This is a genomic window from Thauera sp. GDN1, from assembly GCF_029223545.1.
Classification (GTDB): Bacteria; Pseudomonadota; Gammaproteobacteria; order Burkholderiales; family Rhodocyclaceae; genus Thauera.
The window spans coordinates 1,177,684-1,235,103 of sequence record NZ_CP097870.1 but is presented as its reverse complement, the minus strand read 5'-3'; the positions used below and the strand labels follow the sequence as shown (position 1 = coordinate 1,235,103).

Sequence of the window (57,420 nt, the reverse complement as noted above, 5' to 3'; positions counted from 1 at the left end):
GATGACGAAGATGATCATGCGCGCGCGCCCGGTATCCACGCCCATCGCCTCGGCCATCACCCGCCCGCCCTTCAGGGCGCGGATGGCACGGCCTTCGCGCGAGTCGAGCAGGTTGTGGGTGGTGAGCATGGCCACGAGCAGGAAGGCCCAGATCAGGTAGTAGATCTCGCCGCCGTCGTCGAGCGTCCAGCCAAAGAGGCTGATCGCCGGGATGCCGCTGATGCCGGTGTGCCCGCCCAGGCTCGCCATGGTGCCGAAGAGGAAGTACAGGCTGATGCCCCAGGCGATCGTGCCCAGGGGCAGGAAGTGGCCCGAGAGCTTGAGCGTGAGCGAGCCGATCAGCACCGCCACCACCGCGGTGAGGACGAGGCCCGCCACCAGCGTGAGCCAGGGCGAGGCGCCCACCCAGGCGATCCACGACGGCAGATCGGTCGCGGTGGTGAGCGCGGCGGTGGTGTAGGCCCCCAGGCCCACGAAGGCGGCCTGGCCGAAGCTCGTGAGCCCGCCCACGCCGGTCAGCAGCACCAGCCCGAGCGCGACCATCGCATAGAGGCCGATGTAGTTCAGCAGCGTGACGTAGTACGGCGACAGCACCGCCGGCACCGCCAGCAGCACGGCCAGGAAGACTCCCAGCACCAGACGGTCGGTTCTCATTCTTCTTCCTCCACGTGGTGGCTGGTCAGCGAACGCCACAGCAGCACGGGAATGATCAGGGTGAAGACGATGACTTCCTTGTAGGCACTGGCCCAGAAGGAGGCGAAGGCTTCGAGCAGCCCCACCACCAGCGCACCCGCGGCGGCCAGCGGGTAGCTCGCCAGGCCGCCGATGATGGCGGCGACGAAGCCCTTCAGGCCGATCAGGAAGCCGGTGTCGTAGTAGATGGTGGTGATCGGGGCGATCAGCACGCCCGAGAGCGCGCCGATGAAGGCGGCCAGGAAAAACGTCAGCTTGCCGGCGAGCGCGGGCGAGATCCCCATCAGCTGCGCGCCCACGCGGTTGATCGCGGTCGCGCGCAGCGCCTTGCCGTAGAGCGTGCGCTCGAAGAACTGGTACAGCGCCACGATCAAGAGCACCGACACCACCAGCACCCACAGCGTCTGCCCGGAGACCATCAGCGGGCCGAGCTCGAAGCTCGCGTCGCTGAAGGTGGGCGTCCTCTGGCCTTCGGCGCCGAAGAACAGCAGCCCCAGCCCGACCATCGCGATGTGCAGCGCCACCGAGACGATCAGCAGGATCAGCACCGGGGCGGAGGCGATCGGCTGGTACATCAGGCGGTACATCATCGGCCCCATCGGGACCACGATCGCCAGCGTCAGCACGACCTGCAGCGCCAGCGGCAGCTCATTGGCCGCCGTCGTCGCCAGCAGCCCGGCCAGCGCCAGCGGGTACGCCAGGTTCCAGCCCGCCACCGCGGCGGCGCGGCGACCCTGGCCGGCCTTCAAGGCACGGGCGCCGTCGAGCACGGTCACCAGCACCCCCATCGCCACCAGCAGCCACACCGTGGCCGGCGTCGCCCCCGACTGCATCATCGCCAGCGTCAGCGCCCCGTAGGCCACGAACTCGCCCTGCTGGATGAAGATCACCCGCGTGACCGCGAACACCAGCACCAGCGCCAGCGCCAAGAGCGCGTAGATCGCGCCGTTGGTGATGCCGTCCTGGCCCAGGATCAGTGCAATTGAGAAATCCATGGATACGCCCCGTCTTCGCCCGCGGTCATCGACCGCCGGCTGCTCTTCATTCCTCGCGCCGGCCCGGCCGGCAAGGCAAAGCGGGCGCGAGGCGCATGCACGCCCCGCGCCCGTTCAAGCGATTACTTCAGCAGCGACCAGGTGCCGTTGCGGATCTCGATCATCACGCGCGAACGGTCGTCCAGACCGAGATGGTCTTCCGCGCTCATCGAGTAGATGCCGGTGGCGCCGGCGACTTCCTTGACGCCTTCGAGCGCGTCGCGCAGCGCGGCACGGAACTCCGCGCTGCCCGGCTTGGCGGCCTTGAGGGCGTTCGGCACCGCAGCCTGCAGCAGCACGCCGGCATCCCAGGCGTAGGCGCCGAAACTCGACACCGAACCCGCGCCGTTGGCGGCCTCGTACTTCTCGACATAGGCCAGCGCGGTGGCCTTCACCGGGTGGCTGTCGGGCAGGCTGCGCGCCATCTGCACCGGGCCGACCGGCAGCAGCGTGCCTTCGCAGTCCTTGCCGCAGATGCGCAGGAAGTCGTTATTGGCAACACCGTGGGTCTGGTAGATCGGGCCCTTGTAGCCGCGCTCGCGCAGCGTCTTCTGCGGCAGCGCCGACGGGGTGCCGGAGCCGGCGATGAACACCGCGTCGGGCTTCACCGACATCAGCTTGAGCGCCTGACCGGTCACCGAGGTGTCGGCGGGGTTGAAGCGCTCGTTGGCAACGATCTCGATGCCCTTGGCTTCGGCCAGCTTCTTGAACTGCTCGTACCAGCCTTCGCCATAGGCGTTGGCGAAGCCGATGAAGGACACCTTCTTGATGTTGCTGGCGCCCATGTGCTCGATGATCGCCGAGGCCATCTGCTGGTCGTTCTGCGGGGTCTTGAAGATCCAGCGCTTCTTGTCGTCCATCGGCGAGACGATGCGGGCCGAGGCCGCCATCGAGATCATCGGCGTCTGGGTTTCGGCCGCGACGTCGATCATCGCCAGCGAAGCCGGACTGGTGGTGGTACCGACGATGACGTCGACCTTGTCCTCGGCGACCAGCTTGCGTGCGTTCTTGACCGCGGTCGTGGTGTCGGAGGCGTCGTCGAGCACGATATAGCTGACCTTCTCGCCACCGATCGTGGTCGGCAGCAGGGAGATCGTGTTCTTTTCCGGGATGCCGAGCGAGGCCGCAGGGCCGGTGGCCGACAGCACGACGCCGACCTTGATCTCGGCCTGGGCGGCGGTGGCGGCGAATGCGAGGCCGATGGCGGCCAGCAGGGTGGTACGCAGTTTCATGGTGTCTCCTCCAGTGATGGGGCCGATTGCCGGTGCGCCTGATCCGGCGAGTCGTTGGCGCGCCGCTGCTGCTGCGGCATTTGGTTCTGAAATATAGAACTTGTTCTAGTAATTAGAAATGATACAAAAGAACGAGTCAACAAAAAAAAATGTATCGATTCGACCGCATCCCGTAGCCGCAGCCTTCGCAGCTCAGTCCGCGCCCTCGCCTGCCGCCGCGGCCGGAAGCGCGGTCGCACCGAGCCGCGCCGACAGCGCCACACAGGCGTCCTTCAGCGCAGCGAGCGCCGGACTGTGCTCGCTCAGATCGAGCGTCCCCTCGACGCCGACGAGGGCGATGCTCATGTTGATCTCGTTCTTGAAGTTGAACACCGGCGCAGCGGCGGCCTCGACGCCGGGGGCGAAATAACCGCTGGAGATCACCGCAACACCGTGCTCGCGAACCTCGGCGAGCAGGCGGCGTGCATCCTCGATCGTCCTGATGCCCTCGGGCACCCGGCCGGATTCGATCTCGCGCAGCAGCAGCGCCTCGGTCTGCTGCTCCGGCAGCCAGGCCGCGAACACCCGTCCCGCGGCCGAACCGAGCAGGCTGAGGCTGGTGCCGGTCAGCACGTTGACGGTGATCGGCCGACGCGGACGCTCCCAGCGCACGACGACCGGCCCGCGCTCGTTCCACACCGCGAGCGAGACCGTCTCGTTGGTGAGGTCGCGCAATTCACTGATGGCGGCGAGGCCGAGACGGATGCGATCCACCCGATCGAGGGCAACCAGGCCGAGATTGAGGGCGAAGGGACCGAGGTCGTAGCGCGAGGTCAGCCGGTCCTGCTCGACGAGACCGCTGCGGATCAGGCTGACGAGATAGCGGTGCGCCTTCGAGGGCGGCATGTCCGCCGCGAGGGCGATGTCCTTGAGCATCATCGAGCGCTTGCCGGTGACCATCGCACGCAGGATGCTCATGCCCACCTCGAGGGATTGCACGCCATGCTTGCCGTCCAGTTCCTCACTCATCGTCGCCTCGCCCATAAAATTACTTATTGAAGAATTGTTTTCTTTATATGTAACATAAGTCGAGTTTCAGGAGAACAGCAATGACCCAATTGAAAGTCTATGCGATCGACGGGATCGTGCCGGTGGTGGATCCGACCGCCTATGTCCACCCCTCCGCGGTACTGATCGGCGACGTGATCGTCGGCCCGGGCTGCTACGTCGGCCCGTGCGCCAGCCTGCGCGGCGACTTCGGCCGCCTGATCCTCGAGCGCGGCTCGAACATCCAGGACACCTGCGTGATGCACGGCTTCCCCGGCACCGACACCGTGGTCGAGGAGGATGGCCACATCGGCCACGGCGCCGTCCTGCACGGCTGCCGGGTGGGACGCAATGCGCTGGTCGGGATGAACGCGGTGATCATGGACAACGCGGTGATCGGCGAAGCCTCGATCGTCGCCGCCTCGGCCTTCGTCAAGGCCGGCGCGGAAATTCCGCCGCGCGTGCTGGTGGCCGGCATGCCGGCGAAGGTGATCCGGGCCCTGACCGACGAGGAGGTCCGCTGGAAGAGCGAAGGCACCGCGACCTACCAGGATCTCGCCCGCCGCAGCCTGGCGACCATGCAGGAAACCACGCCGCTGACCGCGGCGGAACCCGACCGCAAGCGCATCCACATGCCCGACGTGGTGCCGCTGGTGGCATTGCGCAACAAGGAAGACTGAGCGCGAACGCGCATCGGCCCGGTGAGCGCGGACATGCACGCGCAACGCCCGCCGCCAGCCCGCGCCCCGGATGAACGGTCGCGCGCGCGACGCGTCGGCGACTCAGCCGCCGAGCAGCGGATCCGCGTCCTGGAAACGCTCGAAAAGCCGGGACGACGCCTCGGGCGTGCGGCCGTCGGCGAGCTGGAAGTGCGCGTCGATGTGACGCTCGGAGGCGGCGAGCAGACGGCGATAGAGTTCGCGGCACAGGAGCCGCGCACGCTGACCGGGCCAGTCGCCGGCAAGCAGCACGTCGGGCAGACCGGGGTCGCGCAGCAGCAGCCGCCGGAAATCGTGGATGAGCAGCACCCGCAGCAGGAAGGCGCTTTCGTCGTCGGTCTCGCCCGCACCGTCACGCAACTGGGCGAGGATCGGCTGATAGCGCGCGACGAAATCCCGATAGGTGGCGGCCAGGCGTTCGAGATTCCATGCCGCGTGCACCAGGTCGGCATCGCTCGCCGCCGTCCCCGATGCCGCCTCGGCCGCCATCAGCGGCTTGAGCCTCGGCAGCAGCGCCCCCAGCCCCTCCCCCACCAGCGCGTCGAAGGCGCCGATCAGATCCGCGCTCGGATGCACGAAACAGTCCCCGTTCAGGGTGCCGAAGCCCTGCCAGAACAGCGCCTTGCGCAAGCGCTCCCGATCCTTGGCGGCAAGCTCGCCGACCGTGAGGATCAGCCGCCAGCGCCGGTCCCAGACCTGCGCATGGGACGCGTAGATGCGGCGCGAGGCCTCCTCGATGCGCTGCATGCCCGAGGCGGTCAGCAGATAGTCGGTACGGCGGCCACGCGGCTCGCTGCACAACCACTCGTCGCGCACGAGACGGAACACCGAGGTCCGCACCAGACGCTCGTTCAAGCCCAGCGGCTCGAGCAGACGGATGAGGCTGCCCAGCCAGACGCGCGCGCCCCTCGGCACGACTGCGTCGCCGAAGACGGAGATGATCAGCGACCCTGCCTGGATGCGGTCCTGCTTGCGAAACGCTTCGAGACGGTCTTGGATGGATGTGCTCACGGGCTGAATTTCGTGACCGGCGCCTGGGGGGCGGAAGTCTATCGATTCCGTGGCGTGACGCCTAGCGCCCGGACGGCGCGCGGGAAGGAGCGAATGGGTCATGAGCATCGAGGATCGAGGGAGTCGTTGCCGGACCGGCGGGCGCAAAGGCGGCGCGGATGGCAGCGGAGGCGCCTGCGCCCCGGGGCCTGGCGGGAGCAAGCTCCAGGGATGTTTTTGTGATACTCAATGATACATCACCATCAACTTACAAGTATCGCTTTCATACTCACAATCTGCGCGATGAACTTTTTCAGACAGCACCCAACGGGATTCAAAGCGCCAAAACTACGCCATAGCTCATTGTTTTTACGTGACTTCCTTTTTAGTTAAGCTGTTCCGGATAAGGGAATCTCGAAGCATGACCTCGTCCAGAACAGATACAAAGCATTGACACAATCCAAATCAGTTCGTATCGTTTGCACCAGAAGACCACCCACATGGAGAGACCGATGACCCACCCCCTGCTCGAGAAGCATCGCGCCACCCTCGAAAGCGCCCTCAAAGCCATCGCCACGCGCGGCTACTGGTCTCCCTTCCCCGAGATGCCGAGCCCCAAGCTTTACGGCGAGAACGCGCCCGACGAAGGCAAGCGCGCCTTCGAGGCCAACCTGGGCAAGCGCTTCGAGCTCGACCAGCCCGGCCAGACCGGCTGGCACGGCGGTGAGACCTCGCCCTACGGCGTCGCGCTGGACGTCAGCTACCCGGTGTGCGAACCCGACGCGCTGATCGCCGCGGGCCTCGAGGCCATGAAGGGTTGGCAGGGCATCGGCGCCGACGGTCGTACCGGCATCTGCCTGGAGATCCTCGACCGCCTGAACAAGCAGAGCTTCGAGATCGCCCACGCGGTCATGATGACCACCGGTCAGGGCTGGATGATGGCCTTCCAGGCCGGCGGCCCGCACGCCCAGGACCGCGGCCTCGAGGCCGTGACCTACGCCTGGCGCGAGCAGAGCTTCGTGCCGGCCGAGACCACCTGGGAGAAGCCGCAGGGCAAGAACCCGCCGCTGGTCATGAAGAAGCACTTCCAGATCGTCGGCCGCGGCGTCGGCCTGGTGATCGGCTGCGGCACCTTCCCGACCTGGAACACCTACCCGGGCCTGTTCGCCGCGCTCGCCACCGGCAACGCGGTCATCGTCAAGGCGCACAGCAACGCCATCCTGCCGGCCGCGATCACCGTGCGCACGATCCGCGCAGTGCTCGCCGAGAACGGCATCGACCCCAACCTGGTGAGCCTGTGCGTGGCCACCGCGCGCACCGTCACCCAGGCGCTCGCCACCCACCCCGCGGTGCAGTCGATCGACTTCACCGGCAGCAACGTGTTCGGCCAGTGGCTGATCGACAACTGCCGCCAGGCCCAGGTCTACGCGGAGCTCGCCGGCGTCAACAACATCGTCATCGACTCCACCGACAGCTACAAGGCGATGCTGGGCAACCTCGCGTTCACGCTGTCGCTGTACTCGGGCCAGATGTGCACCACCTCGCAAGCGATCTTCGTGCCCGCCGGCGGCATCGACACCGAGGACGGCCACAAGAGCTACGACGAGGTCTGCGCCGATCTCGCCCGCGCGGTCGAGCGCTTCCTGTCCAAGCCGGAAGTCGCCTTCGCGGTGCTGGGTGCGATCCAGTCCGCCGACACCGCCGAGCGCATCGAGATCGCCAACAGCGGCGCGCTGGGCAAGGTCGTGCTCGCCTCGCAGAAGCTCGACAACCCCGAGTTCCCCGGCGCCAAGGTGCGCACGCCGGTGCTGCTGGCTTGCGACGCGGCCGACGAGAAGGCCTACATGGAAGAGCGTTTCGGCCCGATCAGCTTCATCGTCAAGGTCGCCGACACCGCCGCCGCGATCGCGCTCTCGGAGCGCGTGGTCAGGACCCATGGCGCGCTGACGGTCGGCCTCTACTCCACCCGGCAGGACGTCATCGACGCGATGACCGAGGCCACCTGGCGCGGCAAGGTCGCCCTGTCGATCAACCTCACCGGCGGCATCTTCGTGAACCAGTCGGCGGCCTTCTCCGACTACCACGGCACCGGTGGCAACCCGTCGGCCAACGCCTCGTATTCGGATTCGGCCTTCGTCGCCAACCGCTTCCGTGTCGTCCAGCGTCGCTACCACGTCTGAGGAGCCGTCCGTGGAATACAGGAACATCCAGTTTGCAGTGGACGCGGGCATCGCCCGCCTGACGCTGAACCGCCCCGACAAGCTCAACAGCTTCACCGGCGAGATGCACGCCGAGCTGCGTGACGCGCTCGACCGCATCCAGGCCGACAAGGCCGCGCGCGTGCTGGTGCTCACCGGCGCCGGCCGTGCCTTCTGCGCCGGCCAGGATCTCGCCGACCCGGACATGGCCGCCGCCGACGGCAAGATGCCCGACATCGGCAACGTGGTCGAGAACAACTACAAGCCGCTGGTGCTGCGCCTGCAGAACCTGCGCGTGCCCACCATCGCCGCGGTCAACGGCATCGCCGCAGGCGCCGGCGCCAGCGTGGCGCTGGCCTGCGACCTGGTGGTGGCGGCGAAGTCGGTCTCCTTCCTGCAGGCCTTCAGCAAGATCGGCCTGATCCCGGACACCGGCGGCACCTGGTTCCTGCCCCAGCGCGTCGGCATGGCGCGCGCGATGGGCCTGGCGATGCTGGCCGACAAGCTGCCCGCCGACAAGGCCGCCGAGTGGGGGCTGATCTGGGCCGCGTACGACGACGCCGAGTTCGGCGCCAAGGTGGAAGCGCTCGCCGCGCAGCTCGCGACGATGCCGACCAAGGCGCTGGTGCGCACCCGCCAGGCGATGCACGCCGCGCCCGGCCACACGCTCGAGCAGCAGCTCTCCTTCGAGGGCGGCTTCATGCGCGAGCTGGGCTGGAGCCCGGACTACGCCGAGGGCGTCGCCGCCTTCATGGAAAAGCGCGCACCGAAGTTCACGGGGGAATGAGCGTGACCGACACCCAGACCTCCAAGCCGTCCGCGCCGCCGCTGCCCGCCTCGGCCATCATCGCCGTGGTCGGCACCGGCGCCATGGGTGCCGGCATCGCCCAGGTGGCGGCCGCCGCCGGCCACGTGGTCAAGCTCCTCGACAACCGCCCGGGCGCCGCCGCGAAGGCGATCGAAGGCATCCGCGCCCAGTTCGGCAAGCTCGCCGACAAGGGCAGGATGAGCGCCGAGTCCGCGCAGGCCGCCGGCATTCGCCTGGTTGCCGTCGAACAGCTCGCCGACCTGGCCGACGCCGCCCTGGTGGTCGAAGCCATCGTCGAAAACCTGGAAGCCAAGCAGAAGCTGTACCGCGACCTGGAAGACATCGTCGGCGCCGACTGCATCTTCGGCACCAACACCTCGTCGATCTCGGTGACCTCGATCGGCGCCGCGCTCCGGCGCCCCGAGCGCCTGGCCGGGCTGCACTTCTTCAACCCCGCGCCGCTGATGAAGCTGGTGGAGATCGTCTCCGGGCTCGCCACCGACCGCGCCATCGCCGACACCCTGTTCGCCACCGCCGCGGCCTGGGGCAAGACGCCGGTGCATGCGCGCTCGACGCCGGGCTTCATCGTCAACCGCGTCGCCCGCCCCTACTACGCCGAGGCGCTGCGCATCGTGAACGAGGGCGGCGGCGACTGCGCGACGCTGGACGCGATCATGCGCGACGCCGGCGGCTTCCGCATGGGGCCGTTCGAGCTCATGGACATGATCGGCCATGACGTGAACTTCGCCGTGACCCGCTCGGTGTGGAATGCCTTCTACAACGATCCGCGCTTCACGCCCTCGCTGATCCAGCAGGAACTGGTCGATGCGGGCTTCTACGGCCGCAAGTCGGGCCGCGGCTTCTACGACTACCGCGAAGGCGCCGAACGTCCCGAAGCGCAGGTCGCGGTGGCACAGCAGGCACCGGGCGAGGTCGTGCTGCACGGCCACTCGGCCGCGGTACATGCGCTCGCCGACCGCCTGTTCGAACGCAACATCCCCCACTCCTGGGGCGAGGCCGCCGACGGCCGCATCGCCGAGGTCGGCGGCGCGGTGATCTTCGTCACCGACGGCCGCACCGCCACCCAGCGCGCCGCGGAAATGGGCATCGCCAATGTGGTGCTGATCGACCTCGCCCTCGACTACGCGAGCGCGACCCGCATCGCCGTCGGCGCCGCGATCAACTGTTTCGCACCCGCGGTTGGCGCGGCCATCGGCCTGCTGCAGGCCGCCGGCTTCGAGGTCTGCCGCCTCGGCGACACCCCTGGCCTGGCCGTCATGCGCACCGTGGCGACGCTCGCCAACGAGGCCGCCGATGCGGTGAACCAGGGCGTGTGCGACGCCGCCGGCGCCGATGCGGCGATGAAACTGGGCGTGAACTATCCGCGCGGACCGCTGGAATGGGCAGACCGCGTCGGCCTGCCGACCATCTGCAACGTGCTCTCCAATCTCGCCCGCTTCTACGGCGAGGACCGTTACCGCGTCTCGCCGCTGATCCAGCAGCGCGTCCTTGCCGGAAAGAAGATCCATGACTGAACGTCACGACATCCCCACCGATCCGCAGGCGCTGGCCGAAGCCGTCGCGACGGCGATGTGGTCGCGCGACCGCGCCGCCCAGGCGCTCGGCATGCGCATCGACAGCGTCGGTCCCGGCACCGCCACGCTGAGCATGCGGGTGCGCAGCGACATGGTGAATGGGCACCACATCTGCCACGGCGGCCTGATCTTCAGCCTCGCCGACACCGCCTTCGCCTACGCCTGCAACGCCTACAACCGCAACACCGTGGCCTCGGGCTGCAACATCGACTTCGTCGCCCCGGGCAAGGAAGGCGACACCCTGCAGGCCGAAGCGGTCGAGCGCTCGGCGTCGGGCCGCACCGGCGTCTATGACGTCACCGTGCGTGACAGCGCCGGCCGGACGGTCGCGCTTTTCCGCGGCAAGAGCTACCGCATTTCCGGCGAAGTGATCGCCGGCCTGGCGGCCGAACGGGCCTGAACGGCCACCCCAGAACAGAGAGGAGAAGACAAGACCATGACCGTGAAAAGCCCCAGTCCCGGCGACCTCGACCCGATCGAAACCGCCAGCCGCGACGAGATCTCCGCCCTCCAGCTGCAGCGCCTGCAGTGGTCGGTGCGCCACACCTACGACAACGTGGCACCGTACCGCAAGCGCTGCGAGGAAGCGGGCGTGCACCCCGACGACCTGAAGTCGCTGGCCGACCTCGCCAAGTTCCCGTTCATGACCAAGACGGACCTGCGCGACAACTACCCCTTCGGCCTCTTTGCCGTGCCGCGCGACAAGGTCGCCCGCCTGCACGCCTCGAGCGGCACCACCGGCAAGTCGGTGGTGGTCGGCTACACCAAGCGTGACCTCGACAACTGGGCCGACGTCGTCGCCCGCTCGCTGCGCGCGGCGGGCGTGCGCGCCGGCGACATGGTGCACAACGCATACGGCTACGGCATGTTCACCGGCGGCCTCGGCGCCCACTACGGCATCGAGCGCGCCGGCTGCACGGTGGTGCCGATGTCCGGCGGCCAGACCGAGAAGCAGGTCCAGCAGATCATGGACTTCCGCCCCGACGCGATCATGGTCACGCCGTCCTACTCGCTGGTGATCGCCGAGGAGTTCGAGCGCCTCAACATCAAGCCGGACGAGATCTCGCTGAAGGTCGGCGTGTTCGGTGCCGAGCCCTGGGGCGAAGGCATGCGCGCCGAGATCGAGCGCAAGCTCGGCATCGACGCCATCGACATCTACGGCCTGACCGAAGTGATGGGCCCGGGCGTGGCCTGCGAGTGCATCGAGACCAAGGACGGTCCGGTGATCTGGGAAGACCACTTCTACCCCGAGATCATCGATCCCGAGACCGGCGAGGTACTGCCCGACGGCGAGGAAGGCGAGCTGGTGTTCACCTCGCTGACCAAGGAAGCCTTCCCGGTCATCCGCTACCGCACCCGCGACCTCACCCGCCTGCTGCCGCCGACCGCGCGTTCGTTCCGCCGCATCGGCAAGATCACCGGGCGCTCGGACGACATGCTGATCGTGCGCGGGGTGAACGTGTTCCCGACCCAGATCGAGGAGCAGATCCTGCGCGACAAGCGCCTGTCGGGGAACTACCAGATCGTGCTCACCCGCGACGGCCACCTCGACAACGTCGAGATCCGCGTCGAGGTCCAGCGCGAACTGTCGGGCAAGCTCAGCCGCACCGAGACGGAGAACATCGCCCGCGAGCTACAGCACCACATCAAGACCATCATCGGCATCAGCACCAAGGTGAACGTGATGGAGTTCGAAGCCATTCCGCGCACGCTGACCGGCAAGGCTCGCCGCGTCATCGATCAGCGCCCGAAGCAACTGTAAGGAGCTGGCGATGACCCAAGCCTTCATCTGCGACGCCATCCGCACCCCGATCGGCCGCTACGGCGGCACCCTGGCGGCGGTCCGCGCCGACGACCTCGGCGCCGTGCCGCTCAAGGCGCTGATGACGCGCAACCCGCAGGTCGATTGGGCCGCCGTCGAGGACATCATCTACGGCTGCGCCAACCAGGCCGGCGAAGACAACCGCAACGTCGCGCGCATGTCCGGCCTGCTCGCCGGGCTGCCGATCGAGGTGCCGGGCACCACGGTGAACCGCCTGTGCGGCTCCGGCATGGACGCCATCGGCCTGGCCGCGCGCTCGATCAAGTCGGACGAGACCGAGCTGATGATCGCCGGCGGCGTCGAGAGCATGTCGCGTGCGCCCTTCGTGATGGGCAAGGCCGAGTCGGCCTTCTCCCGCCAGGCCGCGATCTACGACACCACGATCGGCTGGCGCTTCATCAACCCGATGATGAAGAAGCTGTACGAGACGCACTCGATGCCGCAGACCGCGGACAACGTCGCCGCCGAGTTCAACATCTCGCGCGCCGACCAGGACGCCTTCGCGCTGCGCTCGCAGCAGCGCTGGGCCGCGGCCCACGCCGCCGGCCGCTTCGCGGACGAGCTGGTGCCGGTCGAGATCCCGCGCAAGAAGGGCGACCCGATCCTGTTCGACACCGACGAACATCCGCGCCCCGAAACCACGCTGGAGATGCTGGCCAAGCTCAAGGGCGTCAACGGCCCCGAGCTGAGCGTCACCGCGGGCAACGCCTCGGGCGTCAATGACGGCGCCTGCGCCGTGCTGCTGGCCTCCGAGGCCGCCGCTGCGAAGTACGGCCTGACCCCGCGTGCGCGTGTCGTCGCCATGGCCACCGCCGGCGTGCCGCCGCGCATCATGGGCTTCGGTCCGGCGCCCGCGGTGCGCAAGGTGCTGGCCAAGGCCGGCCTCACGCTCGAGCAGATGGACGTCATCGAGCTCAACGAAGCCTTCGCCGCGCAGGCGCTCGCCGTGGTCCGCGACCTCGGCCTCGCCGACGACGAAGCGCGCGTCAACCCCAACGGCGGCGCGATCGCCATGGGTCACCCGCTCGGCATGAGCGGCGCGCGCCTGGTGACCACCGCCGCCTACGAGCCGCAGCGCCGCAACGGCCGCTACGCGCTGTGCACGATGTGCATCGGCGTCGGCCAGGGCATCGCGATGATCATCGAGCGCGTCTGAGGCACGGGACAGGGCCATGAATTACGAAACCCTCGCCATCGAACGCCGCGGCGCGGTCGCCACCATCTGGATGGACCGCCCGGAGGTGTTCAACGCCTTCAACGAGCAGCTCATCGCCGAGCTCGCTGCCGCCTGCGTCGAACTCGACGCCGACGCCAGCGTGCGCGTGGTGGTGCTGGCCGGTCGCGGCAAGCACTTCTCGGCCGGCGCCGACCTCAACTGGATGCGCCGCGCCGCCGACAGCACCGAGGCCGGGAACCTCGCCGATTCGCGCAAGTTCGCCGCCATGCTGCGCGCGCTGTCCGGGATGTCGAAGCCGACCATCGCCCGCGTGCAGGGTGCGGCGCTGGGTGGTGGCACCGGCCTTGCCGCAGCCTGCGACATGGCGATCGCGGCGGACAATGCCAGCTTCGCGACCTCCGAGGTCAAGTTCGGCATCATCCCCGCGGTGATCAGCCCCTACGTGCTGCGTGCCATCGGTCCGCGCCACGCGCTGCGCTACTTCCAGAGCGCCGAACGCTTCGGCGCCGCGGAAGCCGAAGCCATGGGCCTGGTCAACGAGGTCGTCGCATTGGATGAACTCGACGCGGCGCTCGACCGACTGGTCCAGGCACTGCTCGCCTGCGGGCCGCAGGCCCAGCTCGCCGCCAAGCAGCTGATCGCGGCCCTGTCGGGGCGGCCGATCGACGACGCGGTCGCAGAGGAAACCGCCATCCGCATCGCGCGCCAGCGCGCAACCGACGAGGCGCGCGAAGGTTTCGCCGCCTTCTTCGACAAGCGCCCGCCGGCATGGATGGCATGAACACCCGCTGCGCCCCGGGCGCGGCGGACCATTGAGGAGAGGGCGGGCCAGATCCACGTCCCGCGTTCCGTTCCGGTATCCCCCGGAGCGGTGTTTGCTAGGAGGAAACACATGTACACCCAGGCAATGGACATTCCGGACGAGTCCGGAAAGAAACTGGCCCCGGTCGCCAATGCGCCGAGCGACCAGGAAGCCGCATTCGAGGCCCGCATCGACGCCGACGGCCGCATCGAGCCGCAGGACTGGATGCCCGAGGCCTATCGCAAGACCCTGGTCCGCCAGATCAGCCAGCACGCCCACAGCGAGATCGTCGGCATGCTGCCCGAGGGCAACTGGATCTCGCGCGCCCCCAGCCTCAAGCGCAAGGCCATCCTGATCGCCAAGGTCCAGGACGAGGGCGGCCACGGCCTCTACCTGTACTCGGCGGCCGAGACGCTGGGCACCAGCCGCGACCAGATGCTCGAGGGCCTGCACTCCGGCAAGGCCAAGTACAGCTCGATCTTCAACTACCCGACCCTGAACTGGGCCGACGTCGGCGTGATCGGCTGGCTGGTCGATGGCGCGGCGATCATGAACCAGGTCCCGCTGTGCCGCTGCTCCTACGGCCCCTACGCCCGCGCCATGGTCCGCGTGTGCAAGGAAGAGTCCTTCCACCAGCGCCAGGGCTACGAGGCCCTGCTGGTGATGATGAAGGGCACCGACGAGCAGCGCGCGATGGTGCAGGACGCGGTCAACCGCTACTGGTGGAAGTGCCTGGCCATGTTCGGGCCGCCGGATGCCGACAGCCCGCACAGCGCGCAGGGCATGCGCTGGGGCATCAAGCGCATCAGCAACGACGACCTGCGCCAGAAGTTCATCGACGCCACCGTGCCGCAAGCCAAGGTCCTGGGCGTGACCCTGCCCGACCCCGAGCTGAAGTGGAACGAGGCGCGCCAGCACTACGACTACGGCCAGATCGACTGGGCCGAGTTCTGGAACACCGTCGAAGGCAACGGACCGTGCAACAAGGAACGCCTGGCCACCCGGGTCAAGGCTCACAACGATGGCCAGTGGGTCCGCGATGCGGCTCAGGCCTACGCCCGCAAGCAAAAAGAACGCGCACTGAAGGAGGCAGCATGAACACCCCCGCACTCAAGGATTGGCCCCTCTGGGAAGTCTTCGTCCGCAGCAAGCAAGGCCTCGAGCACAAGCACTGCGGCAGCCTGCACGCGGCCGACGCCGCCCAGGCCCTGCACATGGCGCGCGACGTCTACACCCGCCGCCAGGAAGGCGTGAGCATCTGGGTGGTGCCCTCGGTGGCGATCACCGCCAGCAACCCGGACGACAAGGGCGAACTGTTCGACCCCGCGGCCGACAAGATCTACCGCCATCCGACCTTCTACGAAATCCCTGAAGAAGTGGGGCACATGTAATGAGCACGCCGATCGACTACCTGCTGCACCTGGCCGACAACGCCGTCGTGCTCGGTCAGCGCAACGCCGAATGGTGCGGGCACGGCCCCATCCTCGAGGAAGACATGGCGCTCGCCAACGTCAGCCTCGACCTCATCGGCCAGGCCCGCCTGCTGTACCAGCGCGCGGCCGAGCTGATGGGCGGCGACGCGACCGAGGACAAGCTGGCCTACTTCCGCGGCCCGCACGAGTTCCGCAATTACACGCTGCTGGAACTCCCGCACCACGGGCCGCTGGTCGGCTACGCCGCGGCCGACCGCGACTACGCCACCACCATCGTGCGCAATTTCCTGTACTCGGCGCTGATGGTGCACGTGTGGGACGGCCTGCAGCAGTCCGCCGACGCCAGCCTCGCCGCGATCGCCGCAAAGTCGCTGAAGGAAACCAGCTACCACCTGCACCATTCGCGTGACTGGCTGGTGCGCATGGGCGACGGCACCGAGGAATCGCACGCCCGCGCCCAGGCCGCGGTGAACCACCTCATGCCCTACACCGAGGAGTTCTGGACCACCAGCCCGGCCGAAGGCGCCGCGGTGGCGGCCAAGATCGGCATCGACGTGTGGGCGCTGCGCCCGGCCTGGGATGCGCTGGTGAACGACGCCCTGGCCGAAGCCACGCTGACCCGCCCGAACTTCCACGGCTACGTGACCGAGGGCAAGATCGGCCTGCACTCCGAGCACCTGAGCTACCTGCTCGGCGAGATGCAGGGCCTGGCCCGCGCCCACCCGGGCGCCACCTGGTAAGGACGAAGGCCATGAGCAGCGTCGTGGACAAGATCTGGGCCACCCTCGAGCCCCTGACCGACCCGGAGATCCCGGTGGTGACCCTGCGCGAGCTGGGCATCCTGCGGGACGTGCGGCAAACGCCGGCGGGCATCGAGGTGGTCATCACCCCGACCTACAGCGGCTGCCCCGCCATGGGACAGATCGAGGACGACGTGCGGGCGAGCCTGGAACAGGCCGGCATCGAGGCGCGGGTGATCACCCAGCTCGCGCCGGCCTGGACCACCGACTGGATGAGCGACGAGGCGAAGGAGAAGCTGCGCGCCTACGGCATCGCCCCGCCCCACCGCACCTGCGGCAGCGGCGCCGGCGAGGTCAGCGTGCTGAAGTTCGTGCGCCGGCAGCCGACCGAGGCGGTCGCCTGTCCGCAGTGCGGCTCCACCCACACCGTCGTCACCTCCGAGTTCGGGTCCACGGCCTGCAAGGCGCTGTACAAGTGCCTCGACTGCCAGGAGCCCTTCGATTACTTCAAACCCTATTAAGGTCGGAGCACACACAATGTCCGCACTCCGTTTTCAAGAACTCGCCGTCAAGCGCGTGAGCCCCGAGGCTGCCGGCGCGGTGGCGATCACCTTCGCCATCCCCGAGGCCGAGCGCGAGCGTTTCGCCTTCGAGCCGGGCCAGTTCCTCACCCTGCGCGCCACCATCGACGGCCAGGACGTACGCCGCAACTACTCGATCAGCAGCCCGCGCAGCCGCCTGGCCCGCGACGGCGAGCTCGAGATCGGCATCCGCCCGGTCGAGGGCGGCCTGTTCTCGAACTGGGCCACGCGCGCCATCAAGGCCGGTGACACCATCCAGGTGATGCCGCCCGATGGCCGCTTCGTGGTCAAGAAGAAGCGTGCGATCCACCGCGTCGGCTTCGCCGCCGGCTCGGGCATCACGCCCATCCTGTCGATCGCCGCGAGCACGCTCGAGGAGCAGCCGGACTCCAAGTTCACGCTGATCTACGGCAACCGCCGCATGTCCACGGTGATGTTCAACGAGGACCTGCAGGACCTCAAGGACCGCTACCGCGACCGCCTGACCATGATCCATGTGCTCTCGCGCCAGGCGCAGGAAGTCGATCTGCTGCAGGGCCGCATCGACGGCGACAAGGTGCGGGCGATCATCGACGCCCTGCTCCCGGTGGGCAGCATGGACGAGGTCTTCATCTGCGGCCCGGACGAGATGATCACCGCCACCGAGAACGCACTCGTCCAGGCCGGCGTGCCCGCCGACCGCATCCGCACCGAGCGCTTCACCGCCAACCTGCCCGCCGGCGCCCACCCGGTCGGCGCCTCGAGCACCGCCGAGGCGGTCGCCGCGGCGGCCAAGGACATCACCATGACCCTGGTGCTGGACGGCAAGGAGCACGAGATCGCGATCGGTCCGGACGAGCACCTGCTCGACGCCGGCCTCAACGCCGGTCTCGACCTGCCCTTCTCGTGCAAGGCCGGCGTGTGCTGCACCTGCCGCGCCAAGGTCACGGAAGGCGAGGTCGTGATGGACAAGAACTTCACGCTCGAGGCCGACGAGGTCGCGCAGGGCTACGTGCTGAGCTGCCAGGCGCGCGCCACCACCAAGCGCCTGAGGATCAGCTTCGACGAGCGCTGATCCGGCTTGCGGGCCGGCGGCGCCCGCAAGCCCCTGCAGCATCCGACGGCCGTCTCGACGGCCGTTTTTCATTGCCGTCGGCGCCAGGGACGCGGCCGGCTGATACAAGTCAAATCTCGATCACAAACAAACTGGTATCACTTCATTCCCCATCCAACCTGCAGCGCGCACACCATGGCCGGCCCCCACGCTCTGAGCACCGCCTTCGAACCCGCATCGATCGCCGTCATCGGCGCTTCCGACGCGCCGGGTTCGGTCGGGCGCATGATCTTCCGCAACCTGATGGAAGGCGGCTATCGCGGCAGCCTGTATGCGGTCAATCCCAAGTACGAGAGCATCCAGGACCATCCCTGCCACCGCTCGATCGAGGACATCGGCCGCCCGGTCGATCTCGCCATCATCGCCACCCCGGCGCGCGTGCTGCACAGCGTGACCGCGCAGTGCGGGCGCAGCAGGGTGCGCAACGCGGTGATCGTCAGCGCCACCGGGCACACGCTCGAACGCCGCATCATCGAGACCGCGCGCGAGACCGGGCTGCGCCTGCTCGGCCCCGGCAGCATCGGCATCGCCCGTCCCGGCAGCGGGCTCAATGCCGCGCTCACCCGCATCACCGTCAAGCCCGGCGAGATCGCCCTGGTCTCGCAATCGGGCGCGATGTGCTCGGTCGTGCTCGACTGGGCGCTGACCAACGGCGTCGGCTTCTCCTCGGTGATCTCGCTCGGCGGCACGGTGGACATCGACTTCGGCGAAACCCTCGAGTACCTGACCCACGACCTGCAGACGCGCTACATCCTGCTCTACGTCGACCATGTACGTAACGCCCGCCACTTCATGAGCGCGCTGCGCTCGGCCGCGCGCGTCAAGCCGATCATCCTGCTCAAGGCAGGACGCCACGGCCACGCCGATGGCAGCACCCCGGCCGCCGCCACCGCGGCGCTGGCCGACGTGGTGTTCGAGGCCGCGATGCGCCGCGCCGGCGTGGTGCGGGTGCAGAACGTGGACCAGCTGTTCTTCGCCACCAAGGCCCTGTCCTGCGGCTTCCGTCCGCGCGAGGACAGCCTCGCCATCGTCTCCAACGGCAGCGGCCCGGCCGACCTCGCCGCCGACCGCGCCAAGGACCTCGGCACCGGACTGGTGAACCTAGGCTCGCCGACGATCGCCGCGCTCGAGCGCCTGGGCGGTCGCGAGCGCCGCACCCACAACCCGCTCGACCTCGGCGGCGACGCCAGCGCGCAGCTCTACCGCGACGCCATCCTCGCGCTCGCCGAGGACGGCGCCGTGTCGAACCTGCTGGTGATCCTGTCGCCGCACGCGCTCGTCGATCCGGTCGAGGTCGCGCAGGAGATCATCGACCTCGCCGCCCAGGTGCGGCTCAAGCTGTGCTGCTGCTGGATGGGCGGCGGCCAGGTGGCCGAGGCGCGCACCCTGCTGGAGAAGGCAGGAATCCCGGTGTTCTCCTCGCCGGAGGCGGCGATCGAGCTGTTCCACAACATCTCGCGCTTCCACCGCAGCCAGACCCTGTTGCTGCAGACCGCCGGCGGGGGCAGCGCCACCGCCTGGCGCCGCAGCGGTGGCGCGCGCGTGCTCGTCGAGAGCCTGCTCAACCAGCGCCGCCACATCCTGTCGGCCATGGAGTCGAAGGCGCTGCTGCGCAGCTTCGGCATTCCGGTCACCCACACCACGGTCGCCCGCGATGCCACCGAGGCGCTGTTCGTCGCCGAACAGGTGGGCTTCCCGGTGGCGATGAAGGTCGACGCCCCCGAAGTCTCCAGCAAGTCCGAGTCCGGCGGCGTGCGCCTCAACCTCAACACCACCGAGTCGGTGTGGAGCGCCTATCACGACATCGTCGACACGGTGCGCATCCGCCACCCCGAGGCGCACATCAACGGCGTGTCGATCGAGCCCTACCTGTACCGGCCGCGCGCGCGCGAGCTGAGCATCCAGGTGCATCGCGACGCGATCTTCGGCCCGGTGATCAGTCTCGGCCCGCACGATGCCTCGGCGCCCCGCACCTTCGCGCTGCCGCCGCTCAACGCGGTGCTGGCGCGCGACCTCATCGACTCGGCCCTGCCCCCAGCGACCCAGGGCCCGCGCAGCCAGCCCGGCACGCTCAACCGCAGCGCGATCGAACAGGTGCTGGTGGCCGTGTCGGATCTGGTGTGCGAGCTGCCCGCGGTACGCGAGCTGGAGATCGGCCCGCTGATCGTGGATGCCGAGGGCGCGATCGCCGCCGACGCGCGCGTGCTCATCGACCAGGGCCTGCCCGCGGGCAGCGACCGCTACGCGCACATGGCGATCCATCCCTATCCGCTGCATCTGGTCCAGGACTGGAAGATCGGTGACGGCCGCGCGGTGCGCACGCGGCCGGTGCGCCCCGAGGACGCGCAGCTGCTGCTCGGCTTCTTCGAGAGCCTGAGCGCGGAAACCCGCTTCATGCGCTTCATGGAGGAAATCGAGGAGCTCAGCCCGGCGCTGGTCGCGCGCTTCACGCAGATCGACTACGACCGCGAGATGGCGCTGATCGCCACCACCCTCGACGAACGCGGCAACGAGCAGATGATCGGCAGCGCGCGCTACGCGCTCGCCGAGGACGGCGGATCGGTGGAGTTCGCGCTGGTGGTGTCGGACGCCTGGCAGCGCTACGGCCTGGGCCGCCGGCTGATGGGCGCCATCATCGAGGTCGCGCGCAACAAGGGCTGTCGCGCCATCTTCGGCGACGTGCTGGGCAAGAACGCCAAGATGCTGCGCCTGATGCAGGGACTCGGTTTCACCGTCCAGCCCCATCCGGAAGACAGCGCCTTGCGCCGGGTGGTGAAACCGCTGCTAGGCAAGTAGGGCGGCCAGGCGGCGAGATGCGGCGCTCGCCGTCGACGACGTGCGACACGTCCGGCCGGAGTACGGGGGCCCTGCCTCAGAAATCGCCCCAGCGGCTCTGCAGCGCGGCGATCGCCGCCAGGCCCGCGGTCTCGGTGCGCAGCACCCGCGGCCCCAGGCGCACGCGGCGGCAGCCGGCGGCGTCGAAGGCCGCCATCTCGCCCTCGCTCCAGCCGCCCTCCGGACCGACGAGCAGATGCACCGCGGCCTGCGGCGCCGGCTCTGCGGCGAAACCCGCTGCGCCGCCGGGCGCGAGCACGTAGTTGAGCGCATCGCGGTGCGCCGCCAGCCAGCTCGCCAGCGGCTGCAGCGGGCGGATCTCGGGGAGGCGGTTGCGGCCGCACTGCTCGCAGGCCGACACCGCCACCTGCTGCCAGTGCGCCAGGCGCTTGTCGGCGCGCTCGCCGGCGAGGCGCAGCACCGAGCGCTCCGCCTGCACCGGCTGGATCGCGCTCACCCCGAGCTCGACCGCCTTCTGCACCACCCAGTCCATCTTGTCGCCGGCCGCCAGGGCCTGCACCAGCACGATGGCGAGCGGCGACTCGCGATCGACCTCGCGGCGCGCCTCGACCTGCGCCCACGCCGCCTTGCCGCGCACCTGCAGCGTCGCCTCGGCCTCCCCGCCTTCGCCGTCGAAGAGCACGATGCGCTCGCCGTCGCGCAGGCGCAGCACGCGCACCGCATGGTGGGCGAGCGCGTCGGGGAGCTCGAGTTCGCCCGCTGCGGGCAGACGGCCGGGAAAGTGGAAGCGTGAAATCATCGTAAGATTATAGGCTGCGCCCCGCCCATCCGACCGGCAAGGAAGTCCCCATGCCCACAGCCTCGCAGCGTCTCGCCCGTGCCCGCGCGCTCGAATCCCTGGTCCGCGACATCGCGCGCGAAGAAATCCTGCCGCGTTACCTGAAGTCCTCGCGCAATCGCAAGGCCGATGGTTCGCTGTTCACCGAGGCCGACCTCGAATCCCAGCGCCGCTTCACCGAGGCGCTGCCGGAGTTCCTGCCCGGCGCGGTGCTCGGCGAGGAGATGACCCCGGCCGAACAGGCCGAACACTGGAACGGGGGTGCCCGCGGCCTGTGGTGCATCGACCCCATCGACGGCACCACCAACTTCGCCAACGGCATCCCGCTGTTCGCGGTGTCGATCGCCTACCTGATCGAGCACGAGCCGGTGATCGGCGTGGTCTACAACCCGATCACCGACGAATCCTTCTACGCCGCGCGCGGCGCCGGCGCCTTCCTCAATGGCAACGAGCTGCCGCTGCGCCAGTGCGCGAGCAGCCTGGGCGACGCGGTCGCCGGCGTCGACTTCAAGCGCATCAGCCATCATCTCGGCGACGAGCTGGCCGTGCGCCCGCCCTACTACTCGCAGCGCAACTTCGGCTCCAGCGCGCTCGAATGGTGCTTCGTCGCCGCCGGCCGGCTCGACGTCTATGTGCACGGCGGGCAGATGCTGTGGGACTACGCGGCCGGACGCCTGATCCTCGCCGAAGCCGGCGGCCAGGCCGAGGCGCTCGACGGTGGCAAGCTGATGTCCGGCCCGGCGATCAAGCGCGGCGTGATCGCCGCCGCCAGCCCGGCGCTGTTCACCGAATGGTCGGCGTGGATCAAGGGGCATTCCTGAGCCCCGGTGCGGCGCGCAGCCGGAAGCCGGCGCCCCTTTTCCGCTGCCCTGCGGCGGCACACAATAAGCGTATTCAGATATACGCCAGCGGCGGAGCACATCATGTCCATGAAGCACCCGATCATCGCGGTCACCGGCTCGTCCGGCGCGGGCACCACGACGGTCAAGCACACCTTCGAAGCCATCTTCCACCGCGAGAACGTCAACGCCGCGATCGTCGAGGGCGACAGCTTCCACCGCTACACCCGCACCGAGATGAAGACGCTGATCGAGGACGCGGAGAACGCAGGCAAGCGCGGCATCAGCCACTTCGGTCCCGAGGCCAACCTGCTGCCCGAGCTCGAGAGCCTGTTCCGCGCCTATGGCGAGGCCGCCACCGGCCGCCGCCGCTACTACATCCACAACGAAGCCCAGGCCATGCGCTGGAACCTGCCGATGGGCACCTTCACCGAATGGGAAGACCTGCCGGTCGGCACCGACTGCCTGTTCTACGAGGGCCTGCACGGCGCGCTGGTGACCGAGAGCGTCAACATCGCCCGCCATGTGGACCTGCTGATCGGCGTGGTGCCGATCATCAACCTGGAGTGGATCCAGAAGCTGCACCGCGACACCAAGCTGCGCGGCTACACCGCCGAGGCCGTCCAGGACACCATCCTGCGCCGCATGCACGACTACGTTCATTACATCGTCCCGCAGTTCGCGTGCACCCACATCAACTTCCAGCGCGTACCGGTGGTCGACACCTCGAACCCCTTCATCGCGCGCGACGTGCCGACGCAGGACGAATCCATGGTGGTGATCCGCTTCAAGGATCCGCGCGGCGTGGATTTCCCCTACCTGCTGCGCATGATCCACGACGCCTTCATGAGCCGCGCCAACACCATCGTGATCCCGGGCGGCAAGCTCGACCTGGCGATGCAGCTGATCCTGACGCCGCTGATCTGGAAACTGATGGAACGCCGCCGGCAGTGGGTCTGAGGCCGCGGACACGGCGCGGGCGGATGCGTCCACGCCACATCCGCCACACCGCGCGGACGGCGTAATCGCACTGCAACATTGCCAACCACAAGGCCTTTTAAGGGATAATTGCGGCCTTTCTAATGTTGGCCTCCGGCCCGAGAACAGCATGCAGTCGACCCGCAACGTCAAGCCCCCGGTCTTCAACCCCATCACCGGTGCGATCCGCGCGCTGGCGATGGACGCCGTGCAACAGGCCAACTCCGGCCACCCGGGCGCGCCGATGGGCATGGCCGAGATCGCGGAAGTGCTGTGGCGTCACCACCTGCGCCACAACCCGGCCAACCCGAAGTGGGCCGACCGCGACCGCTTCGTGCTCTCCAACGGCCACGGCTCGATGCTGATCTACGCGCTGCTGCACCTGACCGGCTACGACCTGCCGATCGAGGAGCTCAAGCGCTTCCGCCAGCTGCACAGCAAGACCCCCGGCCACCCCGAGTACGGCTACGCGCCCGGGGTCGAGACCACCACCGGCCCGCTCGGCCAGGGCATCACCAACGCGGTCGGCATGGCGCTCGCCGAGAAGGTCCTCGCCGCCGAGTTCAACCGCCCCGGCCACGAGGTGGTCAACCACCACACCTATGTCTTCCTCGGCGACGGCTGCCTGATGGAAGGCATCTCGCACGAGGCCTGCTCGCTCGCCGGCACCTGGGGCCTGGGCAAGCTGATCGCCTTCTACGACGACAACAACATCTCCATCGACGGCCATGTCGACGGCTGGTTCACCGACGACACCCCGAAAAGGTTCGAAGCCTATGGATGGCAAGTCTTCCGCGACGTGCAGGGCCACGACCCGGTCGCGATCGAGGCCGCGATCCAGCAGGCCAAGGCCAACACCGCCCAGCCCACGCTGATCTGCTGCAAGACCATCATCGGCGCCGGCGCCCCCAACAAGCAGGACAGCCACGACGTGCACGGCGCCCCGCTCGGCGCCGCCGAGATCGAGGCCGCGCGCGCGCACATCGGCTGGAACCATCCGCCCTTCGAGATCCCGGCCGACGTCTATGCCGCCTGGGATGCACGCACCAAGGGCGCCTCGCTCGAGGCGCAGTGGAACGCCGGCTTCGCCGCCTACCGCGCCGCCCACCCCGAGCTCGCCGCCGAATTCGAGCGCCGCATGGCCGGCAACCTGCCCGCCGACTGGGACGCCCACGTCGCCGCGGTGCTCGCCAAGGTCGTCGACAAGGCCGAGACCATCGCCACCCGCAAGGCCAGCCAGAACGCCATCGAAGCCTACGCGCCCAGGCTGCCCGAGCTGCTCGGCGGCTCGGCCGACCTCGCCGGCTCCAACCTCACGCTGTGGTCGGGCGCCAAGGGCGTCAGCAAGACCAGCGGCGGCAACTACGTGTATTACGGCGTGCGCGAGTTCGGCATGGCGGCGATCGCCAACGGTGCCAGCCTGCACGGCGGCCTGATCCCCTACACCGCCACCTTCCTGATGTTCAGCGAGTACGCGCGCAACGCCCTGCGCATGGCCGCGCTGATGAAGCTGCGCCAGATCTTCGTGTTCACCCACGACTCGATCGGCCTCGGCGAGGACGGTCCCACCCACCAGCCGGTGGAGCAGACCGCCACGCTGCGCCTGATCCCCAACATGGACGTGTGGCGCCCCTGCGACACCACCGAGTCGGCCGTGGCCTGGGCGAGCGCGATCGAGCGCAAGGATGGCCCCACCGCGATGTGCTTCTCGCGCCAGAACCTGCCCTTCCAGGCACGCAGCGCCGAGCAGATCGCCGCGATCCGCAAGGGCGGCTACGTGCTCGCCGACGCCGAAGGCGGCAATCCGGCGGCGGTGATCATCGCCACCGGCTCCGAGGTCGCGCTCGCCATGGCCGCGCAGAAGGCGCTGGGCGAACAAGGCGTCGCCGTGCGCGTGGTGTCCATGCCCTCGACCAACGTCTTCGACCGCCAGGATGCCGCCTACAAGGCGAGCGTGCTGCCCGCGGGCCTGCCGCGCGTCGCGGTGGAGGCCGGCAGCACCGACGGCTGGTACAAGTACGTCGGCCTGGAGGGCCGCGTGATCGGCATCGACCGCTTCGGCGAATCGGCGCCGGCGAGCGAGCTGTTCAAGTATTTCGGCATCACCGCGGAGGCGGTGGTGCAGGCAGTGAAGTCGGTGCTCTGAGGACAGACTGGCGCGGGAGCGGCTCCGGAAGCGGACCGCTCCCGCAGCACATCAGGGCATGGTCCGGCACCGGCCGGCAGGGCATCGGCAAACACAAACACCCGGTTTTCCACCGTTATTTCAGGGAGAAGCATCGATGAGCATCAAGGTCGCCATCAACGGTTTCGGTCGTATCGGTCGCTGCACGCTGCGCGCCATCTACGAGCAGGGCCTGCAGAACGAGTTCGAAGTGGTCGCCATCAACGCCTCCGGCGATCTGACCACCAACGCCCACCTGCTCAAGTACGACACCACCCACGGCCGCTTCGCGACCTCGGTCGAGACCGAGGGCGAGAACGTCATCATCATCGACGGCAAGAAGATCCCCTTCTACTCCACCAAGGATCCCAAGGGCGTGGACTGGGCCACCCACGGCGTGGACGTGCTGCTCGAATGCACCGGTGCCTACACCACCAAGGCCAAGGCCCAGGCCCTGCTCGACCAGGGCGCCCGCCGCGTGCTGATCTCCGCCCCGGGCGGCGACGACGTGGACACCACCATCGTCATGGGCGTGAACGAGGAAGTGCTGCGCGGCGACATGACCGTCGTCTCCAACGCCTCGTGCACCACCAACTGCCTGGCGCCGGTCGCCAAGGTCCTGGCCGACAGCGTCGGCATCAAGCAGGGCCTGATGACCACCATCCACGCCTACACCAACGACCAGGTCACCGTGGACGTGCGCCACAAGGACCTGCGCCGCGCCCGTGCCGCCGCCGCCAACATCATCCCGACCAAGACCGGCGCCGCCAAGGCCGTCGGCCTGGTGCTGCCGCAGCTCGCCGGCAAGGTCGATGGCTTCGCGCTGCGCGTGCCGACCATCAACGTCTCGCTGGTCGACCTCACCTTCACCGCCGAGCGCGCCACCACCAAGGAAGAGATCAACGAGCTGATGACCGCCGCGGCCAAGGGCCCGCTGAAGGGCATCCTCGCGGTCAACACCGAGCCGCTGGTGTCCTCCGACTTCAACCACACCACCGTGTCGTCCACCTTCGACGCCACCCAGACCCGCGTCATCAAGGGCGAGGACGGCTCGGTGCTGGTCAAGGTGCTGGCCTGGTACGACAACGAGTGGGGCTATTCCTGCCGCATGCTCGACGCCGCCCGTGCCTTCTACAACGCCAAGTAAGCCGGCTGGCCATCGCAAACCATCAACGCCCTGTCCTGCAGGGCGTTTTCACGAGACCGAACAGATCATGCAAGTCAAGAAACTCGCCGACCTCGACGTGCGCGGCAAGAAGGTGTTCATCCGCGCCGACCTCAACGTGCCGCAGGACGAAGCCGGCAACATCACCGAGGACACCCGCATCCGCGCCTCGATCCCGTCCATCCGCTACTGCCTCGACAATGGCGCCGCGGTCATGGTCACCTCCCACCTCGGCCGCCCCACCGAAGGCGAGCTGCGCGCCGAGGACTCCCTGATGCCCGTGGCCGTGCGCCTCGGCCTGCTGCTCGACAAGCCGGTGCGCCTGATCCAGAACTGGGTCGACGGCGGCTTCGAGCTCAAGCCGGGCGAGGTCGTGCTGCTCGAGAACTGCCGCTGCAACAAGGGCGAGAAGAAGGACAACGAGGAACTCGCCAAGAAGATGGCCGCGCTGTGCGACATCTACGTCAACGACGCCTTCGGCACCGCGCACCGCGCCGAGGCCACCACCCACGGCATCGCCCGCTTCGCCCCGGTCGCCTGTGCCGGCATGCTGATGGGCGCCGAGATCGACGCGCTGGGCAAGGCCCTGCACGACCCGGCCCGTCCGCTGGTCGCCATCGTCGGCGGCGCCAAGGTGTCGACCAAGCTGACCATCCTAAAGACCCTGGCCGACAAGGTCGATCAGCTGATCGTCGGTGGCGGCATCGCCAACACCTTCCTGCTCGCCGCCGGCAAGCGCATCGGCGAATCGCTCGCCGAGCCCGAGATGGTGCGCGAGGCCCAGCAGGTCATGGACATCATGAAGGCGCGCGGCGCCGAGGTGCCGCTGCCGGTGGACGTGGTGGTGGCCGACGAGGTCTCCGCGCTCGCGCGCGCCAACCGCATCTCGGTGGACGAGGTCGGCCCGCACGACCGCATCCTCGACTTCGGCCCGAAGAGCTCGGCCAAGCTCGCCGACATCATCGCCCACGCCGGCACCATCGTCTGGAACGGCCCGGTCGGCGTGTTCGAGTACCCGCAGTTCGCCGGCGGCACCAAGATGATGGCCTCGGCCATCGCCCACTCCGAGGCCTTCTCGATCGCCGGCGGCGGCGACACGCTGGCTGCGATCGCCAAGTTCGACATCGCCCAGGACGTCGGCTACATCTCCACCGGCGGCGGCGCCTTCCTCGAGTTCCTCGAAGGCAAGACCCTGCCCGCGATCGCCGCCCTGGAAGCGCGCTACGCGGACTGATCTCCAGCGCAGCACGCCTGCCCCCGAAGGCCGTCCTGCGCGACGGCCTTTTTCCTGCCTGCGGCTAGAATGTCGGCTTGCCCACCCGCTTGCGCCGCGCGCGCCGAGCTGCCCGCATCCGCCCTGCTGGAGTCCCGCATGTCCCGCCACACCAAGATCGTCGCCACCCTCGGACCGGCCTCGTCCGACCTCCATACCCTGGAACGCATGGCGCATGCCGGCGTGGACGTGGTGCGCATGAACTTCTCCCACGGCAAGGCCGAGGAGCACATCGCGCGCGCGGACGCCATCCGCGACGCCTCGGCGCGCACCGGCCGCCCGATCGGCATCCTCGCCGACCTGCAGGGACCGAAGATCCGCATCGGCAAGTTCGAGAACGGCCGCATCAGCCTCACCCGCGACGCGCCCTTCGTGCTCGATGCACGTTGCCAACTCGGCAACACCCAGCGCGTCGGCCTCGATTACAAGGATCTGCCCAAGGACGTGAAGCCCGGCGACGTGCTGCTGCTCGACGACGGCCGGGTGAAGCTGACCGTACACCGCGTGCTCGGCCACGAGATCCACACCATCGTGAAGGTCGGCGGCGAGCTCTCCAACAACAAGGGCATCAACCGCCAGGGCGGCGGGCTGACCGCGCCGGCGCTCACCGCCAAGGACATGGACGACATCCGCACCGCGGCGTTGATCGGGGTGGATTTCGTCGCGGTGTCCTTCCCCAAGAGCGCGGCCGACATGTACATGGCCCGCCAGCTCATGCGCGCGGCCGGCAGCGCAGCGCTGTTGATCGCCAAGATCGAGCGCACCGAGGCCGTCGCCAACCTCGACGAGATCCTCGACGCCTCCGACGGCATCATGGTGGCGCGCGGCGACCTCGCGGTGGAAGTCGGCGACGCCGCGGTGCCGGCGCTGCAGAAGAAGATGATCCGCGCCGCGCGCGACCGCAACAAGCTCACCATCACCGCCACGCAGATGATGGAGTCGATGATCACCAGCCCGGTGCCCACCCGCGCCGAGGTGTCCGACGTGGCCAACGCGGTGCTCGACGGCACCGACGCGGTGATGCTGTCGGCGGAGACCGCGTCCGGGCAGTTCCCGGTGGAGGTCATCGAGGCGATGAGCCGCGTCTGCCTCGAGGCCGAGAAGTCCGCCGAGGTCAGCCTCGACCGCGAGGTGCTCAACCGCGTGTTCACCCGCATCGACCAGTCGATCGCGATGGCGGCGATCTGGACCGCCTATCACCTCAAGGTGAAGGCGATCGCGTCGCTGACCCAGACCGGCTCCACCGCGCTGTGGATGAGCCGTCTCAACGCCGGGGTGCCGATCTACGCGCTGACGCCGGAGGTGTCCGCGCGCAACCAGATGACGCTGTACCGCGAGGTCCATCCGCTGCTGATGAGCCAGACCCATCAGGACCGCGACGTGCTGCTGTGGGAGGCCGAGCAGGTGCTGCTGGAGCAGGGCGTGGTCGAGTACGGCGACCTGATCGTGCTCACCATCGGCGAGCCGATCGGCGCCTCGGGCGGCACCAACACGCTGAAGATCGTGCGCGTCGGTGAACACCACATGCCCGGCACGCTCGACGACCCGGTCTGAGCGCGGCAGGACCGCCCGCTGGCGCCCGCACCGCCCGTGTGTCACACCCTGTGTCGGAGCCGCGGCAAGCGCTCGCGACACAGGCTAAAATATCGTTTTTCGATCGCCCCGCCGCCCGCTGCGGCCCCCTTCCGGAGAGACTCCATGCCCCTCGTTTCCATGCGCCAGCTGCTCGACCACGCCGCCGAGCACAGCTATGGCCTGCCCGCCTTCAACGTGAACAACCTCGAACAGGTCCAGGCCATCATGGAAGCGGCTGCCGAATGCGACAGCCCGGTGATCATGCAGGCCTCGGCCGGCGCGCGCAAATACGCCGGTGAGGCCTTCCTGCGCCACCTGATCGACGCCGCAGTCGAGGCCTATCCGAACATCCCGGTCGTCATGCACCAGGACCACGGCCAGTCGCCAGCGATCTGCATGGGCGCGATCCGCTCGGGCTTTTCCAGCGTGATGATGGACGGCTCGCTGCTGGAAGACGGCAAGACGCCCGCCTCCTACGAGTACAACGTCGCCGTCACCCGCGAGGTGGTGAAGTTCTCGCACGCCATCGGCGTCAGTGTCGAGGGCGAGCTCGGCTGCCTGGGCTCGCTGGAGACGGGCCAGGCCGGCGAGGAAGACGGCGTCGGCGCCGAAGGCACGCTCGACCACAGCCAGATGCTGACCGACCCCGACCAGGCCGCCGACTTCGTCAAGCAGACCGACTGCGACGCGCTCGCCATCGCCATCGGCACCAGCCACGGCGCCTACAAGTTCAGCCGCAAGCCCACGGGCGACATCCTCGCCATCGAGCGCATCAAGCAGATCCACGCCCGCATCCCCAACACCCACCTGGTGATGCACGGCTCCAGCTCGGTGCCGCAGGAGCTGCTCGAGATCATCCGCCAGTACGGCGGCGACATGAAGGAGACCTACGGCGTGCCGGTCGAGGAGATCGTGCAGGGCATCAAGTACGGCGTACGCAAGATCAACATCGACACCGACATCCGCCTGGCGATGACCGGCGCGGTGCGCAAGTTCCTGGTCGAGAACCCCTCCAAGTTCGACCCGCGCGAATTCAACAAGCCCGCGCGCGAAGCCGCCAAGCTGGTGTGCAAGGCGCGCTTCGAAGCCTTCGGCTGCGCCGGCATGGCGAGCAAGATCAAGTCGGTCTCGCTCGAGAAGATGGCCGCGCGCTACAAGGCCGGCGAGCTGACGCAGGTCGTGCGCTGAGTTTCACCGCCTCCGCAGCACTTGAAAACGCGCCCTCGTGGCGCGTTTTTCATTTTCGGCGCTGCCCGGCTGCAAGTCCTTCAGCGTTCCATCGCCCGCATCCTTGCCGCCCCTTCGGTCTGCAGGAACTCCAGCAGCGCATCGAGCGCCGGCGTCATCGGCCGGTCGGTACGCGACACCACGTTCCACTCCCGGATCACGGGCGTATCGGCCACGTCCAGCCGCACCAGGCGCCCGCTCTCCACCTCCATCGCGAAGGTGTGGTGCGACAGGAAGGCGATGCCCATGCCGGCCATCACCGCCTGCTTCAAGGTCTCGTTGCTGCCGAGTTCGTCCGCCGCCAGCGGCTTGACGCCGTGCGCGCGCAGGAAGCGCTCGAGGTTGTCGCGCGTGCCCGAGCCCTGCTCGCGCAGCAGCAGGCGCTCGTCGGTGAGCGCCGCGGGCGGGATGCGCTTGCGCCCGGCCAGGCGGTGATCCGGGCGGGCGACGAAGGACAGCCGGTGCGGCGCGAACGGGATACGGCGCAGGTCCAGCCCGCGCGGCGGCTGGCCCATGATCGCCAGGTCGCAGCGCTGCTCCTGCAGTAGCGTACGTACCCGCTCGCGGTTTTCCACCGTCAGCCGGAAGCTGATGTCCGGGTGACGGCGGCCGAATTCGGCCAGCAGGTGCGGCACGAAATACTCCGCGGTGGTGATCGCCACCACGTCCAGCGTGCCTGCCGCCACCCCCATGCGCGCCTTCAGCTCGACCTCCGCCATCTCCAGGCTGTGCAGCGCCTGACGCGCCGCGCGCACCAGGATCTCGCCCGCCGGCGTGAGGTGAATCTCGCGCCGCCCATCGACCAGCACCTGGCCGACGATGGACTCGGCATCGCGGATCTGCATCGAGATCGCCGGCTGGGTCAGGTGCAGCAGGCGCGCCGCCTGGGTGAAGCTGGCGCTGTCGGCCACCGCCACCAGGGCGCGGAGTTGCTTCAAGGTCAGGCGGTGCGCGAGCTTCATCAGGAAACCTTATCTCAAATAGGCATAAAACCTCATTTGAGCTTATTCAAGCATCGGCTTATTGTCCAGTCACCACCACGCTGCACACCAAAGGAAGGAGACAGGACATGGGCGCCGCAGAGAACCCGCAACAGATCATCGACCCGAAGAAGCGCTACCAGGCCGGCGTGCTGAAGTACGCACAGATGGGCTACTGGAACGCCGACTACGAGCCCAAGGACACCGACATCCTCGCCGTCTTCCGCATCACCCCGCAGGAAGGCGTCGATCCGATCGAGGCCGCCGCCGCGGTCGCCGGCGAATCCTCCACCGCGACCTGGACCGTGGTGTGGACCGACCGCCTCACCGCCTGCGACATGTACCGCGCCAAGGCCTACCGCGTCGAGCCGGTGCCCGGCCAGGAAGGCCAGTACTTCTGCTGGGTGGCCTACGACCTGGACCTGTTCGAGGAGGGCTCGATCGCCAACCTCACCGCGTCGATCATCGGCAACGTGTTCAGCTTCAAGCCGCTCAAGGCCGCCCGTCTGGAAGACATGCGCCTGCCGGTGGCCTACGTGAAGACCTTCCGCGGCCCGCCGACCGGCATCGTGGTCGAGCGCGAGCGCCTGGAGAAGTACGGCCGCCCGCTGCTGGGCGCGACGATGAAGCCCAAGCTCGGCCTCTCCGGCAAGAACTACGGCCGCGTGGTGTATGAGGCCCTGCGCGGCGGACTGGACTTCACCAAGGACGACGAGAACATCAACTCGCAGCCCTTCATGCACTGGCGCGACCGCTTCCTGTACTGCATGGAAGGCGTGAACCAGGCCGCGGCACAGACCGGCGAATCCAAGGGCCACTACCTCAACATCACCGCCGGCACCATGGAGGAAATGTACAAGCGCGCCGAATTCGCCCGCGATCTCGGCTCCTGCATCGTCATGATCGACCTCATCGTCGGCTGGACCGCGATCCAGTCGATGAGCAACTGGTGCCGCGACAACGACATGATCCTGCACCTGCACCGCGCCGGCCACGGCACCTACACCCGGCAGAAGAACCACGGCGTGTCCTTCCGCGTCATCGCCAAGTGGCTGCGCCTGGCCGGTGTCGACCACATGCACGCCGGCACCGCGGTCGGCAAGCTCGAAGGCGACCCGATGACGGTCCAGGGCTTCTACAACGTCTGCCGCGACACCTTCACCAGGCAGGACCTGACCCGTGGCCTGTTCTTCGACCAGGACTGGGCCAGCATCAAGCGCGTGATGCCGGTGGCCTCGGGCGGCATCCACGCCGGCCAGATGCACCAGCTGCTCGACCTGTTCGGCGACGAATGCGTACTGCAGTTCGGCGGCGGCACCATCGGCCACCCGATGGGCATCCAGGCCGGCGCCACCGCCAACCGCGTCGCGCTCGAGGCCATGGTGCTCGCCCGCAACGAAGGCCGCGACATCGCCAACGAAGGCCCGCAGATCCTCGCCGACGCCGCCAAGTGGTGCCAGCCGCTGCGTGCCGCGCTCGATACCTGGGGCGAGATCACCTTCAACTACACCAGTACCGACACCTCGGACTTCGTCCCCACCGCCAGCGTCGCGTAAATCCCGGCCCCATCCGGCATCGCCCCCGCCGCGTCCCAGCCGGGCGCGCGGCAGGCGGCCTGCACCCCATCATTCGAGGAGACACCATCATGCGCATCACCCAAGGCTGCTTTTCCTTCCTCCCCGACCTCACCGACACCCAGATCGCCGCGCAGGTGAACTACTGCCTCGAACAGGGCTGGGCGGTCGCCATCGAATTCACCGACGACCCGCACCCGCGCAACACCTACTGGAACATGTGGGGACTGCCGATGTTCGACCTGCGCGACCCCGCCGGCGTGATGGGCGAACTCAAGGCCTGCCGCGAGACCAACCCCGAGACCTACATCCGCATCAACGCCTTCGACTCGACCAAGGGCTGGGAGACGGTGCGCATGTCCTTCATCGTCCAGCGCCCCACGGCCGAGCCCGGCTTCCGCCTCGTCCGCCAGGAAACCCAGGGCCGCAACCTGCGCTACACGATGGAGAGCTACGCCGTCGGCCGTGCCCCGGAAGGCGCGCGCTACGCGGGCTGAGCCGGACCATCGAACGATCCCGCGTGGGAGCGGCGGAAGCCGCGAACAGCGTCGCAATCGCGGCTTCCGCCGCTCCCACCGGGCCTGTCCGCACAGATGCAGGAGATCCGACCATGAACGCCCCCGAGAAGGCCCCCGCCCCCGCCAGCATCGACCTTGCCGCCGAGTTCCGCGACGCCGGCATCGGCGAGGTGCTCGAGTCCCTCGAGCGCGACCTCGTCGGCCTCGCCCCGGTCAAGCGCCGGGTGCGCGAGATCGCCGCCCTGCTGCTCGTCGACCGCGTGCGCCAGCGCCTGGGGCTGGCCACCGAGCACCCCTCGCTGCACATGAGCTTCACCGGCAACCCCGGCACCGGCAAGACCACGGTGGCGATGCGCATGGCCGAGATCCTGCACCGCCTCGGCTACTGCCGCCGCGGCCATGTGGTGGCGGTAACGCGCGACGACCTCGTCGGCCAGTACATCGGCCACACCGCGCCCAAGACCAAGGACGTGCTCAAGCGCGCGATGGGGGGCGTGCTGTTCATCGACGAGGCCTACTACCTCTACCGCCCCGAGAACGAAAAGGACTACGGCCAGGAGGCCATCGAGATCCTGCTGCAGGTCATGGAGAACCAGCGCGACGACCTCGTGGTGATCCTCGCCGGCTACGCAGATCGCATGGAGCGCTTCTTCGAGTCCAACCCCGGCATGAAGTCGCGCATCGCCCACCATGTCGACTTCCCCGACTACAGCAACGACGAACTGGGCGAAATCGCCCGGCGCATGCTCGCCGGCTGGAACTACCGCTTCGACGAGGGCGCGCGCCGCGCCTTCGACGACTACATCGTGCTGCGCCGCCGCCATCCCCACTTCGCCAACGCGCGCAGCATCCGCAACGCGCTCGACCGCATGCGCCTGCGCCAGGCCCTGCGCCTGTTCGAGTCCGGCGCCACGGTGGACGCCGAAACGCTGACCACGATCACCGAAGCCGACGTGCGCGCCAGCCGTCACTTCCAGCCCGCCGAGGCTGGGTGAACGCACGCCGCCGCGGTGGACCGCAGCAGCCAGGACGACCACAAAACGACAACGACCGATCCGGCACCGGACCGGGGGAGACCACCATGTTCAGCCTCGACCGCAGCACGCTCACCGAATACCTGATCGAACACCGCCGCCGCAACCCGGAGGCCACCGGCGAGTTCAACGCCCTGATCCTGCAGGTCGCCCAGGCCTGCAAGGCGATCTCGCGCGCGGTCGCCCACGGCGCGCTCGCCGACGTGCTCGGCAGCCACGGCAGCGCCAACGTGCAGGGCGAGGAGCAGAAGAAGCTCGACGTGCTCGCCGACGAGATCTTCCTGCGCGCCACGCACTGGGGCGGCGACCTCGCCGGCATGGTGTCCGAGGAGAACGAGGCCCCCATCCCCCTGCCCGCCAGCGACCAGCGCGGCAAGTACCTGCTCGCCTTCGACCCGCTCGACGGATCAAGCAACATCGACGTCAACGTCGCCGTCGGCTCGATCTTCTCCATCCTGCGCGCGCCCACGCCGGGCGAGGACGCGCCGGCCGCGGACTTCCTGCAGCCCGGCAGCCGCCAGCTCGCCGCCGGCTACGCCATCTACGGTCCCTCGACGATGCTGGTGCTCAGCGTCGGCAGCGGCGTCGCCGGCTTCACCCTCGACCCGATCATCGGCGAGTTCTACCTCACCCACCCCGACATCCGCGTGCCGGAGACGACGCGCGAGTTCGCCATCAACGCCTCCAATTCGCGCTTCTGGGAGCCGCCGGTGCGGCGCTACGTCGACGAGGTCCTGGCCGGACGCAGCGGCCCGCGCGGCGCCGACTTCAACATGCGCTGGATCGCCTCGCTGGTGGCCGAGACCCACCGCATCCTGATGCGCGGCGGCGTCTTCCTCTATCCGCGCGACCGCAAGGACCCCGCCAGGCCCGGGCGGCTGCGCCTGCTCTACGAGTGCAACCCGATCGGCTACCTGATCGAGCAGGCCGGCGGCCGCGCCAGCACCGGCGTGCGCCCGGTGCTCGAGGTCCAGCCCGACTCACTGCACCAGCGCATCGGCTTCGTGTTCGGCTCGAAGGAAGAAGTCGAGCGCATCGAGCGCTATCACCACGAGCCGGTCATCGGCGGCGAGCAGGACGAGCTGCCGCTGTTCCACGCCCGCTCGCTGTTCCGCGACACCGAATTCGCTCAATAAGCCCCCGGGGGAACCGCCATGTCCGAACGTCATCCGATCGTCGCCATCACCGGCTCGTCCGGTGCCGGCACCAGCACCGTGCAGCGCACCTTCGAGGAGATCTTCCGCCGCGAGAGCGTCACCGCCGCGGTCATCGAGGGCGACAGCTTCCACGCCCACGACCGCAAGACCATGCGCGAGAAGCTCGCCGCCTGCGAGGTCGGCGGCGGCTGCCAGCTCAGTCACTTCGGTCCCGAGGCCAACCTGTTCGGCGAACTCGAGAACCTGTTCCGCAGCTATGGTGAATCCGGCAGCGGCAAGCGCCGCAAGTACCTGCACAGCCTCGAGGAGGCCGAGCATTTCGGCCAGGAGCCCGGCACCTTCACGCCCTGGGAGGAGCTGCCGACCGGCACCGACCTGCTGTTCTACGAGGGCCTGCACGGCGCCGTGCAGCACGAGAACATCGACGTGGCGCGCTTCGTGGACCTGCTGATCGGCGTGGTGCCGGTGGTGAACCTGGAGTGGATCCAGAAGCTGCACCGCGACAAGAACACCCGCGGCTATTCCACCGAGGCGGTGACCGACACCATCCTGCGCCGCATGCACGACTACGTGCATTACATCTGCCCGCAGTTCGCGCGCACCCATGTGAACTTCCAGCGCGTGCCGATGGTGGACACTTCCAACCCCTTCATCGCGCGCTCGATCCCGACCGCCGACGAGTCGATGGTGGTGATCCGCTTCGCCAATCCGAAGGGCATCGACTTTCCCTACCTGCTCAACATGATCAACGACAGCTTCATGAGCCGCGCCAACACCATCGTGGTGCCGGGCGGGAAGATGGAGCTGGCGATGCAACTGATCTTCACCCCCTTCATCTGGCGCCTGATGGACCGCCGCCGCAAGGCGCTGGCGCAATGAGAACGAAACGCCTGCCGCTGCGCCCCAGCAACGTCCGGCAGCAGAAAGGTCTTTCACGGCCGCCGTGCACCACCCACGTCCAGCGGAGAGCAGGCGGTGTTCCTGAAGCAGGCGAGGACTGTCCGAGCCCGAAGGGCGAGTTCCGCAGCCAGCGGAAGGAACACCGCCTGCTAGGCCGCGGGTTACGGAGACCGGCGGTGGTCAAGCAACGGTTGTTGCAACCGTCCCAGCACCACCGGCGGTTCCAGGAAAGCGCGTCGCACGGGGCATTTCTTCCGCAGCCTGCGGAACTCGCCCTGCGGGCTCGGACAGTCCTCGGCTGCTCCAGAAACGCCCCATACGCCACGCTGGCCGTGGCGACTGGCCGACGGCCATAAGCAGTTTCATTTGTGATTGGAGACGTTCCGATGAACATGCGACTCACCCAGGCGCCGATCGACACCCTGTGCGCCAACGCGCTGCGCTTTCTCGCCATCGACGCCGTCGAGGCGGCCAGGTCCGGCCATCCCGGCATGCCGATGGGTATGGCCGAGATCGCCGTGGCGCTGTGGACGCGGCATCTGAAGCACGACCCGACGAACCCCGGGTGGGCCGACCGCGACCGCTTCGTGCTCTCCAACGGTCACGGCTCCATGCTGCTCTACGCCCTGCTCCACCTCAGCGGCTACGAGCTGCCGCTCGATGAGCTCGAGCGCTTCCGCCAGCTCGACAGCCGCACCCCCGGCCACCCCGAGGTCGGCCACACCCCCGGGGTCGAGACCACCACCGGCCCGCTCGGCCAGGGCCTCACCAACGCCGTGGGCATGGCGCTGGCCGAGAAGCTGCTCGCCGCCGAGTTCAACCGCCCCGGCCACCCCATCGTCGATCACCGCACCTGGGTCTTCCTCGGTGACGGCTGCCTGATGGAAGGCGTCAGCCACGAGGCCGCGAGCTTCGCCGGTGTGCAGCGCCTGTCCAAACTCATCTGCTTCTGGGACGACAACCGCATCTCGATCGACGGCGACGTCGCAGGCTGGTTCGCCGACGACACCGCTGCACGCTTCCGCGCCTATGGCTGGAACGTCATCGAGGCGGTCGACGGCCACGACGTCGAGGCGGTCGACCGCGCGATCCGCGAAGCGCAGGCCAACGCCGACAACGACATCGGCCCCACGCTGATCTGCTGCCGCACCACCATCGGCCGCGGCAGCCCCGGGCGCGCCGGCAGCGCGGACGTGCATGGCGCCCCGCTCGGTGCCGAGGAGATCGCCGCGACGCGCGCGGCGCTCGGCTGGCCGCACGCCCGCTTCGAGATCCCGGACGAGATCCGCAGCGCCTTCGACGCCCGCGCCCGCGGCGCCGAGCAGCGCGCGCAATGGCAGGCCCGCTTCGAGGCCTATGCGCAGGGCTTCCCCGAAGCGGCCGAGGAGTTCCGCCGCCGCATGGCCGGCGAGCTGCCGGTCGGTTTCGGCATCCTGTCGAACGCCATCCTGCGCGGCGTCGCCAAGGAGGCCGCCACCGTCGCCAGCCGCAAGGCCAGCCAGCAGGCCATCGGCCGCCTGGCACGCGCGCTGCCCGAACTGCTCGGCGGCTCGGCCGACCTCACCCACTCCAACCTCACCGACTGGCCCGCCTGCGGCGCGGTGCGCGCCGACCAGCCCGGCCGCCACATCAACTGGGGCGTGCGCGAGTTCGGCATGGCTGCCGCGCTCAACGGCATCGCGCTGCACGGCGGCTTCATCCCCTTCGGCGCCACCTTCCTGGTGTTCTCCGACTACGCCCGCAACGCGATCCGCATGAGCGCGCTGATGAAGCAGCGCGTGGCGTACGTGATGACCCACGACTCGATCGGTCTCGGCGAGGACGGCCCCACCCACCAGCCGGTCGAGCACATCCCCAGCCTGCGCCTGATTCCCGGCCTGGACCTGTGGCGCCCCTGCGATGCGGTCGAGACCCAGGCCGCGTGGAACGCCGCGGTGATGCGCCGCGACGGCCCGACGCTGCTCGCGCTGTCGCGCCAGAACCTGCCGCACCAGCAGCGCGAGGCCGACCAGGTGCAGGCCATCGCCCGCGGCGGCTACGTGCTGGCCGAGGCCCCGCCGGATGCTGGGGGGCCCGCGCTGGTGATCATCGCCACCGGCTCGGAGGTCGCGCTGGCGATGGCCGCGCACGACACGCTCGCAGCCGAGGGCGTCGCCGTGCACGTGGTGTCCATGCCCTGCACCTCGGTCTTCGACCGCCAGGATGCCGCCTACCGCCAGCGCGTACTGCCACCGGGCGTGCCGCGGCTGGTGATCGAGGCGGCCCAGCCGCATGGCTGGTGGCGCTACCTGGCGGGCGGGCGCGGCGACGTGGTCGGCATCGACCGCTTCGGCGAATCCGCCCCGGCGGCGGCGCTGCTCGAGCGCTTCGGGTTCACGCCGCAGGCGGTGGTCGAACGTGCCCGCGCGCTGCTGGCGACGACCGGAACCGGCGCATGAGCGACGAGCGTTCTGAGACCACACCCGCCCCGCGCCCACACGGTTCAACGAAGGAGAAGACCGCCATGGACTTCCTGCGCCTTTCCGACATCCCGGCCGCCGAGCTCGCCGGCAAGCGGATCTTCATCCGCGCCGACTTCAACGTGCCCTTCAAGGCCGACGGCACGCTGGCCGACGACACCCGCATCCGCGCCACGCTGCCGGCGATCTGCCACTGCCTGGAGGCGGGGGCTGCGGTGATGATCACCTCCCACCTCGGGCGCCCGACCGAGGGCGCGCTGGGCACGGCCGACTCGCTGGCGCCGGTCGCCGCGAGCCTGTCCGCACTGCTGGGCAGGCCGGTACGCCTGATCGAGGCGTGGACGAACGGCGACTTCGGCGTCATCCCCGGCGAAGTCGTGATGCTGGAGAACTGTCGCGGCAATGTCGGCGAGAAGGCCGACGATCCGCAACTCGCCGCGCGCATCGCGCGCTTCGTCGACGTCTACGTGAACGACGCCTTCGGCACCGCGCACCGCAAGGAATGCACGCTGCACGCGCTGGCGCTGGCGGCGCCGGTGGCCTGCGCCGGCCCGCTGATGAGTGCCGAGCTGGAGGCGCTGGGCCGCGCGCTGGCCCGCCCGACACGCCCGCTCGCCGCGATCGTCGCCGGCTCCAAGGTGTCGACCAAGCTCACCATCCTCGAGAGCCTGGCGGACAAGGTGGACCTGATGGTGCTCGGCGGCGGCATCGCCAACACCTTCCTCGCCGCGCGCGGCTGCGAGGTCGGCGCCTCGCTGCACGAGCCCGAGCTGGTCGAGGCGGCACGGCGGGTGGAACGCCGGCTGGCCGAGCGCGGCGGCGTGGTGTGGCTGCCGGAGGACGTGGTGATCGCCGACCGCTTTGCGGCGGACGCCGACGCCCGCGTCTGCGACGCCGAACGCGTCCCGCCCGGCTGGATGATCCTCGACATCGGCCCCGACAGCCGCGACTCCCTCGCTGGCGTGCTCGCGCGCGCCGGAACCATCGTCTGGAACGGCCCGGTGGGCGTGTTCGAGATGGACGCCTTCGCCGCCGGCACCCGCCGCCTCGCCGAGGCCGTCGCCGCCAGCCCCGCCTACAGCATCGCCGGCGGCGGCGACACGCTGGCGGCAATCGCGCGCTTCGGTGTCGGCGAGCGCATCGACTACGTCTCCACCGGCGGCGGCGCCTTCCTCGAGTTCCTCGAAGGCCGCGAGCTGCCCGCCGTCGCCGCCCTGCGCGCCCGCGCCCGCCCCGGGAGCCGCCGCGTCGAGCCGGTGCCGCAGTTCGAGCACGAGCCCGAACTGACCTGACACGCCCGCCATTCCCAACCCTCCGGAGACACCCCATGGCCATGATCGCCCTGCGCCAGCTGCTCGACCACGCCGCCGAACACGGCTACGGCGTACCCGCCTTCAACATCAACAACATGGAGCAGATCCAGGCCATCATGCTCGCCGCCGAGGCCACCGCCAGCCCGGTCATCCTGCAGGCCTCGGCCGGCGCGCGCGGCTACGCGGGCGAGGCCTTCCTGAAGAAGATGGTCGAGGCCGCGGTCGAGCAGTGGCCCGACCTCCCCGTCTGCCTGCACCAGGACCACGGCGCCAGCCCGGCGGTATGCCAGCAGTCGATCCGCAGCGGCTTCACCAGCGTGATGATGGACGGCTCGCTGCGCGAGGACATGAAGACCCCGGCGAGCTACGCCTACAACGTCGAGGTCACCCGCCGCGTGGTCGAGATGGCGCACGCGGTGGGGGTGTCGGTGGAGGGCGAGCTCGGCTGCCTCGGTTCGCTCGAGACCGGCCAGGCCGGCGAGGAGGACGGCGTCGGCGCGGAAGGCACGCTCGACCACAGCCAGATGCTGACCGACCCCGCCGAAGCCGCCGACTTCGTCGCCGCCACCGGGGTCGATGCGCTCGCGGTGGCGATCGGCACCAGCCACGGCGCCTACAAGTTCACCCGCCCGCCCACCGGCGACATCCTCGCCATCGACCGCATCGCCGCCATCCATGCCCGCATCCCGGACACGCATCTGGTGATGCATGGATCTTCCAGCGTGCCGCAGGAGTGGCTCGCCATCATCCGCGAACACGGCGGCGAGATCGGCGAGACCTACGGCGTGCCGGTCGAGGCCATCGTGCAGGGCATCAGGAGCGGCGTGCGCAAGATCAACATCGACACCGACCTGCGTCTGGCGATGAGCGGTGCGATGCGCCGGCTGATGGCCACCGACCGCAAGGAGTTCGACCCGCGCAAGTTCTTCAAGGCCGCGCGCGACGCGGCACGCGACATCTGTCGCGAGCGCTTCGAGGCCTTCGGCTGCGCCGGCCACGCAAGCCGGATCAAGCCCTTGCCGCTGGAGGCGCTGGCACGGCGCTACGCCGGCACCGCGCGCTGAGATTCTCCCCCAGCGACGGACGCGCCGCGCCCCCCTCTCCCGGCCCTCGGGCCTTGGCCCGCTTCCCCGTCCCGGAAGCGGGCTTCCTTTTTGTGGCGCCGGCCGGCCCACGCCTGCGCGCGAACGCTGGCCGCCGGCACCGATCCGCTTGTCACGGCGCGAGCCGCTGGGCAAGAATGCCCGCTCGCTGCCTCCGGCGCTCCCGCCTTCACGTTCATCACGCCACACTGCGCGCCCGCCCTCATGTCCCTGTTCGAACAGCATCCCCTGCGCCAGACGCTCAACGACGAGGTGCATGCGCGCCCGCCCGTCCCGCTCGAGACGCCCGAGTACGTCACCTACCTCGCCTTCCTGCATCACGAAGGCAGTGCCGGGCGCGAAGCCGCGCACCTCGCCTCGCTCGCCGAACAGTTCGGCCTGCCCGCGCCGGCGACCGACAGCGGCCACCTGTTCCTCGACATCGGTGCCTTTCGCCTGAAGTGGGAGCGCCACAACGAGTTCTCCAGCTACACCTTCTTCCGCCGCATCGAGGCCGGCGACGCCGGCGAGGAACATGCCCTGCTCTCCGTCCCCGCAGCGTGGCGCAAGGACATCCCCGGCCAGCTCATCGCCGCCACCCACATCGAGCTGCGCAGCACCGACGACGTGTCGCCCGACAAGGTGCTCGACCAGGCCTCGCCACGGGGCCAGACCCTGGTCGCCGCGCGCGTGGCCGAATGCGCCGGCTGGGTGTTCACCGACTTCCACCTCCACGACGGCTTCTCGCGCTTCCTGCTGCTCGACGACGGCCTCACCCCGCGCCAGGCCGGGCGCATGGTGCAGCGCCTGGTCGAGATCGAGACCTACCGCGTGATGGCGCTCCTCGCCTTCCCGGTCGCCAAGGAGGTCGGGCGCCTGCTGTCGCGCGCCGAGGACGAGCTCGCCGACCTCATGGACGGCCTCGGCCAGGCGCGCAGCACCGAGGACGACCGCATCATGCTCGGCCGCCTCACCCGGCTCGCCGCCGAGGTCGAACGCTCGGTGGCGCGGACCACCTTCCGCTTCGGTGCGGCCGCGGCCTATTACCGCCTGGTGCAGCAGCGCGTCGAGGATCTGCGCGAGACCCGCCTCGGCGGCTTCCCCACCATCCGCGAGTTCATGGAGCGCCGCCTCGCCCCCGCCATAGCCACCTGCGCCACCATCGCCCGCCGCCAGGAAGACCTCTCCGGCCGCATCGCGCGCAACTCGCAACTGCTGCGCACCCGGGTCGACATCGAGCTCGAGCGCCAGAACCAGGAACTGCTGGCGCAGATGAACCGCCGCGCCAGGATCCAGCTCCACCTGCAGGAGACGGTGGAAGGCCTGTCGGTGGTGGCGATCACCTACTACGCCTCGCAACTGGTGAATTACGTCGCCAAGGGCGCCAAGGACTTCATCGCCCCGGCCACGCCGGAGGTGATCACCGCGCTGTCGATCCCGGTGATCGCCGGGCTGGTGTTCATGGGGCTGCGGCGCATGCGCAAGCTGTTGAGCGAGGAAGAAGGCAGTGCGCATCCCTGAACGGCAAGAGGGACTCGCCCCGGCGAGCAGCGACAGGGACACCGCCACCCGCGCGACCGCGGCGGCCTCGATGAGGACCCCAACTTCCAGGGCTTCGGCCACACGATCACCGACGCCGACGGGCGCTACCGCTTCCGCACCATCCGCCCGGTGCCCTATCCCGGGCGCACGCCGCACATCCACGCCGCGGTGTTCCAGGGAAGCGACCGCCCCTTCGTCACCCAGATCTACGTCGCCGGCGAGCCGCTCAACGACCGCGACGGGCTCTTCATGCGCGTGCCCGAGGCGCTGCGGCCGCTGCTGCTCGCCGACTTCGTCCCGGTGGATGACCCGGTCGCCGAACTCGCGGCAGAATTCGATTTCGTGTTGTCGCCGGTGCTGGCCGGGCTGTTCGCAGCCCACACGGCATGAACCCGGACCCGAAGCTCGCTTGCGAATGAGCCTGCCGGCCTGAACCTTCAACGCGCGCCCCCTGAACCCATCCTGAGATCCTCCCGTCCATGACCGTCCGTTCCGTCCTGCGCATGGGCGATCCTCGCCTGCTGCAGCCCGCCGCCCCGGTCACCGCGTTCGGCACGCGCGAACTCGCCGCGCTGATCGCAGACATGCTCGACACCATGGCGGCCGAGGGCGGCGTCGGCCTCGCCGCCCCGCAGATCGGCGTCGGCTTGCGCGTCGTGATCTTCGGCTTCGAGCACAGCCAGCGCTATCCGGACGCGCCGCCGGTGCCGATGACCGTCCTCGCCAACCCGGTGATCACGCCGCTCGGCGACGAGACCGAGGACGGCTGGGAGGGCTGTCTCTCCGTGCCCGGCCTGCGCGGCGTCGTGCCCCGCCACACCCGCATCCGCTACCGGGGCTTCACCCCCGATGGCGAACCGATCGACCGCATCGCCGAGGGCTTCCACGCCCGCGTGGTGCAGCACGAATGCGACCACCTGGACGGCACGCTGTATCCGATGCGGGTGCGGGATTTCGCTCGGTTCGGATTCACCGACGTGCTGTTCCCCGAGCTCGGCAGCTAGCGCATCCGACGGCCGCGGTACGCCGCGCCTCCACTCCCCTATAATCCCGTTTTTGCCAGCAACCCGAGGCCCCACCGTGGCGACGCCCATTTTCGAGACTTCCATCAAGAGCCTGCCGCTGCTCGGCCGCGGCAAGGTGCGCGACATCTATGCCGTCGACGACGAGAAGCTGCTGATCGTGACCAGCGATCGCCTGTCGGCCTTCGACGTGATCCTGCCCGACCCGATCCCCGACAAGGGCCGCGTGCTGGTGGCGCTGGCGAACTTCTGGTTCGACAAGCTCGCCCACATCCTGCCCAACCAGCTCACCGGCATCGACCCCGAGAGCGTGGTGGCAGCCGACGAGCGCGAGCAGGTGCGCGGCCGCGCGCTGGTGGTCAAGCGCCTGAAGCCGCTGCCGATCGAGGCGGTGGTGCGCGGCTACGTGATCGGTTCGGGCTGGAAGGACTATCAGGCCACCGGCGCGATCTGCGGCATCGCCCTGCCCGCCGGCCTGCAGCAGGCGGCCAAGCTGCCGGCGCCGATCTTCACGCCCTCGTCCAAGGCCGAGATGGGCGAGCACGACGAGAACATCTCGTTCGCGCAGGCGCAGGCGCGCTGCGACGCGATGCTCGCGGACGCCCTCGCCGGCACCGGCAAGAGCGGCGCCGAGCTCGCCGAAGAGGCGCGCGCCGCGGCGATCGCGCTGTATTCGGAAGCGGCCGACTACGCCGCCAGCCGCGGCATCATCATCGCCGACACCAAGTTCGAGTTCGGCATCGACGCCGCGGGCACGCTGCACCTGATCGACGAGGCGCTGACCCCCGACTCCTCACGCTTCTGGCCGGCCGACAGCTACCGCGAGGGCATCAGCCCGCCGTCCTTCGACAAGCAGTTCGTGCGCGACTACCTGGAGACGCTCGACTGGAACAAGACCGCCCCCGGCCCGAAGCTGCCGGCCGACGTCATCGAGCACACCGCGGGCAAGTACCGCGAGGCCTACGAGCGCCTGACCGGCCACAAGCTGGACTGAGCGCCGCGCACCTGGCGCACAGGCTGTCGGCAAGGGGCGCCCCAAGGGGTGCCCCTTGTGCTTTTCGGCGCCCGTGAGGACCAGATGCAGGCCTCATGAACCCACAGGACGGGCGCGCGCGGGCAGCGTGCGCGCCGCATAGCCTCACCCTATCTGGACGAGGAACAGCTCTCATTCGCGAACTCTTCGCACCTGTCCTATTCTAAGATCACGACGGCCCCAGGCATCGCGCGCACTTCTCCGTGCGCGTCGATACCACCCACGGGCGACGTGCCGACAACGACGAAGGACATGCGGAGACGATCATGGACAAGCCCTACGACTCGCTGGACCACCATTTCAACCTGCCCCACATCCGTTCGGTCGGGACGGAGCGGCCGATGCAGTGGCTGCGCATGGGCTGGGACGACATGCGCGAGAACCTCGGCGCCAGCCTTTCCTACGGCGTGATCCTGGCAGCGATCGGCTACGCGATCCTGTCCTACGCCGCAGACAAGCCCTACCTGTTCATGGCGGCGATCTCCGGCTTCATGCTGATCGGCCCGCTTGCAGCTGCAGGCCTGTACGAGATCTCGCGCCGGCACGAGAAGGGTGAGCGCGTGTCCTTCATGGGCTCCCTGCGCGGGCTCGCCCGCAATGCCGACAGCCTCGCCTTCTTCGGCGCCTTCCTCGCCATCGCGCTGGTCGGCTGGGAGCGCATCTCGGCGATCATGTTCGCCCTCTTCTACCGCGGCGAAATCGGCAACGTGACGAACTTCGTCAGCGGCATCCTGGGCTCGGGCGAGAACCTCTACTTCCTGGCCGCGTACGTCATCGTCGGCGCCGTGCTGGCGATCGTCGTGTTCGCGCTGTCGGCGATCTCGATCCCGCTGCTGATGGATCGCGACACCGACGGCGTCACCGCCGCGATGACCAGCCTGCGCGCGGTACAGACGAACTTCGACACGATGATGCTGTGGGCGGTGATGATCGTCCTCCTGGTCGGCATCGGCTTCGCCAGCATGATGGTCGGCATGGTGATCCTGCTGCCGCTGGTGGGGCACGCCACCTGGCATGCCTATCGCGATCTGGTCCGCTGAATACACTCGATCAGACCGGCGGCGGGCGTCGTGCGCGGCGCCCGCCGTCTTTTTTTGCGGCAGAATAGCCGCCTTGTCCGGCCAGGCCGGAACGTACAGACAAGGTAGAAGATGCACGAGAGCACGCCCTCCTCCAACACCAATCCCCTGCTCGACTTCTCGGGCATGCCGCGTTTCGCCGACATCAAGCCGGAACATGTGGAGCCCGCCATCCGCGGCCTGATCGACGAGAACCGCGCCCTGATCGAACGCCTGACCGCCGACCCCGCCACGCCGACCTGGGACGCCTTCGTCAGCCCGATGGACGAGGCCGGCGAGCGTCTCGGCCGCGCCTGGGGCGTGGTCGGCCACCTGCACAGCGTGTTCGACGTGCCCGAGTGGCGCGAGGCCTACAACGCCATGCTGCCCGACATCTCGCGCTTCTACGCCGAGGTCGGGCAGAACCTGGCGCTGTTCCAGAAGTACAAGGCGCTGCACGACAGCGCCGAGTTCGCCACCCTGTCGCCGGTGCGCCAGCGCATCCTCGAACACGCGCTGCGCGACTTCCGCCTCTCCGGCGCCGAGCTGCCCGACGCGCAGAAGCCGCGCTTCCAGGAGATCCAGGAAGAGCAGTCCCAGCTCGCCGCCAAGTTCTCCGAGAACCTGCTCGACGCCACCAACGCCCACGCCGAGTGGATCACCGACGAGGCCGGCCTTTCCGGAATCCCGGACGACGCCCGCGAGGCGGCCCGCGCCGCCGCCGAGGCCGAGGGCAAGCCGGGCTGGAAGTTCACCCTGCAGATGCCCTCCTACCTGCCCGTGCTGCAGTACGCCGACGACCGCGCGCTGCGCGCGCGCATGTACCGCGCCTACGCCACCCGCGCCTCGGAGCTCGGCAACGCGGAACTGGACAATGGCCCGCTCATCGGTCGCATCCTGGCGCTGCGCGACGAGGAAGCGCGGATGCTCGGCTACAGGAACTTTGCCGAGGTCTCGCTGGTGCCCAAGATGGCCGACTCGCCGGCACAAGTGCTCAGCTTCCTGCACGACCTCGCTGCCAAGGCCAAGCCGTTTGCCGAGAGAGACCTGGAGGAGCTGAAGGCCTTCGCCAAGACCGAGTTGGGCCTCGACACGCTCGAGCCCTGGGACGTCGCCTACGCCTCGGAAAAACTCCGCCAGGCGCGCTACGCCTACTCCGACCAGGAGGTGAAGCAGTACTTCCCCGAGCCCAAGGTGCTCGACGGTCTGTTCGGCGTGATCCGAGCGCTGTACCGCGTCGACATCCTGCCGGACGAGGCGCCAACCTGGGATCCCGACGTGCGCTTCTTCCGCATCGAGAAGGAGGGTGCGAACGGACCGGAGCTCGTCGGTCACTTCTACCTCGACCTGCACGCGCGCAGTACCAAGCGCGGCGGCGCGTGGATGGATTCGGCACGCAGCCGCCACCGCAACACCTGGGGCAGCGACACGCCGGTGGCCTACCTGGTGTGCAACTTCCCCGGCCCGGTGGGCGAAGGGACGAAAAGACGGCCCGCCACCTTCACCCACGACGACGTGCTGACGCTGTTCCACGAGTGCGGCCACGGCCTGCACCACCTGCTCACCCAGGTGGACGAGCTCGCGGTGTCCGGCATCCACGGCGTGGAGTGGGACGCGGTCGAGCTGCCCAGCCAGTTCATGGAGAACTTCTGCTGGGAGTGGGACGTGCTGCAGGGCATGACCGCGCACATCGACAGCGGGGAGCCGCTGCCGCGCGCGCTCTACGACAAGATGATCGCCGCCAAGAACTTCCAGAGCGGCATGCAGACCGTGCGCCAACTCGAGTTCTCGATGTTCGACCTGCGCCTGCACAGCGAAGTGGATGCCTCCTCAGGTCCCGTGCCGATCGAGCGCGTGATGGCCCTGCTCGACGAGGTCCGGCGCGAAGTCGCGGTGATGATCCCGCCCGCCTGGCATCGTTTCCCGCACAGCTTCTCGCACATCTTCGCCGGCGGCTATGCGGCGGGCTATTACAGCTACAAGTGGGCCGAGGTGTTGTCGGCCGACGCTTTCGAGGCCTTCGAGGAAGCCGGCGCCGGTCGCGGCAGCCTGCTCGACCCCGAGACCGGCGAGCGCTTCTGGCGCGAGATCCTGGCGGTGGGCGGCAGCCGCCCGGCGCTCGATTCCTTCAAGGCCTTCCGCGGCCGCGAGCCCAAGGTCGACGCGCTGCTTCGCCATAGCGGCATGGTGGCGCAAGCATGAAGATCGCCACCTGGAACGTCAACTCGCTCAAGGTCCGCCTGCCCCAGGTCCTCGACTGGCTCGCCGCCAACAAGCCCGACGCGCTGTGCCTGCAGGAGCTCAAGCTCGAGGACAGGGCCTTCCCGGTCGCCGAACTCGAGGCCGCCGGCTACCACGCCGTCTTCATCGGCCAGAAGACCTACAACGGCGTCGCCATCCTGAGCCCGCAGCCGATCGACGAGGCGACGGTGGTGCGCAACATCCCCGGCTTCGAGGACGAGCAGAAGCGCATCGTCGCCGCCACGATCGCTAGCGTGCGCGTGGTGTGCGGCTACTTCCCCAACGGCCAGGCGGTGGGCTCGGACAAGTTCGAGTACAAGCTGCGCTGGCTCGCGGCGCTGACCGACTGGCTGCGCGCGGAACTGCAGACGCACGAGCGCCTGGTGCTGGCGGGCGACTTCAACATCGCCCCCGAGGACCGCGACGCCCACCCGGACTGGAAGGACGAGATCCACGTCTCCGCACCCGAGCGCGCCGCCTTCCGCGCGCTGCAGGAGCTCGGCCTGATCGACGCCTTCCGCCTGTTCGAACAGCCCGAGCGCGCGTTCTCGTGGTGGGACTACCGGATGATGGCCTTCCGGCGCAATTTCGGCCTGCGCATCGACCACCTGCTGGTGTCGCCCGCGCTGCGCGAGGCCTGCCGCAGCTGCAGCGTGGACAAGGAACCGCGCCGGCTGGAGCGGCCGTCGGATCACGCGCCGGTAGTGCTGGAACTGGCGCTCGGCGCATGACGAGCCCCCGCCCCGCCCTGACGTGCATGAAGACCGCCCTATGAGCTCGAACGACACCGCCGCACCGGCTGCAGACGCAGCACGCCTTTCTGCCTGCTACCCGGTACTTTCCGCGCTGGCCGTCCCGGCACGCGACCGCCTGCTGCGCAGCGCGCAATGGATGCGCGTTCCCGCGGGCGCGATGTTGTTCGACGACCGCCAGGCCTGCGAGGGCTTCCCCTTCGTGGTCGAGGGCTCGGTGCGGGTGAGCAAGTGCGCGCCGAGCGGGCGCGAGTTGCCGCTGTACCGGGTCGGTCCGGGCGAGACCTGCATCATCTCCTCGTCCTGCCTGCTCGGCCACGAGGACTACAACGCGCGCGGCGTCACCGAGTCCGACACCCTGCTGATGCTGCTGCCGAAAGCGGTGTTCGACGAGATGATGGCCGAGCGCCCCTTCCGCGACTTCGTCTTCCACCTCTTCTCCGAGCGCATCGCCGACCTGATGCAGCTGATCGAGGAGGTCGCCTTCCGCAAGCTCGACCAGCGCCTGGCAGCGCTGCTGCTGGGCAAGGGGCGAGTGCTGCACGTCACCCACCAGCAGCTCGCCGACGAACTCGGCAGCGTGCGCGAGATCGTCAGCCGCCTGCTGAAGAGCTTCGCCGACCAGGGCCTGGTGCGGCTGGCGCGCGAGCAGGTGGAGATCCTGGATCCGGCCGGCCTGCGCCGGCTGTCGGCCGAAGGCTCGGGCCGGGCCTGAACCCCGGGGGCGATGCGGCAGGGGCTATGTAACCTCGGTTACAGACGGGGCATCGACCGTCATGCTCCAATGGCGCCACTGTCCCTTCCCTACCAGGAGCGCATCATGAAAACGAACGTTGGCGGCATCGACAAGATTCTTCGCATTGTGGCCGGCATCGCGCTGATCGCCTGGGCCCTGATGGGCGGCCCGGTGTGGGCGTGGATCGGCGTCGTGCCGCTCGCCACCGGCCTGCTCGGCTGGTGCCCCGCCTACACCCTGCTCGGCATGAACACCTGCCCCCTGAGCAAGAAGTAAGCGGCAGGCGCCGCACGACGAACGGAAGCCGGCCTTGCGCCGGCTTCCTCGTTTTCGGGCACTGCGCTTACTGTGCGTCGCCGCCGCGTGCGCTGCAGTGATTGGCGATCGCGACGTACTGTTCGACCGACAGTTTCTCGCCGCGCAGGCCAGGATCGATGCCGACCACCTCGAAATCGGCATCGCCCATGAAGTCGCGCAGGGTGTTCTTCAGCGTCTTTCGACGCTGGCCGAAGGCGGCGGTGACGATGCGGCCGAGCAGCGCCTCGTCCTTCGCCCCGAGCTGGTCCTTCGGCAGCGGCGCCATGCGCACGATGCTCGACATCACCTTGGGCGCCGGCCGGAACGCGCCCGGCGGCACATCGAACAGCCGCCCCATGCGGAAGCGGTACTGCAGCATCACCGACAGGCGGCCGTATTCCTCGGTGCCGGGCTCCGCCACCATGCGCATCACCACCTCCTTCTGCAGCATGAAGGTCATGTCCTTGACCTTGTCGGCGAAGGCGGCGAGGTGGAACAGGATGGGCGTGGAGATGTTGTAGGGCAGGTTGCCGACGATGCGCAGCGTGCGCTCTCCACCCGCGTCCTCGGTGCCGCACAGGCTGCCGAAGTCGAACTTCAGCGCGTCGCCCTCGTGCACCGTGATCTGCGCCGGCGTGTAGCGTTCGTGCAGGCGCTCGATCAGGTCGCGGTCGATCTCGACCACGTGCAGGTGGCCGAGGCGCTCGATCAGCGGCGCGGTCATCGCGCCCAGGCCGGGGCCGATCTCGACCATCAGCTCGCCCGGCTGCGGGCGGATGCCGTCGATGATCTTGCGGATGATGTTGGGGTCGGACAGGAAGTTCTGGCCAAAGCGCTTGCGCGCGCGATGGCCGTCGGTCTCGAGGTCGTGCATGAAATTCCTTTGCGGGCCGTCCGCTTCAGGCGGCGGCCCGGGCTGCGGCCATGTCGATCGCCAGCTCGATCGCGGCGAACAGGCTGCCCGGGTCGGCGCGCCCGGTGCCGGCGAGGTCGAGCGCGGTGCCGTGGTCGACCGAGGTGCGGATGATCGGCAGGCCGAGGGTGACATTGACGCCGCCGCCGAAGCTCGCGTGCTTGAGCACCGGCAGGCCCTGGTCGTGGTACATCGCCAGCACCGCATCGCCCTGCGCCAGCGTGTGCGGCACGAACAGGGTGTCGGCCGGCAGCGGGCCGACGAGGTGCATGCCCTCGGCACGCAGCCTGTCGAGCACCGGGATGATGACGTCGATCTCCTCGCGCCCCATGTGGCCACCCTCGCCCGCATGCGGGTTGAGGCCGGCGACCAGGACGCGCGGCGCGGCCAGGCCGAAGTGGCGCCTCAGGTCGGCGTCGAGGATACGCAGCGTCTCTTCCAGCACCTGCGGCGTGATCGCGGCCGGCACCGCGGCCAGCGGCAGGTGGGTCGTCGCCAGCGCCACGCGCATGCCGCCGCCCACCAGCATCATCACCACCCGCGGCGCGCCGGTGTGTTCGGCGAGGTATTCCGTGTGGCCGGTGAAGGGCATGCTGTCGCGGGCGCCGAGCCCCTCGCAGATCACGCCCTTGTGCACCGGCGCGGTGACCATGGCGGCGAACTCGCCGCTGACGCAGCCGGCGATCGCGCGATCGAGCAGGCGCAGCACGCAGGCGCCGTTGGCGGGATCGAGCCGGCCGGGCGACGAAGGCCTGGACAGCGGCTGGTGACAGACCTCGATCACACCCGCCGGCACGTCCGCATCGGGCTGCCAGGCGCGGATCTCCACCGTGCTGCCCACCTGCGCCGCGCGCGCGCGCATCAGCTCGATGTCGCCGAGCACCACCAGCCGCGCCGGCCAGTCGCGCTCGACGATGCGCAGGCACAACTCCGGGCCGACGCCGGCCGGTTCACCACTGGTGATGGCGACGACCGGCCGGGTGCCGCCAGCGCTCACGCTCACTCGCGCTCGAGGCGGTAATCGACGTAGGTGCTGTCGCGCAGCTGCCGCACCCAGTCCTCGTAGGCCTGCTCGGCCTTGCGCTCGCGCAGGGCCTGGCGCGCCGCGGCGCGCTTGCGCTCGTCGGTGACGTCCTGCACGCGGCGCTCCATCACCTGGACCAGGTGCCAGCCGAAGGGCGAGCGCACCGGCGGGCTCACCTCGCCGGCCTGCAGCGCATTCATCGCGCGCTCGAACTCGGGCACGGTATCGCCCGGATTCAGCCAGCCGAGGTCGCCGCCCTTGGCGGCGGACAGGTCGGCGGAGCTGGCCTTGGCGAGCTCGCCGAAGTCGGCGCCGTTGACCACGCGCTCGCGGATCGCCAGCAGGCGCGCCTCGGCATCGGCGTCGGACAGCACCTCGGAGGTCTTGATCAGGATGTGGCGGGCACGCGTCTGTTCGAGCCGCTGCACCGCCTCGGCGCCGCCGCCGCGGCGCTCGACCAGGCGCACGATGTGCAGGCCGGCCGCGCTGCGCAGCACTGGCGAGGTCTCGCCCGGCTGCATGCGGCGCACCGCGTCGGCGAACAGCGCCGGCAGGCGGTCGAGCGGACGCCAGCCCAGGCTGCCGCCCTGGAGGCCGTCGGGGGCGTCGGACACCTCGGCGGCGACGCGGGCGAAATCCTCGCCCGAGCGCAGCCGCGACATAACCTGCTCGGCGCGCCGCGCCACCGCCTCGATCTGTTGCGGCGAAGCGCCCTCGGGCGTGCGCAGCAGGATGTGCGCGACCGCGAACTCCTGGCCTGAGAATGCATCCGGGTTGTTGGCGATGAAGTTGTCGATCTCCGCATCGGTGACGACGACGCGGCTGTCGACTTCGCGCTCGCGCAGCCGGGTGAGCAGGATCTCGGTGCGGATCTCGTCGCGGAAACGGCCCCAGGCGACGCCGTCCTTCTCCAGCGCCTCGCGCAGCTGCTCGACCGACAGCTTGTTGTTGGCCGCGATGCGCTCGATGGCGCGCTCGAGCGTGGCATCGTCGACCCGCAGCGAGGTTTCCTGCGCGAGCTGCACCTGCGCGCGCTCCACGATCAGGCGCTCGAGGAGCTGGCGCTCGAGCACGTTGTCCGGCGGCAGTTCGACGCCCTGGCGCGCGAGCTGGCGCTTGGCCTGTTCGATGCGGGCGCGCAGCTGCAGGGAGGTGATCACTTCGCTATTGACGACCGCGACGATGCGATCGACTTCGACCGCGCGCGGCGCGGCATGGACCGGCATGGCGAGCGTCGCCGCCGCCAGGCCGATGGCCAGCGCGACACGGGTATGGAGAAAAAGACGGGTCATGTTCATTCGCTGTGGATTCGCGGAGCGGGACTCACTCGGCACCGAACACCCGGTCGGCGGAGGAGTCGTTGATCTTGCCATAGCCCGGCACGCTGCGCTTGATCAGGCTGAGCGGGTTGGAGCCGATGCCGGCCAGGTCGTTGAGTTCGAGCTGGACGAAGATGGCGTTGGTGACATCGCTTTCATCGATCGCGAAGCGGTGCACCGCGGTGCGGAAGACCCAGCAGCCGCCGTCGTACTCGAGGCCGGCGACGGCCTCGGTGACGCGGTCGTCCTTGAGCGAGTGGGTCACGCGGCCAACGCCGTACCAATTGCGCGCGATCGGCCACTGGCCGGAGACGTCGATGTCCTCGAGGCCGACGATGTCGTCCACGATGCGCAGGGTCGGCGCATAGCGATAGCTGAGGTTGAGCACCTTCGCGAACTCCGGCTGGTAGCGAACGTTCGCATTGATCCGCTCGCTGCGATTGGTTTCGGTGTTGTACTGGACATACGAGTCGATCGAGACCGAACGCGAAATGCGTCCGCCCAGGCCGGCGAGCAGCTCGGCGCCACGACCGGACTCCCTCAAGGTCTCCGACTGGTTCAGCCCAACCTTCTGATCCGAGAAGTAGTAACGCTGGCCGATCAGTGCACGCAGGCGCTCGACGCCGGTATCGGACTCTATGAAGCGCGTCGTCACTGCCGCAGTCAGGTCGTTGGCGTCGCCGATCCGATCCTTGCCCGAGTACCGGTTCTCCGCAAAGATCTGCGCGAACCCGACGTCGTACCGGCTGGTATCGAAGAGCGGGATCTCGCTCTGGTCGCGATAGGGCACTTTCAGATAAAAGAGGCGTGGCTCCAGCGTCTGCACGTAGTCACGACCGAAGGCCGTGGTCTCGCGATCGAAGAACAGACCGCTATCGATCGAGGCGATCGGCACCGACCGCGTTATAGATGTCGCCAACCCGGCCTGGCTGGCGACGTCCGGCCTGTCGAGCGAATACTGGCTGTAATTGACGCCCACCTTGGGCGTGACGAACCAGGAAGCGCCCTGCATCGGCAGCGAGAGATGCGGGTAGGCCGTGAAGCGATCGCCGTCGACGCGGCTTGCCAACTCATGCTCGAACCTTACGTACTCCGCCTCCATTCCCGCACTGAGGCCTCCCGCCAGGTCCGGACGCAGCGCGGACACCAGAATCTGCGGCACGCGGCGATATGGGCTGACGTTCTTCGGTTTGTCGGGATCCGGGCTGAGCGTCTGGTAGCTCTGGACACGGGCCGATGCATTCCACCAGCCGCCGCTGTAACTCAGCAGCCCCTGCCTCAGCAGGTTAACGCGAGAGGCGACACCGATGTTCGAAGACAGATCCTCGAAGTAGGCGTCATCCGACACCGCGTTCAGGTCCAGCGTACCGTACAGGTTGGGCGCGAAGCGATGCTGGTGCTGGATCGAGCCGAGGCGGCGCTCCTCGCCCGTCACCCGGTCTTCCGGCATCCATTCGACGCGGGTCGTGCCCTGGTAGTCCGCTCCCAGGTAGCGGAACTCGCCACCGACCTGAAGGCCACGCCGGCTCATGATGCGCGGTGCGATGGTCGCGTCGTAGTTGGGCGCGATGTTCCAGTAGTAGGGCTGGGTGAAATCGACGCCGGTCTTGTTCGAGGAGCCGAAGGTCGGTGGCAGCAGTCCTGACTGGCGCTGGCCATTGAGCGGGAACTCGATCCACGGCATCCAGAACAGCGGCGTGTCCATGAACACGATCGAGCCGCCGCGCGCGGTACCGACCTCGCGGTCGTAGTCGAGCTCCAGGTCGCGCGCCTTGATGTACCAGTCGGGGTCGGTCGGGCTGCAGGTCGTCCACGTGGCGTTCTTCAGGCGGTACTGGTTCTCGCCCTCGAGCTTGAGCACATCGGCCTCGCCGCTGCCGGACACCGAGCGCGGCGCATCACCGGCCAGCGCAGGGCCGCGCGCACGCGAAAGCTGGTAACGCGGCGACTCGAATTGCCCGGTGCGGTCTCCGACGACCAGGGTCGCCTGCGGTCCCTTGATGGTGTCGCTGCCACGGCTGAGTACGACGTTGCCCTCGGCGACGGCCTCGTCGGTCGGCTCGCGATAGGTGACCTTGTCGGCGGTCAGCACGGTGTCGTCACGCTGCAGCTCCGCCTCGCCCTCGGCGACGAGTTCGATGCCGCGCGAACCGTGGATGCGCAGTGCGGTGATGGCCGTGGTGCCGACCGGCAGCGGCGCTGCCGAAGCCTGCGCATCCCGCGGGGCCCGAGACACCGGGGTGTCGGCCGCCGATGCGGGTGCCGCTGGCGTGGCCGAGGACTGCTCACGCTGCTGGGTATCGGCCGCCGATTTCGGTGCGGGGACGGCGGTCGCCGCCTCGGCTGCAGCTGCGGGCTCGTCGGCCGGCACGGCGCGCTCCTCGATCGGCGCACGGGGCGTGGTCGCCGCCGGCAGGACCGGGGCGGCCGGCGCCTTCGCCGCCGTGGGATCAAGCGCCTCGCCCGCTGCCACGGCCCCTTCCCCCGCCGCGGGTTCCTCTGCTGCCGGGGTCGAAACACCGGATTCCGGCGCCTGCACCGCCGCGGGTCGCACGCCACGCAGCAGATCCGGCGCCACCTTCAGCGGCGGCAGGGATTCGGCGAGACTCGCGCCCGACATGCAGAGCAACAGCAGCGGAATCAGACGAATGCGCGTGTTTGGAGCCATACGGGGAGCCATGCGGATCAAGCCTTTGCGATCGTCCGGCGTGCACGGCTGCACACCCGGACCACCGTATTGATAAACTCGCGGATTCTACACGAACGCCCGCGGAGAACCGGTTTGCATCGCCTAGAACAACTGAGGACCTGGCTCGCCGCCGCCCTGCCCGGCCAGTCCTTCGAACTCGCCCCCGCCTCGGCCGACGCCAGCTTCCGGCGCTATTTCCGCGCCACCTTCGCCGACGGCAGCCCCCCGCGCATCGTCATGGACGCCCCTCCGGAAAAGGAGGACGTGCGCCCCTGGCTGCACGTGGCCGAACTCTTTCGCGCTGCCGGCGCGCATGTACCCGAGGTGCTCGCGCAGGACCTGGCGCAGGGCTTCCTGCTGCTGTCGGACCTCGGCTCGACCACCTACCTGCAGGCGCTCGAGGCGCAGGACGACGAACACCGCGCCGCCCACCTCTACGCCGACGCCCTCGGTTCGCTCGCCGCCATCCAGTCCGCCAGCCGCCCCGGCGTGCTGCCCGAGTACGACCGCGCGCTGCTGCTGCGCGAGTTGCAGCTCTTTCCCGAGTGGTACGTCGCCCGCCACAAGGGCGTCACCCTCACCGACGCCGAGACCGCCACGCTGAACGCCGCCTTCGACAGGATCCTCGCGGTCAACCTGGCCGAGCCGCGGGTCTTCGTGCATCGTGACTACCACTCGCGCAACCTGATGCTGCTCGAACCGGCCGACGGCCTCGGCCCCAACCCCGGCATCATCGACTTCCAGGATGCGGTATACGGTCCGATCAGCTACGACCTGGTGTCGCTGTTCAAGGACGCCTACATCCGCTGGGACGAGGCGTTCATCCTCGACCTGCTGATCCGTTACTGGGAGACCGCGAAAAAGCTCGGCCTGCCGGTGCGCGAGGAGTTCGCCGAGTTCCACCGCGATTTCGAATGGATGGGCGTGCAGCGCCACATCAAGGTGCTGGGCATCTTCGCCCGCCTGTACCACCGCGACG

At 68.9% G+C, this 57,420-nt stretch carries 50 protein-coding genes (2 of these 50 cut by a window edge); 39 read left to right on the top strand and 11 right to left on the bottom strand.

The annotated features are described in order from the left end of the window. The 4 genes from CKCBHOJB_RS05595 to CKCBHOJB_RS05580 form a co-directional block, all read right to left on the bottom strand. Positions 1–654: the 5' portion of a branched-chain amino acid ABC transporter ATP-binding protein/permease gene (locus CKCBHOJB_RS05595; protein ID WP_281051029.1), read on the bottom strand. It extends 1,140 nt beyond the left edge of the window; only the first 654 of its 1,794 coding nucleotides appear in the window; its start codon is at positions 652–654; its stop codon lies beyond the left edge, outside the window. Further along, complete coding sequence (locus CKCBHOJB_RS05590; protein ID WP_281051028.1) at positions 651–1,688, bottom strand: branched-chain amino acid ABC transporter permease; 1,038 nt, start codon at positions 1,686–1,688, stop codon at positions 651–653. The genes CKCBHOJB_RS05595 and CKCBHOJB_RS05590 overlap by 4 nt, the downstream gene beginning before the upstream one ends. Positions 1,689–1,810: 122 nt before the next feature. After that, positions 1,811–2,959, bottom strand: a complete 1,149-nt coding sequence (locus tag CKCBHOJB_RS05585) for an ABC transporter substrate-binding protein (protein ID WP_281051027.1) — start codon at positions 2,957–2,959, stop codon at positions 1,811–1,813. Between the two features lie 192 nt (positions 2,960–3,151). After that, positions 3,152–3,967 (bottom strand): IclR family transcriptional regulator, encoded by an 816-nt coding sequence (locus CKCBHOJB_RS05580; RefSeq protein WP_281051026.1) that lies wholly within the window; start codon positions 3,965–3,967, stop codon positions 3,152–3,154. Between the two features lie 80 nt (positions 3,968–4,047). Here CKCBHOJB_RS05580 and paaY point away from each other — a divergent pair, with 80 nt between their 5' ends. Next, a complete protein-coding gene (paaY, locus tag CKCBHOJB_RS05575; protein WP_281051025.1) occupies positions 4,048–4,665 on the top strand; it encodes a phenylacetic acid degradation protein PaaY in 618 nt (205 codons plus the stop codon). 102 nt (positions 4,666–4,767) lie between these two features. Here the strand turns inward: paaY and paaX are convergent, their stop codons facing one another. Continuing rightward, positions 4,768–5,817: a phenylacetic acid degradation operon negative regulatory protein PaaX gene (gene paaX, locus CKCBHOJB_RS05570; protein ID WP_281051024.1), complete on the bottom strand. Its 1,050-nt coding sequence runs from the start codon at positions 5,815–5,817 to the stop codon at positions 4,768–4,770. Positions 5,818–6,206: 389 nt separating this feature from the next. On the opposite strand from paaX, the gene paaN reads away from it, so the two are divergent. From paaN to CKCBHOJB_RS05505, 13 genes are all read left to right on the top strand, one after another. Continuing rightward, positions 6,207–7,874, top strand: a complete 1,668-nt coding sequence (gene paaN / locus CKCBHOJB_RS05565) for a phenylacetic acid degradation protein PaaN (RefSeq protein ID WP_281051023.1) — start codon at positions 6,207–6,209, stop codon at positions 7,872–7,874. Positions 7,875–7,884: 10 nt separating this feature from the next. After that, a complete protein-coding gene (gene paaG, locus CKCBHOJB_RS05560) occupies positions 7,885–8,679 on the top strand; it encodes a 2-(1,2-epoxy-1,2-dihydrophenyl)acetyl-CoA isomerase PaaG (RefSeq protein WP_281051022.1) in 795 nt (264 codons plus the stop codon). Continuing rightward, entirely contained in the window at positions 8,676–10,235 is a 1,560-nt protein-coding gene (paaH, locus tag CKCBHOJB_RS05555) for a 3-hydroxyacyl-CoA dehydrogenase PaaH (protein WP_281051021.1), read from the top strand. The genes paaG and paaH overlap by 4 nt, the downstream gene beginning before the upstream one ends. Then, a complete protein-coding gene (gene paaI / locus CKCBHOJB_RS05550) occupies positions 10,228–10,695 on the top strand; it encodes a hydroxyphenylacetyl-CoA thioesterase PaaI (protein ID WP_281051020.1) in 468 nt (155 codons plus the stop codon). Before paaH ends, paaI begins: the two co-directional genes overlap by 8 nt. A gap of 36 nt (positions 10,696–10,731) precedes the next feature. Continuing rightward, on the top strand, positions 10,732–12,057 hold the full coding sequence (gene paaK / locus CKCBHOJB_RS05545; RefSeq protein ID WP_281051019.1) for a phenylacetate--CoA ligase PaaK: 1,326 nt from the start codon (positions 10,732–10,734) through the stop codon (positions 12,055–12,057). Between the two features lie 10 nt (positions 12,058–12,067). Next, positions 12,068–13,273: a 3-oxoadipyl-CoA thiolase gene (gene pcaF, locus CKCBHOJB_RS05540; protein WP_281051018.1), complete on the top strand. Its 1,206-nt coding sequence runs from the start codon at positions 12,068–12,070 to the stop codon at positions 13,271–13,273. A gap of 16 nt (positions 13,274–13,289) precedes the next feature. After that, positions 13,290–14,075 (top strand): enoyl-CoA hydratase/isomerase family protein, encoded by a 786-nt coding sequence (locus CKCBHOJB_RS05535; protein WP_281051017.1) that lies wholly within the window; start codon positions 13,290–13,292, stop codon positions 14,073–14,075. Between the two features lie 111 nt (positions 14,076–14,186). Continuing rightward, the gene (paaA, locus tag CKCBHOJB_RS05530) at positions 14,187–15,194 is read left to right on the top strand and encodes a 1,2-phenylacetyl-CoA epoxidase subunit PaaA (RefSeq protein WP_281051016.1); all 1,008 of its coding nucleotides are present in this window, start codon (positions 14,187–14,189) and stop codon (positions 15,192–15,194) included. Continuing rightward, positions 15,191–15,487 carry a 1,2-phenylacetyl-CoA epoxidase subunit PaaB gene (gene paaB / locus CKCBHOJB_RS05525; protein WP_004299876.1) on the top strand — a complete coding sequence of 99 codons (297 nt, stop codon included), beginning with the start codon at positions 15,191–15,193 and terminating at the stop codon, positions 15,485–15,487. The genes paaA and paaB overlap by 4 nt, the downstream gene beginning before the upstream one ends. Then, positions 15,487–16,269: a 1,2-phenylacetyl-CoA epoxidase subunit PaaC gene (gene paaC, locus CKCBHOJB_RS05520; protein ID WP_281051015.1), complete on the top strand. Its 783-nt coding sequence runs from the start codon at positions 15,487–15,489 to the stop codon at positions 16,267–16,269. The genes paaB and paaC overlap by 1 nt, the downstream gene beginning before the upstream one ends. Before the next feature lie 11 nt (positions 16,270–16,280). Further along, a complete protein-coding gene (paaD, locus tag CKCBHOJB_RS05515; RefSeq protein WP_281051014.1) occupies positions 16,281–16,790 on the top strand; it encodes a 1,2-phenylacetyl-CoA epoxidase subunit PaaD in 510 nt (169 codons plus the stop codon). Between the two features lie 16 nt (positions 16,791–16,806). After that, a complete protein-coding gene (locus CKCBHOJB_RS05510; protein WP_281051013.1) occupies positions 16,807–17,904 on the top strand; it encodes a 2Fe-2S iron-sulfur cluster-binding protein in 1,098 nt (365 codons plus the stop codon). A gap of 174 nt (positions 17,905–18,078) precedes the next feature. Next, positions 18,079–20,739, top strand: coding sequence for a bifunctional acetyl coenzyme A synthetase (ADP forming), alpha domain/GNAT family N-acetyltransferase (locus CKCBHOJB_RS05505; RefSeq protein ID WP_281051012.1), 2,661 nt, complete (start codon positions 18,079–18,081; stop codon positions 20,737–20,739). Positions 20,740–20,815: 76 nt separating this feature from the next. Here CKCBHOJB_RS05505 and CKCBHOJB_RS05500 read toward each other — a convergent pair whose 3' ends face one another. After that, positions 20,816–21,538, bottom strand: coding sequence for a 16S rRNA (uracil(1498)-N(3))-methyltransferase (locus CKCBHOJB_RS05500; protein WP_281051011.1), 723 nt, complete (start codon positions 21,536–21,538; stop codon positions 20,816–20,818). Positions 21,539–21,588: 50 nt separating this feature from the next. Between CKCBHOJB_RS05500 and CKCBHOJB_RS05495 the strand changes: the two genes are divergently transcribed. The 7 genes from CKCBHOJB_RS05495 (at position 21,589) to fba (CKCBHOJB_RS05465) (ending at position 30,759) form a co-directional block, all read left to right on the top strand. Continuing rightward, a complete protein-coding gene (locus tag CKCBHOJB_RS05495; protein ID WP_281051010.1) occupies positions 21,589–22,398 on the top strand; it encodes an inositol monophosphatase in 810 nt (269 codons plus the stop codon). 102 nt (positions 22,399–22,500) lie between these two features. After that, a complete protein-coding gene (locus CKCBHOJB_RS05490) occupies positions 22,501–23,376 on the top strand; it encodes a phosphoribulokinase (RefSeq protein WP_281051009.1) in 876 nt (291 codons plus the stop codon). A 148-nt stretch (positions 23,377–23,524) separates the two neighbouring features. Next, a complete protein-coding gene (gene tkt, locus CKCBHOJB_RS05485; RefSeq protein ID WP_281051008.1) occupies positions 23,525–25,540 on the top strand; it encodes a transketolase in 2,016 nt (671 codons plus the stop codon). A gap of 136 nt (positions 25,541–25,676) precedes the next feature. After that, complete coding sequence (gene gap, locus CKCBHOJB_RS05480; protein WP_281051007.1) at positions 25,677–26,705, top strand: type I glyceraldehyde-3-phosphate dehydrogenase; 1,029 nt, start codon at positions 25,677–25,679, stop codon at positions 26,703–26,705. A gap of 67 nt (positions 26,706–26,772) precedes the next feature. After that, on the top strand, positions 26,773–27,957 hold the full coding sequence (locus CKCBHOJB_RS05475) for a phosphoglycerate kinase (RefSeq protein ID WP_281051006.1): 1,185 nt from the start codon (positions 26,773–26,775) through the stop codon (positions 27,955–27,957). A gap of 138 nt (positions 27,958–28,095) precedes the next feature. Further along, a complete protein-coding gene (gene pyk / locus CKCBHOJB_RS05470; RefSeq protein ID WP_281051005.1) occupies positions 28,096–29,550 on the top strand; it encodes a pyruvate kinase in 1,455 nt (484 codons plus the stop codon). Between the two features lie 144 nt (positions 29,551–29,694). Then, entirely contained in the window at positions 29,695–30,759 is a 1,065-nt protein-coding gene (fba, locus tag CKCBHOJB_RS05465) for a class II fructose-bisphosphate aldolase (protein WP_281051004.1), read from the top strand. 80 nt (positions 30,760–30,839) lie between these two features. On the opposite strand, the gene CKCBHOJB_RS05460 is transcribed toward fba (CKCBHOJB_RS05465), so the two are convergent. After that, a complete protein-coding gene (locus CKCBHOJB_RS05460) occupies positions 30,840–31,760 on the bottom strand; it encodes a LysR substrate-binding domain-containing protein (RefSeq protein ID WP_281051003.1) in 921 nt (306 codons plus the stop codon). Positions 31,761–31,867: 107 nt separating this feature from the next. Here CKCBHOJB_RS05460 and CKCBHOJB_RS05455 point away from each other — a divergent pair, with 107 nt between their 5' ends. From CKCBHOJB_RS05455 to CKCBHOJB_RS05375, 17 genes are all read left to right on the top strand, one after another. Beyond that, a complete protein-coding gene (locus CKCBHOJB_RS05455) occupies positions 31,868–33,334 on the top strand; it encodes a form I ribulose bisphosphate carboxylase large subunit (RefSeq protein ID WP_281051002.1) in 1,467 nt (488 codons plus the stop codon). Between the two features lie 89 nt (positions 33,335–33,423). Next, positions 33,424–33,849 (top strand): ribulose bisphosphate carboxylase small subunit, encoded by a 426-nt coding sequence (locus tag CKCBHOJB_RS05450; protein WP_281051001.1) that lies wholly within the window; start codon positions 33,424–33,426, stop codon positions 33,847–33,849. Between the two features lie 113 nt (positions 33,850–33,962). Continuing rightward, positions 33,963–34,865: a CbbX protein gene (gene cbbX, locus CKCBHOJB_RS05445; RefSeq protein WP_281051000.1), complete on the top strand. Its 903-nt coding sequence runs from the start codon at positions 33,963–33,965 to the stop codon at positions 34,863–34,865. A gap of 86 nt (positions 34,866–34,951) precedes the next feature. Then, the gene (locus tag CKCBHOJB_RS05440; RefSeq protein WP_281050999.1) at positions 34,952–36,040 is read left to right on the top strand and encodes a class 1 fructose-bisphosphatase; all 1,089 of its coding nucleotides are present in this window, start codon (positions 34,952–34,954) and stop codon (positions 36,038–36,040) included. 18 nt (positions 36,041–36,058) lie between these two features. Then, positions 36,059–36,940, top strand: a complete 882-nt coding sequence (locus CKCBHOJB_RS05435; protein WP_281050998.1) for a phosphoribulokinase — start codon at positions 36,059–36,061, stop codon at positions 36,938–36,940. Between the two features lie 407 nt (positions 36,941–37,347). Beyond that, a complete protein-coding gene (tkt, locus tag CKCBHOJB_RS05430; RefSeq protein ID WP_281050997.1) occupies positions 37,348–39,399 on the top strand; it encodes a transketolase in 2,052 nt (683 codons plus the stop codon). 65 nt (positions 39,400–39,464) lie between these two features. Continuing rightward, on the top strand, positions 39,465–40,712 hold the full coding sequence (locus tag CKCBHOJB_RS05425) for a phosphoglycerate kinase (RefSeq protein WP_281050996.1): 1,248 nt from the start codon (positions 39,465–39,467) through the stop codon (positions 40,710–40,712). A 35-nt stretch (positions 40,713–40,747) separates the two neighbouring features. Further along, a complete protein-coding gene (fba, locus tag CKCBHOJB_RS05420; RefSeq protein ID WP_281050995.1) occupies positions 40,748–41,797 on the top strand; it encodes a class II fructose-bisphosphate aldolase in 1,050 nt (349 codons plus the stop codon). Between the two features lie 243 nt (positions 41,798–42,040). After that, a complete protein-coding gene (locus tag CKCBHOJB_RS05415; RefSeq protein WP_281050994.1) occupies positions 42,041–43,336 on the top strand; it encodes a DUF3422 domain-containing protein in 1,296 nt (431 codons plus the stop codon). Between the two features lie 105 nt (positions 43,337–43,441). Further along, positions 43,442–43,747 (top strand): hypothetical protein, encoded by a 306-nt coding sequence (locus CKCBHOJB_RS05410; protein ID WP_281051624.1) that lies wholly within the window; start codon positions 43,442–43,444, stop codon positions 43,745–43,747. Positions 43,748–43,836: 89 nt separating this feature from the next. Next, positions 43,837–44,361, top strand: coding sequence for a peptide deformylase (def, locus tag CKCBHOJB_RS05405; protein WP_281050993.1), 525 nt, complete (start codon positions 43,837–43,839; stop codon positions 44,359–44,361). A gap of 76 nt (positions 44,362–44,437) precedes the next feature. After that, complete coding sequence (locus CKCBHOJB_RS05400) at positions 44,438–45,373, top strand: phosphoribosylaminoimidazolesuccinocarboxamide synthase (protein ID WP_281050992.1); 936 nt, start codon at positions 44,438–44,440, stop codon at positions 45,371–45,373. A 305-nt stretch (positions 45,374–45,678) separates the two neighbouring features. After that, positions 45,679–46,452, top strand: a complete 774-nt coding sequence (locus CKCBHOJB_RS05395) for a DUF2189 domain-containing protein (protein WP_281050991.1) — start codon at positions 45,679–45,681, stop codon at positions 46,450–46,452. A 111-nt stretch (positions 46,453–46,563) separates the two neighbouring features. After that, positions 46,564–48,672: a M3 family metallopeptidase gene (locus tag CKCBHOJB_RS05390; RefSeq protein ID WP_281050990.1), complete on the top strand. Its 2,109-nt coding sequence runs from the start codon at positions 46,564–46,566 to the stop codon at positions 48,670–48,672. Next, entirely contained in the window at positions 48,669–49,442 is a 774-nt protein-coding gene (xth, locus tag CKCBHOJB_RS05385) for an exodeoxyribonuclease III (RefSeq protein ID WP_281050989.1), read from the top strand. The genes CKCBHOJB_RS05390 and xth overlap by 4 nt, the downstream gene beginning before the upstream one ends. Before the next feature lie 40 nt (positions 49,443–49,482). Continuing rightward, positions 49,483–50,178 carry a Crp/Fnr family transcriptional regulator gene (locus tag CKCBHOJB_RS05380; protein WP_281050988.1) on the top strand — a complete coding sequence of 232 codons (696 nt, stop codon included), beginning with the start codon at positions 49,483–49,485 and terminating at the stop codon, positions 50,176–50,178. A 105-nt stretch (positions 50,179–50,283) separates the two neighbouring features. Next, positions 50,284–50,475 carry a DUF2892 domain-containing protein gene (locus CKCBHOJB_RS05375; protein WP_281050987.1) on the top strand — a complete coding sequence of 64 codons (192 nt, stop codon included), beginning with the start codon at positions 50,284–50,286 and terminating at the stop codon, positions 50,473–50,475. Positions 50,476–50,542: 67 nt separating this feature from the next. Here the strand turns inward: CKCBHOJB_RS05375 and rsmA are convergent, their stop codons facing one another. From rsmA to CKCBHOJB_RS05355, 4 genes are read right to left on the bottom strand one after another with little or no spacing between them, the layout of a single operon-like run. Then, a complete protein-coding gene (gene rsmA / locus CKCBHOJB_RS05370; RefSeq protein WP_281050986.1) occupies positions 50,543–51,370 on the bottom strand; it encodes a 16S rRNA (adenine(1518)-N(6)/adenine(1519)-N(6))-dimethyltransferase RsmA in 828 nt (275 codons plus the stop codon). Positions 51,371–51,395: 25 nt separating this feature from the next. Continuing rightward, positions 51,396–52,412: a 4-hydroxythreonine-4-phosphate dehydrogenase PdxA gene (gene pdxA / locus CKCBHOJB_RS05365; RefSeq protein WP_281050985.1), complete on the bottom strand. Its 1,017-nt coding sequence runs from the start codon at positions 52,410–52,412 to the stop codon at positions 51,396–51,398. Next, positions 52,409–53,725, bottom strand: a complete 1,317-nt coding sequence (locus tag CKCBHOJB_RS05360; RefSeq protein ID WP_281050984.1) for a peptidylprolyl isomerase — start codon at positions 53,723–53,725, stop codon at positions 52,409–52,411. Before CKCBHOJB_RS05360 ends, pdxA begins: the two co-directional genes overlap by 4 nt. A gap of 31 nt (positions 53,726–53,756) precedes the next feature. Next, positions 53,757–56,420, bottom strand: a complete 2,664-nt coding sequence (locus tag CKCBHOJB_RS05355; protein WP_281050983.1) for an LPS-assembly protein LptD — start codon at positions 56,418–56,420, stop codon at positions 53,757–53,759. Between the two features lie 114 nt (positions 56,421–56,534). On the opposite strand from CKCBHOJB_RS05355, the gene CKCBHOJB_RS05350 reads away from it, so the two are divergent. Further along, a protein-coding gene (locus CKCBHOJB_RS05350; protein ID WP_281050982.1) for a phosphotransferase crosses the window boundary here: on the top strand, positions 56,535–57,420 show its 5' portion. The gene runs 143 nt beyond the window's last position; only the first 886 of its 1,029 coding nucleotides appear in the window; it begins with the start codon at positions 56,535–56,537; its stop codon lies beyond the right edge, outside the window.

Bases quoted from the DNA above. Each gene is read 5' to 3' on its own strand.
- CKCBHOJB_RS05590 (WP_281051028.1), bottom strand. From the start codon at position 1,688: ATGGATTTCTCAATTGCACTGATCCTGGGCCAGGACGGCATCACCAAC.
- CKCBHOJB_RS05585 (WP_281051027.1), bottom strand. From the start codon at position 2,959: ATGAAACTGCGTACCACCCTGCTGGCCGCCATCGGCCTCGCATTCGCC.
- CKCBHOJB_RS05580 (WP_281051026.1), bottom strand. From the start codon at position 3,967: ATGAGTGAGGAACTGGACGGCAAGCATGGCGTGCAATCCCTCGAGGTG.
- paaY (WP_281051025.1), top strand. From the start codon at position 4,048: ATGACCCAATTGAAAGTCTATGCGATCGACGGGATCGTGCCGGTGGTG.
- paaX (WP_281051024.1), bottom strand. From the start codon at position 5,817: ATGACCCATTCGCTCCTTCCCGCGCGCCGTCCGGGCGCTAGGCGTCAC.
- paaN (WP_281051023.1), top strand. From the start codon at position 6,207: ATGACCCACCCCCTGCTCGAGAAGCATCGCGCCACCCTCGAAAGCGCC.
- paaH (WP_281051021.1), top strand. From the start codon at position 8,676: ATGAGCGTGACCGACACCCAGACCTCCAAGCCGTCCGCGCCGCCGCTG.
- paaI (WP_281051020.1), top strand. From the start codon at position 10,228: ATGACTGAACGTCACGACATCCCCACCGATCCGCAGGCGCTGGCCGAA.
- paaK (WP_281051019.1), top strand. From the start codon at position 10,732: ATGACCGTGAAAAGCCCCAGTCCCGGCGACCTCGACCCGATCGAAACC.
- pcaF (WP_281051018.1), top strand. From the start codon at position 12,068: ATGACCCAAGCCTTCATCTGCGACGCCATCCGCACCCCGATCGGCCGC.
- CKCBHOJB_RS05535 (WP_281051017.1), top strand. From the start codon at position 13,290: ATGAATTACGAAACCCTCGCCATCGAACGCCGCGGCGCGGTCGCCACC.
- paaA (WP_281051016.1), top strand. From the start codon at position 14,187: ATGTACACCCAGGCAATGGACATTCCGGACGAGTCCGGAAAGAAACTG.
- paaB (WP_004299876.1), top strand. From the start codon at position 15,191: ATGAACACCCCCGCACTCAAGGATTGGCCCCTCTGGGAAGTCTTCGTC.
- paaC (WP_281051015.1), top strand. From the start codon at position 15,487: ATGAGCACGCCGATCGACTACCTGCTGCACCTGGCCGACAACGCCGTC.
- paaD (WP_281051014.1), top strand. From the start codon at position 16,281: ATGAGCAGCGTCGTGGACAAGATCTGGGCCACCCTCGAGCCCCTGACC.
- CKCBHOJB_RS05510 (WP_281051013.1), top strand. From the start codon at position 16,807: ATGTCCGCACTCCGTTTTCAAGAACTCGCCGTCAAGCGCGTGAGCCCC.
- CKCBHOJB_RS05505 (WP_281051012.1), top strand. From the start codon at position 18,079: ATGGCCGGCCCCCACGCTCTGAGCACCGCCTTCGAACCCGCATCGATC.
- CKCBHOJB_RS05500 (WP_281051011.1), bottom strand. From the start codon at position 21,538: ATGATTTCACGCTTCCACTTTCCCGGCCGTCTGCCCGCAGCGGGCGAA.
- CKCBHOJB_RS05495 (WP_281051010.1), top strand. From the start codon at position 21,589: ATGCCCACAGCCTCGCAGCGTCTCGCCCGTGCCCGCGCGCTCGAATCC.
- CKCBHOJB_RS05490 (WP_281051009.1), top strand. From the start codon at position 22,501: ATGTCCATGAAGCACCCGATCATCGCGGTCACCGGCTCGTCCGGCGCG.
- tkt (WP_281051008.1), top strand. From the start codon at position 23,525: ATGCAGTCGACCCGCAACGTCAAGCCCCCGGTCTTCAACCCCATCACC.
- gap (WP_281051007.1), top strand. From the start codon at position 25,677: ATGAGCATCAAGGTCGCCATCAACGGTTTCGGTCGTATCGGTCGCTGC.
- CKCBHOJB_RS05475 (WP_281051006.1), top strand. From the start codon at position 26,773: ATGCAAGTCAAGAAACTCGCCGACCTCGACGTGCGCGGCAAGAAGGTG.
- pyk (WP_281051005.1), top strand. From the start codon at position 28,096: ATGTCCCGCCACACCAAGATCGTCGCCACCCTCGGACCGGCCTCGTCC.
- fba (WP_281051004.1), top strand. From the start codon at position 29,695: ATGCCCCTCGTTTCCATGCGCCAGCTGCTCGACCACGCCGCCGAGCAC.
- CKCBHOJB_RS05460 (WP_281051003.1), bottom strand. From the start codon at position 31,760: ATGAAGCTCGCGCACCGCCTGACCTTGAAGCAACTCCGCGCCCTGGTG.
- CKCBHOJB_RS05455 (WP_281051002.1), top strand. From the start codon at position 31,868: ATGGGCGCCGCAGAGAACCCGCAACAGATCATCGACCCGAAGAAGCGC.
- CKCBHOJB_RS05450 (WP_281051001.1), top strand. From the start codon at position 33,424: ATGCGCATCACCCAAGGCTGCTTTTCCTTCCTCCCCGACCTCACCGAC.
- cbbX (WP_281051000.1), top strand. From the start codon at position 33,963: ATGAACGCCCCCGAGAAGGCCCCCGCCCCCGCCAGCATCGACCTTGCC.
- CKCBHOJB_RS05440 (WP_281050999.1), top strand. From the start codon at position 34,952: ATGTTCAGCCTCGACCGCAGCACGCTCACCGAATACCTGATCGAACAC.
- CKCBHOJB_RS05435 (WP_281050998.1), top strand. From the start codon at position 36,059: ATGTCCGAACGTCATCCGATCGTCGCCATCACCGGCTCGTCCGGTGCC.
- tkt (WP_281050997.1), top strand. From the start codon at position 37,348: ATGAACATGCGACTCACCCAGGCGCCGATCGACACCCTGTGCGCCAAC.
- CKCBHOJB_RS05425 (WP_281050996.1), top strand. From the start codon at position 39,465: ATGGACTTCCTGCGCCTTTCCGACATCCCGGCCGCCGAGCTCGCCGGC.
- fba (WP_281050995.1), top strand. From the start codon at position 40,748: ATGGCCATGATCGCCCTGCGCCAGCTGCTCGACCACGCCGCCGAACAC.
- CKCBHOJB_RS05415 (WP_281050994.1), top strand. From the start codon at position 42,041: ATGTCCCTGTTCGAACAGCATCCCCTGCGCCAGACGCTCAACGACGAG.
- def (WP_281050993.1), top strand. From the start codon at position 43,837: ATGACCGTCCGTTCCGTCCTGCGCATGGGCGATCCTCGCCTGCTGCAG.
- CKCBHOJB_RS05395 (WP_281050991.1), top strand. From the start codon at position 45,679: ATGGACAAGCCCTACGACTCGCTGGACCACCATTTCAACCTGCCCCAC.
- CKCBHOJB_RS05390 (WP_281050990.1), top strand. From the start codon at position 46,564: ATGCACGAGAGCACGCCCTCCTCCAACACCAATCCCCTGCTCGACTTC.
- xth (WP_281050989.1), top strand. From the start codon at position 48,669: ATGAAGATCGCCACCTGGAACGTCAACTCGCTCAAGGTCCGCCTGCCC.
- CKCBHOJB_RS05380 (WP_281050988.1), top strand. From the start codon at position 49,483: ATGAGCTCGAACGACACCGCCGCACCGGCTGCAGACGCAGCACGCCTT.
- CKCBHOJB_RS05375 (WP_281050987.1), top strand. From the start codon at position 50,284: ATGAAAACGAACGTTGGCGGCATCGACAAGATTCTTCGCATTGTGGCC.
- rsmA (WP_281050986.1), bottom strand. From the start codon at position 51,370: ATGCACGACCTCGAGACCGACGGCCATCGCGCGCGCAAGCGCTTTGGC.
- CKCBHOJB_RS05360 (WP_281050984.1), bottom strand. From the start codon at position 53,725: ATGACCCGTCTTTTTCTCCATACCCGTGTCGCGCTGGCCATCGGCCTG.
- CKCBHOJB_RS05355 (WP_281050983.1), bottom strand. From the start codon at position 56,420: ATGGCTCCAAACACGCGCATTCGTCTGATTCCGCTGCTGTTGCTCTGC.